We start from the raw sequence: 46,895 nt of genomic DNA, 5'->3' as shown, positions 1-46,895 counted from the left end.
GATTTACAATATGCAAGAAATGAGATACAATAAAGTAATACGGCTCGGTAGCTCAGTCGGTAGAGCAGAGGACTGAAAATCCTCGTGTCGGCGGTTCGATTCCGTCCCGAGCCACCATTCGCCGCTGTAGCTCAATTGGTAGAGCAACTGACTTGTAATCAGTAGGTTGGGGGTTCAAGTCCTCTCGGCGGCACCACTGTAATTTCATATGGAGGCTTAGCGAAGTGGCCAAACGCAGCAGACTGTAAATCTGTTCTCTGACGAGTTCGGTGGTTCGAATCCATCAGCCTCCACCAGTTTATAGGGGCATAGTTTAAAGGTAGAACAGCGGTCTCCAAAACCGTTAGTGTGGGTTCAATTCCTGCTGCCCCTGCCAAAATATCTTCATACTGTGGCGGTCGTGGCGAAGTGGCTAACGCATCGGATTGTGGCTCCGACATTCGAGGGTTCAATTCCCTTCGATCGCCCCATTTACACATTCATTGGGGATTAGCCAAGCGGTAAGGCAACGGACTTTGACTCCGTCATGCCTAGGTTCGAATCCTAGATCCCCAGTTTATATGCGGAAGTGGCTCAGGGGTAGAGCATCGCCTTGCCAAGGCGAGGGTCGCGGGTTCGAATCCCGTCTTCCGCTCCATATGGCGCCATAGCCAAGTGGTAAGGCAGAGCTCTGCAAAAGCTTTACCCCCAGTTCGAATCTGGGTGGCGCCTCCAACTTTATTTTTCGCCGGAGTGGCGGAATCGGCAGACGCACAGGACTTAAAATCCTGCGGTAGGTGACTACCGTACCAGTTCAAGTCTGGTCTTCGGCACCACTCCAACAATTGAAAATGCGTGCCCTTAGCTCAGCCGGATAGAGCGTTTGACTACGAATCAAAAGGTCAGGAGTTCGAATCTCTTAGGGCACGCCACTTGCCGATGTGGCGGAATGGCAGACGCGCTCGACTCAAAATCGAGTCCGAAAGGGTGGAGGTTCGAGTCCTCTCATCGGTATAAATAAGCCTTAAAGATCAAAAAAGATCTTTAGGGCTTATTTTCTATTGTATTGAATTTGTTTATGCTCTGGAGGAATTATTTATCGATCCTCAACTTCTTTTATCGATTCTTCACATAGTGATATACAAAACCGGTAACTTTTAGTATGGTACTAAAAGAAGAACTATATCCTACATGCTGGAGGACAGAGTCATGACAAAGATCGAAGATGGGGCAGTTGTCTTGTTTCAGGGAGACAGTATTACGGATTGCGGAAGAAACAGAGAGACCGCGGCAGATTTAGGTCGGGGCTACGCTCTCATCGCTTCTGCTTTATTCGCCAGCAAATATCCCGAGAAGCAAGTTCATTTCATCAACCGCGGAATCAGCGGCAATCGGGTAAAGGATTTGCAGCAGCGCTGGCAGGAAGATTGCCTGGATCTAAAGCCGACATGGGTTTCGATTTACATCGGCATTAACGATACATGGCGGCGTTACGATCGCAACGACCCGACTTCAGTGGAAGCGTTTGCGGAAGGTTACCGTGATCTGATTGTTCGTACCAGGGAAACGCTTGATGCGAAGCTCATTTTAGTCGAACCGTTTGTGCTTCCGGTGCCGGAAGACCGGAAACGGTGGAGAGAAGATTTGGACCCGAAAATAAACGCCGTTCGCGAGCTCGCTCGGGAATTTGAAACGCTGTACGTGCCGTTAGACGGACTGTTCGCGTCGGCAAGTACCAAAGCACCGTCGGCCTATTGGGCACCTGATGGCGTACATCCGTCACCGGCAGGCCACGCGCTTATTGCCAACGCTTGGCTGGAAGCTGTGCAAGCCTAAAGTAACATTGCTTATACAAATAACAATCCAAGGGATGCCCTTCTGCTGGTGCAAGGGGCGTCCCTTTTTCGGTTGAACCGTTCTAATTGTAGAAGGCATTACTCAATCTAACTGCCTGGATACCTGCAAAAGCTCAGGCAAGGTAACGATCTTCAGGTTGCGGGATTTTAGAGTCTGGATCACGGTCGGGAGCGCTTTGACGGTACCGTTCAAGTCTTGCCCCGGCCCGCCACCGGAATGCTGCAGGATGATGGAACCCGGCTTAACGTTAGTGAGAATGTTCGAAACTACTTTTTCTTGGCCAAGCTGCTTCCAATCAAGCGAGTCGACATTCCAATTCACAATGCGGTAACCGTGTTCCGATGCCCACAAGAGTTGGCTTTCACTGATCTCGCCATATGGAGGCCGCAGCAAGCGGGGGGAATATCCGATCAGCCGCTTTAAAGTTTGTTGCGTTTGAAGCACTTGCGACTGGAACAAATCGTCGGATAGTTTGGTAAACAGCTTATGGCTGTATGAATGATTGCCGATCACATGGCCTTCGCGGACGATTCGCTTAACCATCTCCGGATGCTTCTCGGCTTGGGCGCCGACTAAAAAGAAAGTGGCGCGAACCTCATATTTTTTCAATACATCCAAAACTTGCGGCGTAAATGTCGTGTCTGGAGCGTCGTCAAACGTTAAGGCGACCTGCCCGGAGGCGACTGACCCCCGCAGTAGCAGCAGCTCCGGATATTTGCGCACAAGCTGGGATAAAGAGAGCCGTTGGCTTTGGCCGGATGTTTCTTTGGACGGTTTGGCGACAGGCTGCTTCGATTTGGATTTAAGCTTCTTCTGCATCTTAGCCTCTGCCGGTGGAACGACCGCCGGTGCGGGAGTAGGTGCCGGTGCAGGCAGCGCCGAAGGGGGCGGGACCTGCTGCACGGTTGAAGGGGCCGGAGACAGCGCGCTGCCGGTACCCGTTTCCGCTGCTTTAGCCGTGTTCCGAGGTGCATCCTCGGCAGGCCCGATCCCGGGGGGCATCGCTTGCGGTGAATTTGCGGCAGGCGTACATGCCGTTAGAGCCAAGCATAAGGCTAGACTCAACAAAAATAAACGGGTTCTGATTCGAAGCGAGATGAACCGATGAGCGGATAAAAGCAAAAAGGCCGCAGGCGTTCGCTTTTTCATGGGGGCTTAGTCTCCTTTGGGCAACGGGATTACGTTACCTTAGTTTGGGATAAGGAGAGACGAATTATCCGCTCATGAAAATGATGCCACGAACGCCGCGGCGCATAAAAATATATGGTGTAGCAAATCAGGCAAGGACCAAGCCTTCCCAGATCATTTTGAATGATACGATAACGAAGGTGATACGCAATACCCAAAGCAGCTTTTTGCTGCTCAGCCGACTGGCGATTTTGGCGCCGAGCCAGCCTCCGACAATGGCGCTAGGTGCCAAGCCTAAAACCATCCACAGGTTCACTTCTCCTAAGCTAAAATGCGTAATGCTGCCCATAAGGGATGACAGCAGGATAACGAACATGGAGGTCGCTGTCGCAACATGGGGAGGATACCGGAAAAGAAGCACCATCGCCGGCACGAATAGAGAACCGCCGCCGATCCCGAACAGTCCCGAAATGAATCCGACCAGCAGTCCGATGATCAAAGCGGGCAGTATGCTGTAGCCGTAATGATATGTATTGCCATTGCTGTCTGTATATGTGTGCTGAATGTGCCACTTCACATTCAACGGCTTCAAGTAGTCGCGCAGCACGAGCAGTATGGCCATCAGCAGCATGAAAATACCAAAGCTGAGCTGAAACGATTTGGCGTTGACGAATTGCGTGGTATACGAGCCGAGCATGGCTCCCGGACCGCATGTGATGAACAAGAGCCAACCGCTTTTGAAATCGACTCTTTTCTGCTTGACAAAGGTCAGGGTTGAAGACAATGCCGTGAAGATCAGGACGGCCAGCGAAGTGCCTACCGCCGTCGATACCGAAATCGTCTGTCCGACGAACGCGGGGCCTAAGTAAACGAGAGCGGGAACAATAATAATACCGCCGCCGAGACCGACCAGGCTCCCGAAGGTGGCAGCGATCAGCCCGACAGCGGTATAAAATAGTATACTCATGCGCAAAACCTTCTTCCGTGTCGAATAGTTACTTTATGGTAATAGTAACACAGGAAGAAAATAGTTCAATACCGGGTTATCCGATATCGTTAAGAATGTTTTTATTCGGCAAGTAATGAATCGATTGAATGAACCGGATCGTTTTTGTTTTTGCCCGCATGACGATCGAATGCGTCTCTGCCCGGGAGTCGGGCAAGTAGCGGACGCCGTTTAAAAATTCGCCGGGGGTAATGCCCGTTGCGGCAAAAATAACGTCTTCCCGGCCAATCATATCCTCCATGGTCAAAACTTTGTGCGGGTCGGCGAGTCCCATGGCGATGCAGCGGTCGTATTCCTCCTGATTGGAAGGCAGCAGCTTTCCCTGCAGCTCTCCGCCCAAACATTGCAGAGCCGCGGCTGCTAGCACACCTTCGGGTGCGCCGCCCGAGCCTACATACATGTCAATGCCGGATTCGGATAAAGCGGGAGCCATAGCCCCTGCAACATCGCCGTCGCTAAGAAACTTGATCCGTACGCCGACCTGACGGAGGGTATCGATCTGCTTCCGGTGCCTGTCGCGGTCAAGAATCATGATCGTAAGATTGCTCAGCGGCTTATCTAAAATGTCGGCGGCCCGTTGAAGCGTCGTTTCGAGCGGGTCCGTCAAGCTAAGCTTGCCTGCAAGAGCCGGTCCGACAGCCAGTTTTTCCATATACATATCCGGCGCATGCAGCAGATTGCCTTTGTTGGCAATGGCGATGACGGCCAGCGCGTTGTTCAATCCTTTGGCAACCAGCTCCGTTCCTTCGAGCGGGTCGACGGCTACGTCCACCTCGGGACCTTGTCCGTTGCCTACTTGTTCGCCGATATACAGCATCGGCGCCTCGTCCATTTCTCCTTCTCCGATGACGACGGTCCCGCGGACAGAAACGGAATCGAACATGGCGCGCATGGCGGTCGTCGCCGCACCGTCGGCTTGAATCTTATCGCCCCGGCCCATCCATCTTGCCGCGGACAGCGCCGCCAGCTCCGTTACCCGGACGATCTCAAGTGCCAATTCCCTTTCCACCAGCTCAGCCCCCTATAAAATAAATGGTCACGTTTCAACATATATAGTATAATTAATAAATAAATAATGCGCAATAAATACTTGAACTGAATTGAGTAGTGCGCTAGATTGAAAATGAAACCATCAAATGAAAAACGGTTCTATGAGTTTCGGACTATTTTTGGTACAATTGGATTGGAATGCGGCACAGCGATAAACCGCAAAGGCTGCTTTGAGTGAGGAGGGACCGGTCATCGAACTGACTGCGCGCCAACTGCAGATCGTAGAATTGGTAAAGGCACATGCGCCCATTACGGGCGAACAAATAGCGGAGATGTTAGGTCTAAGCCGCCCGACCCTCCGGTCGGATCTGGCGCTGCTTGTCATGCTCGGGCTTGTGGACGCCAAGCCCAAGGTGGGCTATACTCCGGGCTCGGCCATGACGCCGGGCTCCCAGGTTTCCCGTAAGCTGCTGGGCATGAAAGTAAAGGATGTCCAATCGATTCCTGTCGTGGTCCGGGAGAATGCTTCCGTGAACGACGCGGTCGTGATGCTGTTTATGGAGAACGTCGGCAGCCTGATCGTCGTGGATGACGAGGCTTGCCTGTCCGGCGTCATTTCCCGTAAAGATTTGCTTAAATTCACGCTCGGCAATACGAATGCGGCTTCCATGCCGGTCAGCATGGTTATGACCCGCGAGCCGAATGTCATTCATGTCTCTCCCGACGAGTCGGTGATCGACGCTGCGCGGAAGATGATTCATCATCAAGTCGACAGCCTACCTGTCGTCGTGGAATCCAAAGCTGCCCAGGTGAGCGGAAGATCCCGGTGGGACGTTGTCGGACGGGTGACAAAAACGATTATGACGAACATTCTGGTCGATCTGGCGATGGACCGTTAGGGCATTCATGAATAAAGGAGAAGAAAACCGGATGAAGGAAGAGCAACAGTACGAGATTACCATCTGCTCGGATTCCGTCGGGGAAACGGCGGAGGCGGTCGTTCGAGCGACTATCCGGCAGTTTGACGCCCACCAGGTGAGAACGAAGCGGATCGGCCATATCAAAACTGAGGATGAAATCCGTACCATTATGGAAGAGGCGGCCAAACGCGGCGGCTTTGTGGCGTACACGCTGGTACAGCCGGAGCTGCGGGAAATGATGAAGGAAGAGGCTGTCCGCCTCGGCGTCCGTGCGGTCGATATCATGGGACCGATGATGCAGGCGTTCATCGATACGTGGGGCGATGCGCCGAAGCGGAAGCCGGGCTTGCTTCATCAGCTCGACGAAGATTATTTTCGCCGCGTAGAAGCGATTGAGTTCGCCGTCAAATGCGACGACGGACGCGATACGAGCGCCCTGCTGAAGGCGAATCTGGTCTTGATCGGAGTCTCGCGGACGTCGAAGACGCCGCTCAGTATCTTTTTGGCGCATAAAGGGATAAAAGTATCCAATCTGCCGCTCGTGCCGGAGGTTAAACCTCCCAAGGAGCTGTTTCTGGTGCCGGGCAACCGGATTGTCGGCTTGACGATGGACGCAGACAAGCTGTACAAAATTCGGACAGAGCGGCTGAAAGCAGTCGGTTTGCCGTTCGGGGCGAAGTACGCGGCGATGGAGCGAATCGACGAAGAGCTCCGCTACGCGCAAACGTTGATGAAACAGGTCGGATGCTTGGTGATCAACGTAACGGATAAAGCGATTGAAGAAACGGCCGGCATTATTATGGGGTATTTGAATTGATGGCAAACGAGAGGCTTGAACCGACGGGTTCGGGCCCTTTTTGCCTTTGTGAATAAAAAAGCCGTCCCCGGCAAACCGGAAAGCCCGCAGCATGCGTATTCTCAAGTAGACGGAAAGGTGGCTGCGTAATGAAATCGAAACGGGTATGGACGAATTGGCTTTCCGGCGTGCCGTACGGAAAAAGGCTGGTCAAGCTCCATCGCTGGAACGCATGGCTGCTAGCCCTGCTTGCGTTGACCGGGATATTGCTGTTTGTTGAGCCGGTACGGGCACTGGGAGCGGGCCGTGTGTGGCTGAAGGAAGGGCACCTATGGATCGGTGCAGCTTCAATGGTGGTGGCTGCGCTATATTTGCCGCTGCTCCCCCGGCACTGGAAGCAACTGCGGACGAAACCGGCTCAGCGTTGGAATTTGGGACTCGTTCTGCTCCTGCTTGCGGGCTGGATTGTCACCGGCGTGCTACTCTGGCTGGTGCGAAGCTTGCCTTCCGGTTGGGGCAACGCCGCACTACTGCTCCACGATCTGTTCACCTGGGTCGGGGTTCCCTACGCGATCTATCACTCGGTCTCTCGAAGCCGATGGGTTAAAGCTGATCAAACCCGGCCAGAAAGTCGCAAGGAAGAAGAGGCGACGGAAGCCAGCGATGTAACACCGTCATCCGAGCCTGGAAGAATCGTACAGATGCTCAGGAACGCTCCGATCTCCAGGGCCACGTTCCTCCGTACGGCAGCAGGTCTGCTGCTCGTGTTCGGTTTAGGACCGTCGTTTTACCGGTGGCTGATGACCGCATCCGATACGGGGGGCGCGGAGCTTGAGCGGTTGGCTCGGGAGGATGCGAACCGGATGCTGCCGCCGCCGGTTCCGTCTGCGGAATCCAATCCTCCGCTCGGCGGAGGCGGACAAGGGCAGTTTCGGGTTTATACGGTGACGCCGATCCCGGCTTTTTCGAGCGAGGATTGGAAATTCGCCCTGACCGGACTTGTCGACCGGGAATATGCGTGGAACTGGGGGCAGTTTCTGGAGCTCAAACGAACGGTTCAGGTCAGCGATTTTCACTGTGTGACGGGCTGGTCGGTGTACAAGGTCACTTGGGAGGGAATTCCCCTTAAGGAGCTGCTGGAGCTGGCGAACGTAAGGAACGAGGCGAAGTTCGTCAAATTTTATTCCGGGGATCGCGTCTATACGGATTGCTTGTCGCTTGAGCAGGCACGGATGGACGACGTCATGGTGGCGGTCTTGATGGACGGAAAGCCGATTCCTCAGCAACTGGGTGGTCCTGTAAGGCTGGTCGTTCCTCAAATGTACGCGTATAAATCGGTCAAGTGGCTCCAGGGCATCGAGCTCATCGACAAAGAGCACATCGGGTACTGGGAGCTGCGGGGCTACGATAACGACGCTTGGGTGCCGAAGGGAAAAGCGCAGGCGTAGAACTGGAGGATGAGGCGCATTGTGGGAACGTCTGTAAGGAATAGGCATGAGGCGTATGCAAGGAATGGAAATGAAGTACATTATAAGGCTGCAAAAATAAGATAGGATAGACGGGAGGAAGGAGTGAAGGCGATGGAGCGGTGCGGCGGACAAAAGCAAGCCATGACAGGCGTAATCTTGGCAGGCGGGCAAAATCGGCGGATGGGCGGACAAAGCAAAGCGCTGCTTATGTACGAAGGCGATACGTTTTTGGACAGACAGTTGGCCGAGCTTGGAAGCCTGTGCGCGGAGCTGCTTGTCGTGACGCAGGAGCCGGAACGGTACGAGGCCGTCGTCCATACGTTCTCCGGGGAGGCTCCGGTGCGGATCATTCCCGACCTGCAGCCGGGTCGGGGGCCGCTAGCCGGTTTTCAGGCCGCTATGAGAGCGGCTTCGTACGAGGAGCTGTGGATCGTCGGCTGCGATATGCCATGGGTCGACGCCGAAGTGGCGAAAGCCCTCTCGGAGCTGCGGAGCAGCGTTGGAGCAGATGCTGTAGTTGCGAAGATCGACGGAAGGCTCCATCCGCTGCACGGCGTTTATCTCAAGAGCTGTCTTCCCGAGGCGGAGCGGCTGTTGGCTGCGAACGATCTGCGGTTGATGAGGCTGTTGGATTCGGTTGCTCTGCAGGTGGCAGACGAATCGTTTCTGGAGCGGAAGGGGATTTCCACGGGATTTATCCGAAATATTAACGATCCGGACGAATATGAGAGGCTTACCGGCAAACGACTAAGGTTTTAGCCGCTTTTGTGATTTTGTCCATGGAAGCCGGGGCTGTTTTGTGACATAATGGGGGGGATAACCTAGAACGGGGGGCATGCAGGATGTCACAGATATTGAAGGACCGTTTCGGCCGCATTCATGACTATCTTCGAATTTCCGTGACGGACCGGTGCAATTTGCGCTGCGTATACTGTATGCCGGAAGAAGGTATGGAATTCGAGCCGGAGGAAAAGCTTTTGACGTTCGAGGAAATCGCCGAAGTGGTGAGGGTGCTTGCCGGGTACGGAGTTCGCAAGCTGCGGCTGACCGGAGGCGAACCGCTCGTGCGCAAAAACCTGGAGCAGCTTGTGCGGATGCTGAGCGCGATCGACGGCATTGAAGATATCGCCTTGACGACGAATGCGATCCATTTCGCTTCGCGGGCGGAAAAGCTGCGCGAAGCCGGGCTTACAAGAATTAACGTCAGCCTCGATTCCTTGCGGGCGGACCGGTTTTCTCTCATTACGCGCGGAGGCGATTTGTCGCGCGTACTGAAGAGTCTGGAAGCGGCGTCCCGGGTCGGACTCGACCCGATCAAGCTGAACGTCGTGCTGATGAAAGGTTTGAACGACGACGAAATCGAAGATTTTCTGAAGCTGACGCTGGAGCGCGGCTTGCATGTGCGTTTTATTGAATATATGCCGATCGGACACGATGACGACGGCTGGAAAACGAGATATGTTCCGCTAAGCACGGTGCTGGAGTGCTGTGAAAAAATAGGGTGGCAGGTGGAGATGCTGGAGCGGTCGGTCCAGGGAAACGGGCCTTCGCAAAATTTCCGGATCGTCGGGGCGGCGGGCACGTTCGGGTTAATTCATCCGGTCAGCGACCATTTCTGCGAGACGTGCAATCGGCTGCGCCTCACGGCGGACGGCAACATCAAGCCTTGCCTGTACTGGTCCGACGAGTTCAACGTACGCCGTTATATCGGCGACGATCAGGCGCTGGCCGAGCTGTTCTTCCGGGCGCTGGCCGTGAAGCCGGAAAGCCACGAGATGGCTAAGGCGCTTCTGAGCGAGCAGCAGAGTCATACGCCTACCTCCCGTCGCATGTCGCAGATCGGGGGGTGAAGCATGAACGACTTGAAATTTGGGCGACAGACCATCAGCCTGGAAGAGGCGCAGCGGCGTGTACTCCAGCATGTCCGTCTTCAGGAGACGGAAGAGGTGCCGCTATTCGAGGCGTACGGCAGGAGGCTGGCGGAAAATGTTTGCGCCGGCAGCCCGCTGCCGCATTTTCGGAGATCGGGTGTCGACGGCTATGCTTTGCGTGCATCGGATACGGCTGGAGCTTCCCTTGCGGCGGCGGTCTGCCTAGAAATGGTGGAAACGGTTCCTTGCGGCTCGGTTCCGGCGAAGACGATCGGCCCGGGCCAAGCGGCCAAAATTATGACCGGAGCTGCCGTTCCCAAAGGGGCGGATGCGGTTGTGATGCTGGAGATGACCGATGCGGTGCATCAGGAGATCGGACTTGGAGGTACGGTGGCCGTTCACAAAGCGATGAATCCCGGCGACAATGTGACCCCGGTAGGAGAAGAGGCTGCTGCCGGGGAGCAGCTTCTGCAGAAGGGCTGTATCATCGGACCGGGGGAAGCGGCGGTGCTGGCCACCTTCGGCCATAGCCTTGTGAAGGTGTACAAGCGGCCGAGGGTAGCGATCTTCTCCACCGGCTCCGAGCTGCTCCCTGTGGAGGCGCCACTCGAACCGGGCAAAATTCGGGGCAGCAACGGCTATATGCTGGCCTGCCAGGTACAGCAGGCGGGCGGAGTACCGCTGCTGATGCCTTTTCTTCCCGACGAAGCCGACCGGGTGGAACGGGAACTGCTGGCTGCTGCAGAGCAGGCGGATCTGTGGATAACGACCGGAGGCGTATCGGTAGGGGATAAGGATGTGCTGGCCGAGCTGTTCGGCCGGTGGGACGGCGAGTTGCTTTTTAACAAGATCGCGATGCGTCCGGGCAGTCCGACGTCAGTCGGTCTGTGGCGGGACAAGCCGTTGTTCGCTTTGTCCGGCAATCCCGGAGCTTGCTATGTAGGATTCGAGCTGCTGGTACGCCCCTATCTGCGCGCCTCGCAAGGGGCGCCCGATCCGCTGCCCTCCGCAGCGACGGCGATACTGGATGCCGATTACGGGAAAGGATCGGCGTATCCCCGATATGTCCGGGGGGCTTCGTGCGTGGAACGTAGTACGTTCCGCGTGAGGCCCGCCGGTCGCGACAAATCCAGCATCATGGTTTCCATGAAAGAGACCGATTGCTTAATCTGTCTTCCAGCGGGCGGGCGAGGAGCCCGGCGGGGCGAGTTGGTGCGGGTTTTGAAGATCGGAGATTGAAGTAAAAACCCCCTGCCAGAGTAAAATACCTGACAAGGGGGCGGTGCATTAAATGAACAATGAACGGGAAACGATGACGAGCAGAATAAACAGCACTAGAATAACACCAGTGGAAGTAAAGCCGAATCCGCCAACGTGGCTCATGTGACATCCCCCTTTCAAAGGCATGTTAAATGATATGAACGAATGCCGGATGCTGATTGGACGTACGCCCGATTTTTCAACGAAAATACAGCTGTCTGCGAACAGGAGACAATATCCTGTCTGTACCGGATATGAATCAAGGGTGGCTATTGCCGTGATTTGTGCAGTATCCCCCACGGCTTCCAGCGAAAACAAGTAAAAAGGAATTATAGGTAGAATTTGTTGGAAAATTGGGCTACAGTGGCCGAGACAAGGTGCGAAGGCATAAGAAGCGCCGATAAGCGGAGTACCGGACGAAGTCCCCGGTCCCCGTAAAAAAGCGGAGAGGGTGGATAGCGTGAACCAGCAGTTGGAGATTCGCAATATTCCGAATGCGCATTTTATGGACAGCCTGCAAATGTCAGCATTCGCTTTTCAATACGAGCTTACTCCCGAAAAAGTGGAGAAGTGGATGACGCTTCTCGATTCGAACCAGATGTGGGGGGCTTATGTGGATGATACGCTCGCGGCGAAAATGACCATTTTCGATTTGCAGACTTGGATTCAAGGCAAGGCGTTCGACATGGGCGGAATTGCAGGTGTCGTCACATGGCCGGAATACCGGCGGGGCGGTCTGGTGGCGAAGCTGTTGTCGCACGGACTGCGAGTGATGCGGGAGAAAGGCCAGACGGTGTCGTTCCTTCATCCTTTTCAATTCTCGTTCTACCGCAAGTACGGCTGGGAGACGTATGCAGAGTATAAATCGTATGAGATCTCCGTCCAACAGCTTCCAAAGCTGGGCCCGCAGCCGGGGCGGATCGTTCGAACCGGCCACGATGTCAAGCTGCTGAACGGCATCTACGAGGCTTACGCCTGCAGGTACAACGGTACGCTTATTCGAAACGAGTCTTGGTGGCAGCATCGCATTTTCGGCAGTACGCAAGGCACGGTAGCCGTATATTATGATGCGGAGAATCAGCCTGCCGGTTACGTATATTATCAAGTCAAGGACAATATTCTTAAAGTTCATGAGCTGGTCTATCTGCATCATGGGGCTTGTCTGGCCTTGTGGCGCTTCTTGGCCGACCACGACTCGATGCTGGAGAAGCTGGTGATGAAGGCGCCTGCGGACGACAGGCTGCCGTTTCTGCTGGATAATCCCCGGATCAAGCAAGAGATCGTGCCTTATTTCATGGCGCGGATTGTGGATGTGACCGGCTTTTTGACCAAGTATCCGTTCGCGTCGGGGGCGGAATGGTCGCTGCAGCTGGAGGTTAAAGACGAGCATGCAGAATGGAACAACGGCTGGTTCCTGCTGCAGGTGGACGAGTCGGGGACAGCGCGTGTAACGCCTGTCGCAGGCGCTTCGTCCGAGCTGCCGGCCGCCAGCTGCACGATCCAGACGCTTGCCGCTATGCTGACAGGGTATCAACGCCCATCCTTCTTGATGGACATCGGCAGGCTTGCCGGCACGATTGAAATATGCGAATCGCTGGAGCGGCTTATTCCCGCACGCCAGACGTATTTGCCCGACTTTTTCTAGACTTCTTCTAAAGACAAAGATTCAGGCCCCTTCGAGGATATCGTTCGAAGCGGGCTTTTTTGTTGTAAGTGGGCCCCAAACAAGCAGGATTTTGAAAGGGAAACGCGAATATATATTCGTATGTTTACGGATTATTAGATTGGAACCGGAGGATGGATGCTATGGCGAACCAAAAGAAAATCGGCAGTTCCCTTACCGTTCTATTGGTATCGGATCTTAAGCGTTCTCAACAATTTTACCGGGATCGGCTCGGTTTTAATGTAACGGATTGGTGGGCGGAGCGGGACGGCCTCCAAGGAATCGCACTCAAGCTGCTGCAAGCGCCGGACGCGTCGGCCGTGCGTCCCAATCCCGTGGCGCAAGGGGAAACCCGGGCGTACGATGTATACGCTTATGTCGAGAACTGGGCTGCTCTGGACAGTCTATATGAGGAGTTCTGCAGCAAGGATGTCGTGATCTCCGGCGAGCCGGTCATTTATCCGGACGGCGGTCCGTGGAAAGAGTTCGTTATTCAGGATTGCGACGGGTATGGCCTCGCTTTCGGCGGAATCGACGGTCCCAAGAAGGAAAGCTGAAAAACGGCCGCAATGCCGGGGAAGAACAATCGAATACGTACATCGATCCTCAGCGCTGAAAGCCGGCAGCTGGGGATTTTGTTTTGAAGGGAGACTCGGGGACAAGCCAAGCAATTCCTTGTACATAAGGCGGGGGCCCCTCTTGTCCAAGGCCGGGTGACGTACTGGACTTAGGTCCAGTTCCAAAAACCGCCGCAGGTCCGTTTTGGGAAATGGCGGATTCACCTAGAATAAAGACATAAGCAAAACGACAACAAAAACGAAAGGCGGTGAGTCAATCCATGAAAATGAACCGGCATACCGGACTCGCGTTCCTTCTGATCTTCTTCGGAGCGTTGATCCTGAGCAACAAGCTTGGTTTTCACCTCGGGCACCATATTATGAGCTTCTTGTTCCCGGCAGCTATGGTAGGGCTCGGATTCGTAGGACTGAGAAACGGAAAAACGATCATCGGGTGGGGGCTGATCATCTTTGGCGGCTTGTTCCTCTTCGGTAAATTGACCGGCTTGTTCGCCATCCTGATCGCCATCGGCTTGATCTGCTACGGCATCTCGCTGCTGCGTAACAAATCGGTATATTAAATCAAACAAACGACGGATTCAAATTCGGAGAAAAGGTGGTTGAGCAAAGCATGAGTTTAGGAAAAAGATTCCGGGATATTACGGTTGCGCACTTCAATGAAATGCTGGAAAACGCGGAAGACCCGGTTCGTTTGATCGATAAATATCTTGCGTCCCAGTCGGAGCAAATTCGCGAGTCCGAACGGCTGCTGCAGCAGTGCCTGTCTCACGCCGCTTCGCTTCGCCAGCAGTACGTATCGGCGGAGCAGCTTAAGGAGCGCCGCGAGCAGCAAGCAATGCTGGCGCTGAGAGCCGGCGAGGAAGAAGTGGCACGCATCGCGCTGCAAGAGAAGATGCAGCAGGAGGAAAAAGCGACGCAGTACCGGGCGCTGTACGATCAAAGCAAGATGGGGATCGTCGAGCTGGAGGAGCAGCTTCAACAGCTTAAAGCCGATTTCGACGAAATCGCCTCGAAACGCAGCTACTATATCGCGCGGCTGGAGTCCGTTAGACTGCAACAGCGGATGAACGAAAGGTTGCGTTCGATGGGCGCGGGTCCGAATCCGCGGATCTTCGACCGGCTGGACGAGCGGGTTTCCGATATGGAGCTGACCGCACGCACCCTGCGGGAAGTGAGGGGCCAAGTTCGTGAAGCATGGTCCGCTGTAGGCAGCGCGGCCTCGCAAGCACTGGAACAAGAGATGGCTAAGCTGCGGACGAAACTGAAACAGGAGGGCTGGGATAAATCATGAGCAAACTATACCGTTCCCGTTCCGATCGTAAAGTAACCGGCCTGTGCGGTGGTCTCGCGGAATCGATGAACATTGATGCCACACTGCTTCGTCTTATCGTGGTGGTAACGGCTTTCTTTTCCGGAGGCGTCGTGATTCCGCTGTACTTCCTGGCAGCGTTGGTCATCCCAAGCGAGCCTTGGACCGGCGGGCCTCACGGCTACGGACCGTCCTACGGCGGCGAGGGCTACGGGCAACCTGGCGGCCAATATCCCAACTGGAGAGAGTGGAGACGCGCCGAGAAGCACTACCGCAGAGCGCAAAGACATGGCTGGGTTCCGCCGCAAGAAGGCAACCGCTATGAAGGCGAATATGCGGCTTCCTCGAATCCGGGCGGTACCGCCGGCAGCGATCTGGACGATATGATGAAAGATATCGAGAAAAAAGCGATGTGGAAAGAAATCGAAGAGCTGCGCAGCAAAGTGGCGCAATACGAAAAAAACCAAAATCAAAAACCATCTAAAGGAGATGTTTAACAATGGGAGTATTTTCTAGAATTAAAGACATGACGAAGGCTTCGCTGCATGAGCTGCTTGACAAGGTTGAAGATCCGATCATCATGCTGAATCAATATTTGCGCGACATGGAAGAAGAAATCGCTCAAGCGGAAGTGACGGTTGCCCGTCAAATCGCCAGCGAGCGCAAGCTGAAAGAGCGTCTGGAAGAAGCGGTTCGTCTGACGGCGCAGTACGAAGGACAAGCGAAGGAAGCGCTGAAGAACGATCAGGAAGCGACGGCGCGCCAAGCTTTGGAGCAAAAGCTGTACTACGAGGGCAAAATCGCCGAGTACACGGAAATGCACGAGCAGGCCAAGGCGCAAGCGGCCGAGCTGGTTCAGCAGCTGCATGAAATGAAAGACGCGTTCTACCAAATGCGCAACAAGCGCAGCGAGCTGATCTCCCGCGCTCAATTGGCGAAGGCTAAGAAGCAAATGGCCGAAGTAACGGCAACCAACGTGATCGATGGTGGCAATGCCGTGAAAGGCTTCCGTCGCATGGAAGAGAAAATCATGTCGCTGGAAGTCGAAGCGGAAATCGCACGCAAGCCTTACGTAGGCGGTGGCTATGCCGGTTCGGTGTACAGCAGCGCCGTGTCGGCCGACCCGGCGAAGCAGCAAAAAATCGACGATCAACTGCAGCTTCTAAAAGAAAAAATGTCCAGCGAGCAGGGGAAATAATCTTCACGAAAAAGCTGTTGGAGCAAAAGCGGCACTTGTGATATGCTATGTAAGGCAAAAGCCATGGACGTCCTTCCGTAAGGCGCTGTGGCTTTTGCCGGATCAACCAGAATTTACTGGGAAAGGGGGCGACACGGATGAACCGCAAACGAAACCGCAACATCGCGCTAGTCTTGATCGGCGCAGGGCTTTTCCTTCTGGCGGACAATCATCTCGGATTTTTCACCGTGCTTGCCCTCTTTTTACTTTTGCTGGGTGTGTATAAGGTACGTTCTGGCGCCGAGCGCAAAGGCTACATCATGATGGTAATCGGCCTGCTGTTCCTCGCAGGAGGCAATTTTACGCTGATCTTGGCTATTATCCTCATTTCGCTCGGCTTCTTCTACAATAAATCGCGTAAAATTCACCGCAGCGAACAGCATTACCGCAAGCAAAGCGTCATCGACAGCATCCGGTGGGGGCGGGAGCCTTGGGTTCTGCGCAACATGTCGATCTGGAACGTGCTGGGGGAGCTGCAGATGGATTTGACCTACGCGATCCACGAGCAGAAGGAGACGACGATTATTTTGCAGGGGGTCATCGCCGATATCGATCTGATCGTTCCGGAGGATGTGGGACTTACCGTTACGGCTTCCGTCTTGTTCGGGCAAACGAGCATCGGGTATGACAAAGAGGCCGGGGTGCTGAACAAGATGGTATGGCAGTCGCCCAATTACTGGACGGCGGACCGTCAGGTGAAGCTGGAAATTTCGTATATCGTAGCCGATATTGATATTAAAATCGTTTGATGCACGGAGGACGGCAGGAATGGACGGACATGACAAGCGGTTAACCAACATGATATGGCGAAGCATGGCGGAGTCCATTGGGCTCAGCCTTGTTTTGTTTGCCGTGATCGTCTATTTCCTGCAGTCGAACGGCTACTTGAATGCTTTTGAAACGTGGCAGGAAGGCGTGCGCATGAGTCTGACGCTGATTGCGATCGTTGCAGCGGTCGGAGGCTCGTACGGCCTGTGGTACAGCAGCCGAATGAAGCACCGGCTGGAGACGCTGCGCGAGGTGATGCTATCGCTGGAGAAAGGCAACCTGAGCCGTTCGGTGCCGCCGCTTGGCGAGGATGAGATCGGCCGGCTCGGCGATCAGTTGAATGCGATCACCAAAAAATGGGAGGAGCAAGTATCCTCGCTGCAGCGCCTGTCCAGCAATAATGCCCAACTGGCGCAAAAAGCGAAATATTCGGCCATCGTGGAAGAGCGGCAGCGGCTGGCAAGGGAGCTGCACGATGCCGTGAGCCAGCAGCTCTTCGCGATCTCGATGACGGCGACGGCCGTCGGCCGGACGCTGGACAAAGATTTCGAGAAAGCGCAGCGGCAAATTTTCCTCATTGAGGAAATGGCCTCGGTAGCGCAGTCGGAGATGCGCGCTTTGCTGCTTCATCTGCGTCCCGTGCATCTGGAAGGCAAACGTCTGGCCGAAGGCTTGATCGAGCTGGTGCAGGAGCTGTCTTCGAAGGTGCCGATGCAGATCGACTGCGAGCTGACCGAAGACATCAAGCTGCCGAACGGGATTGAGGATCACCTGTTCCGTATCGTGCAGGAGGCGTTATCCAATGCGCTTCGCCACTCCAAAGCGACAAAGCTGGAGGTGAAGCTGACCCAGCCGTCAAGCGATGCGGTGCGGCTGCTCATTCGGGATAACGGCGTCGGCTTCGAGCTCGATATGAAAAAACAGGCTTCATACGGGCTGGTGACGATGCGGGAGCGGGTGAACGAAATTGGCGGCTCGCTTAACTTAATCACGGCGCCGGGCAAAGGAACGCGCATTGAGATTCGCATTCCGATTATGGCGGAAGGAGGACTTGAGATTGGAAGAGACGACGATTAAAGTGCTGCTGGTCGACGATCATGAAATGGTTCGCATCGGTCTTGCCGCCGTGCTGAGCACGGAGGACGATATCGAGGTAGTCGGCGAGGCGAGCGGAGGACAGGAGGGCATCCGGCTGGCATTGGAATACAAGCCGGACGTCGTGCTGATGGATTTGGTCATGGAGGGGATGGACGGCATCGAGACGACCAGGCGCCTGCTGCAGCAGCATCCGGAATGCAAGGTGATCGTGCTGACCAGCTTTATTGACGACGAGAAGATTTATCCGGTGATCGAAGCGGGAGCGTTCAGCTACTTGCTCAAAACGTCGCGTGCCGCCGAAATCGCCCAAGCGATCCGCTCGGCCGTCAAAGGCCAGTCGGTGCTGGAATCCCAAGTCGCTTCCAAGCTGATGAATCGTTTCCGCGGGCCGAAGCAGGCTGCGCAGCCGCATGAAGAATTGACCGAACGCGAGATGGAGGTGCTCCGGCTCATTGCCGCGGGCAAATCCAATCAGGACGTGGCCGACGAGCTGTTCATCGGGGTCAAAACGGTCAAGTTTCACGTCACCAACATTTTGGCTAAGCTTGGGGTGGAGGACCGCACGCAGGCCGCCATTTATGCGTTCAAGCACGGTTTGGTCGAGTAATATCAGGGTAATAAGCTCTCAAGAGGCTCCGAAGATGTCGGGATGGCCTGCTTGGGAGCTTTTTTTGCTTATCTGTCGTATTTTGGTGCCTTCCGCGATATGCAATTTTAAAGTTTTCTTAATAAATGTGAGTTTTGACACCTTTCGTGCGTCTATATAGATGTAGATGTTCCATGTCGAGGAATCCGTTCCGTTTGTCGGATTATAGGTTTAGTAAAATATATACAACGGATTGTGGACATCAAGGAGAGGAGATGAGAGCCGGATGAACGGATTAGCTGTTAAAAGCCGGAATGAAATTGGCATTCCATTAACGTTCGGGGAAAAAACGGAGCTATTGAAGCGGTACGAAGTGTATTGTTATCAGGTCGCTTTTTATTTATTGCAGCAGGAGGCGGGAGCGCGCCTCGCGGCCGAGGAAGCACTGCTCGCCTTATACAAGCTGGACGGTTTCTTTGCTCTGCCGGAGCACGAGCGCAAGGAAAAGGTGAAGGCTGCCGCCATCCGGCACGCATTGGCGGTGCGAAGCGGACGCCAGCCTTCTTGATGCACGAACGAAGCTTCTTAATAACGAACATTCATAAGAATACCCGTGAGCGGCGGAACAGGCCAATAGCTGTGCGGCCTTTTCCCCGGCAGTGCGGTATAGTGGCCGAAGGCGCGGGCTTCCGTATCGTGTCGCTCCAGCAGGTCCGCCGGAGGGATGGAATGCAGGGTGGCAGCCGCCTGCGTCAGGCGCAATATCCAACCGTCGATGTCCTGAAGCACGCTATTCGCATGCTTGTCCCCGCTGTCGAGCTGCGTCTGCAGCTTATGCTCGTCCAAGCTTAAGGTGCCGTCGGCCTGCGGGACCACGCCCAGCCGGTCAAGCTCTTCCTCGGCGGGGGCGCCGAGCCCTTGTTTTCTCCATGCGGGCCGCAGAAGGACGCCGGCTTCGGACAGGGCGTTCGCCAGCTCGTTGTAGCCTCCGACAAGCCCTTCTACCAGCCGGAGCGATGCGCCGTTGCTTTGCAGGGCGGCCCTGGCGTTATCCGCCGTTTCTTTCAAGGCGCCAGCCGCCGTGACGATGGTTCTGGCATCCCCCGCCGCCCGTTCGGCAAAGCGGTCGAACGCATAGGAGGGTTGTCCCGTTCCTTTCTGCGGTCGTCCGCGGTAACGTTTGCCTGTCAAGTCTTCTTGTCTTCTGTGTCGGTCTTCCAAGGCAAACCACTGCTTATGAATTTGATACGAACGAATCACGCTCTGAATCGGAGCGATCATGCCCGTTCACCTCACTGTCAATGGAACATTTTTCTTTACATTATAGCGGAAGACATTCCGTCCGTAAACGGATACATGCTTGACACGCTGCAAAAGGATGCAGTATGATGATTTATCAATCAAAACCTGTCAAAGGAGCTCGCGTCAGCACATGAATTGGGTTCAATGGATTGTCATCGCCGCCGTTTTGCTTGTCAGCGTGCTGTTTATGAAGTTTGTCGGCAAAAAATACAAAAAGTAACCGTATGTTTTTTTCGCCTCGCCCTCATTTCTTCTTAACGTTCCGCCACCGCCTGTCATACGATAAAGTACTTAAACTTTATGCGCAGAAAGGCGGTCTTAGCCATGCTCCGAAAACGCATTCCCCGGCAGGACGACGGCATTATATACGGATTGGTGGAAAAGCTGCTCCTTCCCTTTGCGCGGCAAACGGTACCCGATCTTCGCGTAAGCCGTACGGATATTCTCAATCGGCTCAAATCCTGTGTCACTTACGTCGATACGGCAGCCGGACGCTTGCCGGTCGGATTTATCGCGCTGCGCGTGGATCGGGATAAGCGCTTGTCTGTCGATATGCTCGCGGTGAATCCGAAGTTTCAGGGCCGCGGCATCGGCACGCGCTTGATGCGTCAGGCGGAGCGTACGGCGGGGGACCGGGGATGCCGCGAAGTGGTTCTATGGGTGGACGATGCGAATACGCTAGCTCAGACTTTCTATGTACAAAAAGGCTACGATACGGTTCACTACGACGCCAGGCTTCGCTGCTATATGATGATGAAGCGGCTGGGCTAGCCGATGTCGCCAGCGCCAAGGCTCTCCCGCACGATGGCGGCGAGAGCCTTGGCGTTGTTGCGCTCCGACGGCGAGCCGTTGTTCAACCGCGTTAGCTGGGAACGATCAAGGCCCCGATACTAGCGATGTCCAATTCAAAGGGGGCGCCAAACGGCTCGGAGTCCGGATAAGGTACGGGGAACGCTTCGCTCGCGGCGGTTGTTCTCGGGTTATTGGATTTTTTCGTTTGGGTGCGGGCTTTTCCCAGACTGCTGCTGCTTGCTCCGCTTCGCCTGCTTTTGGCAGGCGCGCTTACATTCGTTTGAATGCCGGCCGCCGTTTCGTTAAAATAGAGCTTTCCTTTGTCCAACCGGCTGAGCGTGCCGACAAGTTCCGTACCGTCCTTCAATATAATGAAAACCGGTTGGCCGTAATACGGCCTGCATTGTTCTTCGTTAATCGGATGAATCGGTCTCACGCGAGGGTCACCTCCGAAGTTGATTTCTACACTTTAGACTATGCGGCATTTGTGCCGGTTGTACGGGACAAATGTCCCGTATGCGTATGCCTATTTTCCGTGAACGCGCTTGCATTCGACAGAGTATTGAATCTCTCGGCGGTTTTCGATATGCTAAAGGGGTAAAGGGAACGGACAGGAAACAATTGCCGTTCCTTATCTCCTATTCTCTATAGAAAGAATGAGGATCTGAAGCCATGACGAGTGCCGTGTTTTTGATTTTCGGAGCGACCGGGGACTTGGCCCGGCGCAAGTTATTCCCGGCGTTTTACAGCCTGTACCGTGAGCGCAAGCTGGGCGACCGATTTGCGGTAATCGGCCTCGCGCGGCGTTCGCGCACGAACGACCAGTTCCGCGACGACGTCTACGAATCGATTCAGGAATTCGCACGCTATAACGTGACGAAGGACGAGCAATGGGATGCCTTTGCCGAGCATTTTGAATACATGTCGCTGGACATTAATAACGTTGACGGCTTCCGTCAGCTCCGCGAACTGACCGACCGGCTCGACGTCAGATTCGACATCGGCGGCAACCGGTTGTTTTACTTGGCCTTGGCGCCGGAGCTGTTCGGCAATGTGTCGCACAATCTCAAAGCGGGCGGACTATTGGAAGGGGCCGGCTGGCACCGGCTTGTGATCGAGAAGCCGTTCGGCTACGACCTTCCGTCCGCAGAGAAGCTGAACGCCGAAATCCGCCAGGTGTTCGAGGAGCAGGACATTTACCGCATCGACCATTACCTCGGCAAGGAAATGGTACAGAACATCAACGTTGTCCGGTTCGCGAACGCCTTTTTCGAGCCGCTTTGGAACAATAAGTACATCGCCAACATTCAAATCACGCTGAGCGAAACTGTAGGCGTGGAAGAACGCGGCGGCTATTACGAGCATTCGGGCGCACTGCGCGACATGGGACAAAACCACATGCTGCAGATGCTGGCCATCATGGCGATGGAGCCTCCGAGCCGGATGCATCCGGAGGATATCCGCGACGAGAAGGTGAAGGTGTTCCGCAGTCTGCGCGGCTTCCAGACGGCGTCGGAGGTGCGGGCCAACACGGTGCGCGGACAGTACGTCGCCGGCAATATCAAAGGCGAGCAGGTGCGCGGCTACCGTGACGAAGACAAGGTCAATCCGGAGTCGACGACGGAGACGTATTTTGCCGCCCGCGTATTCGTGGACAACTTCCGCTGGGCCGGCGTTCCGTTCTATATCCGTACGGGAAAACGATTGCCGGTGAAAACGACGGAAGTGGTCGTCGAGTTCAAGAACGTGCCGAACAACGTTTACTTGTCGCGCAAGCATAAGCTGGAGCCGAACCTGCTCGTGTTCCGCGTCAATCCGATGGAAGGCATTTATTTCAAAATGAACGCCAAGCAGCCGGGGTCGGAAGGAACGATCGTTCCGGTCGCGATGGATTTCTGCCAGAGCTGCCAGATCGGGCTGAATACGCCCGAAGCGTATGAGCGCCTGCTTTACGACGCCGCCCGCGGGGATTCCACGTATTTCACCCGCTGGGACGAGGTCGCACTGGCATGGAAATATGTCGACAAAATCGCCTCCGCCTGGGGTGAGCGTACGGACGATTTGCACCTGTACTCGGCAGGCACTTGGGGACCGGAGCAGGGGCAGCAGCTCGTTGCCGAAGACGGCTTCCGCTGGTGGCCGGTGAACGGACAGGACGAAGGCGAAGTCACTTGGGGACATACCCAAATGTAATCGCTAGTCGAAAGAAACCGAAAGAGCAGATCCGGTTGCGCCGGGTTCTGCTCTTTTTTGCTGGCGCATGTTGCGTCTTTTTTTCACCTCTTGAAATATGGTATGATGGAGTGTACAGTGCCGGCTAACGCAAGGGGGATCTTTACATGTCCAGACGCGCTTTTATACGCTGGATGCTCGGACTTCTAGTCATGATCGGGGCGGCGCTCGCAGGACTGCTCAAGCTGCTGCAGCAATCGGTCGACGGGCAGACGGTCGGCGGGGCACAAGCGCCGGACGACGTCGTGCTACCAAAGACGGAACGGGTGACGAATTCCGATCCGGCGGCGGGGAATCCGGGAGCGCCATTGTTCTCGTTCATGATTCTCAGCGATTTGCACGTGTCGCCTGACGATCCTAATACGGTCCGGCATTTGAAGCAAGCGCTTGACGATATGAAGCAGTTTGAATCGCCGGTCGAGGCACTCGTGCTGACGGGCGACGTGACCGACTACGGGCGGGAGAGGGACTACAAAGAGCTGAAAAAGACGTTGTCCGCTTACAAGCTGCCTCCGGTTTACGCCAACATGGGCAACCACGATTATTATGACATTTGGATCGACCGGAAAGGGGCTTTCAATAAAGAGACGATGCCCAACGGCAAAACGGACTGGCAATCGCGCGAGCGGTTCCAGAAGTTTTTCGGATTGTCGAAGCCTTATCACGACGCTTGGGAGAAAGGGTATCACTTGATCCTGCTGTCGCAGGAGGCTTATGTGCAGGAGAAACCCGAGGTAGGCGAAGGGGCATGGTATTCTGACGAACAATTGGATTGGTTGAAGGAACGGCTGGCTTCGCATAAAGACGGCAAGCCGGTCTTCATCATGACCCATCAACCGCTGCCGCCCGCCGGACAAGACGGAGGATCGCACCAATTGATTCCGGCGAAAAAATTCCGCGCACTCCTGAAGCCTTACAAAAACGTGTTCGTATTCTGCGGGCATCGGCATCAGGATTTTCAAGGCACGGTGGAGCATTATGCCAAAGAAAGCTTTCACTATTTTCATAACTCCTCGGTCGGACGCGTGCTGAACCGCAATTATCAAAATGCGGCCAAGGAGAAGGCACAAGGATTGTATGTGCAGGTATATCGAGACAAAGTGACGCTGCGCGGCCGGGCGTTCGAATCGGGAACGTGGCTGAAGGAAGCCGACTGGACCGTCAAGCTGACTTGAACCTGCGGTGACATGAAGCTGCTGCAGCTTCCGGACCGCATCACTGAATATGATTGAGGAAGGAATTAACCGATATGAGCACCGGATTATCCGAGAAATTAAAAGAAGAAGTACAGAAGCGGCGCACCTTCGCCATCATCTCCCACCCCGACGCGGGGAAGACGACCCTGACCGAGAAGCTGCTGCTGTTCGGAGGCGCGATTCGGCTGGCCGGTACGGTCAAAGGGCGCAAAGCGAACCGCCATGCGACGAGCGACTGGATGGAGATCGAGAAGCAAAGAGGGATTTCGGTCACCTCCAGTGTGATGCAGTTCGATTATGAAGGGCACCGGGTCAATATTCTCGACACCCCGGGCCACCAAGACTTCAGCGAAGACACGTACCGGACGCTAACGGCGGCGGACAGCGCCGTCATGCTGATCGACTCGGCCAAAGGGGTCGAGGCCCAGACGAAGAAGCTGTTCCAGGTATGCCGCAAGCGGGGCATTCCGATCTTCACGTTCATCAACAAGCTGGACCGCGAGGGCCAAAATCCGTTTGATCTGCTCGAAGAGCTGGAGCAGGTGCTTGGTATCCGCTCGTATCCGATGAACTGGCCGATCGGGATGGGCAAACAGTTTCGCGGCGTATACGACCGGAAGCTGACGCAGGTCGAGCTGTTCCAAGGCGACGATCATAAGGAAATTCAAGTGCGCAAAGTGAGCGGCTATGACGACCCGGTCGTGAAAGAGATCGCGGGCGAATTTTTTTACGACCAATTGGTGCAGGACCTGGAGCTGCTCGATGTGGCGGGCGACGAGTTCGACTACGAGAAGGTACAGAAGGGCGAGCTGACGCCCGTATTCTTCGGCAGTGCGATCAACAATTTCGGCGTGCAGACGTTCCTTGAGAATTTCCTGCAGCTCGCTCCGACACCGACGCCGCGCAAAAGCAACGAAGGCTTGGTCGATCCGTTGCACGAGAAGTTTTCCGGCTACATTTTCAAAATTCAAGCGAACATGAACCCGGCTCACCGCGACCGGATCGCTTTCCTGCGGATTTGCTCCGGCAAATTCGAACGGGGCATGTCGGTGAAGCACGTACGGGTCGGCAAAGACATCAAGCTGGCACAGCCGCAGCAATTTCTCGCGCAGGACCGCGATATCGTCGAGGACGCCTATCCTGGTGACATTATCGGGCTGTTCGACCCGGGTATTTTCCGCATCGGGGATTCGCTGTGCCAAGGCGGAAGCGTAGAATTCGACGAGCTGCCGACGTTCTCCCCGGAGCTGTTCTCCAAGGTGACGGTCAAAAACGCTCTGAAACACAAGCAGTTCCAGAAGGGCGTGGACCAGTTGACCGAGGAGGGCACTATTCAGGTGTTCAAAACGATCGGCTTCGAGGATTTGATTCTCGGCGTCGTCGGACAGCTCCAGTTCGAGGTGTTCGAATACCGGATGAAAGCGGAGTACAGCAGCGAGGTGCAGCTGTCCCGGATGACTTACCAATTCGCGCGTTGGCTCGTCGGCGACGACATCGATCCGGCCAAGTTCCGGATTAACTCGCAGCTGGTGAAGGATAAGAAGGACAATTACGTTGCGCTGTTCGAGAACGAATACGCGCTGCGCACGGCGATGGAGAAAAATCCGAACCTGAAATTTCTGGAGACCGCGCCTTAATGACGCGGATCCGACAAGCAGGCAGCCCTTCGCGGTCTTCATGGACCGAACGAAGGGCTGTTCTTTTTTTTGCCGGGAGTGGTTAAGTTTGATAAAATACGGGTGAAGTGGAAGGAACATGGGAACGGGAGGGATGCTTAGTTATGGAAAGCAAACCATACAATCCGTATGAAGATACCGCCCTGCACGCCACGCAACCGAGCCGAACGTTAATTGTGGAGGACCGGAAGCCTTTTAACGACGCGATTCATCATTTTGACGTCGTCCAAGGGGTATCAACTCCCAAACGTCTGGACCATTATCCCGGACTCATTAAAAACCCGTTTCGTTTATACGTTATCGTCTCGGTAGGGTCGATGGCGGTCGCGCTTGCTTATTCCTTTATCCAAAACGTATGGGCTTCCTTGAACGGGGGCTAGACACGCCTTGAATGGCCGGTCGGTTGGCTCGCGAAGCCCGACCGGCTTTTTGCACTTTTAGGGATTTAGTGGAAGCGAAATTTTTCTCTTTTCTCATCGAATTTTCAGCTTCGTTGTGTATAGTTAAAGCAGCGGCAGAGGGGCAATAATAGAACCGAGACCATTGCCGCTTTTTACTATTTCAAGCGCAGCCAGAGGGAACAGGATGAAAAGGATTCTTATCGTGGAAGACGAGCGAAATTTCGCCCGTTTTATGGAATTGGAATTGATGCACCAAGGCTATGCCGTTACCGTCGTCGGGAGCGGTCAGGAAGGCCTGGAAACCGCGACCCGCGATGCTTGGGACGCTATTCTGCTTGATGTCATGCTGCCGGGACTACACGGCTTCGAGGTATGCCGTGGCATTCGCCGTGCCGGCTTCGCGACGCCCGTCATTATGCTGACGGCCCGCGATAGCGTCATGGATCGCGTATCAGGGCTGGACAGCGGAGCGGACGATTACCTGCCGAAACCGTTTGCGATCGAGGAATTGCTGGCTCGGATTCGGGCGGTGATCCGGCGGAGCAAGCGGGGGACGGCCGAACCGCAAGAAGCGGTGACATACCGCGATCTTCGGATCGATCCGGTGACCAGAACCGTAAGCAAGGCTGGCGTTCCATTGGACCTGACCAAGCGTGAATATGAGCTGCTGCTTGTACTTATGACCCATAGGGACAGGGTATTAAGCCGGGCGATGCTGCTTGATCTGGTCTGGGGATACGACTGCGAAGTTGAAACGAACGTGGTCGATGTGTACGTCCGCTATTTGCGCAACAAAATCGACGATCCGGCGCAGCGGAGCTATATTCAAACCGTCCGCGGCATCGGCTACGTCATCCGGTCATGAAAAAGCTGCGAATGCGCTTCACCCGACTGCCGATTAAATGGCAGATGACCTTATGGTCGGCTTTCATGTTGTTTGTCTTGTTTACGGTCTACAACGCCGTTCAATATATAGGCATCAACCAATGGATGAGCAGCCGCGAAGTGGAATCGGTGCGCAAAACGATGGGCGAGCTACAAAGTTATTTTACGGAAAAAAGCGATATACTGGATGCCGGTCAAATCGTCAGAAGCAGACATTTTATTCAGAGTATCAATCAAAAAAATCAATTGATCCGGATTTTGGACGGCGAGGGAAAGCCGGTGCTGACGGTACTTACGGCGCTGCCGGAGGATTGGGTGGTGCCGCGGCCGGTTACGAAGACCGAACTTGAAAGCGTGTGGCACCAAGAGGAGCATTTGCTCGTTCTGCGCGCCCCGATTGTGTCGAAGAAATTCCACGGCACGATTGAAATCGTCAGCAATCTGGAGACGTTCGACGAGCTGAAAGGAGTCATCACGCTAGTCATGATTCTGGGCGGTATCGGCGGAATACTGCTGAGCGGCTTGGGCGGCTTGCTTCTGGCCGGCCGTCTGCTGAGACCGGTGCAAAGCATAACGGAAACGATGAGAAGAATTCAGCGGAACGGACTGCAGGAGCGGGTGCCTTTTTACGATAATAAGGATGAGATTTCGGCGCTGGCCCATGTGTTCAACGAGATGATGGATCAATTGGAAACGTCGTTCCGCAAGCAAAAGCAATTCGTCGAAGACGCTTCGCACGAGCTGCGGACCCCGATTGCGATCATTTCCGGACATTTGTCGATGCTGAACCGTTGGGGCAAGCACGACCCGGTCCTGGTGGACGAATCGCTTCGCGCTTCGCTAGAGGAGCTTGATCGTCTGAAGGGACTTGTGCAGGAGCTGCTGGAGCTTACCCGTGCGGAAAATGCCAGTCCCGGCGACACCGCCGAGGTGTTCGATCTGGGGGAGACCATCGGCCGCATCGTAAAGAACGTCTCCGTCGTCCATCCCGAGTTCGAGATTACGACGGATGTGGATGCGCTGAAAGGCGTCAAAATCCGGCTGGTTCCCAATCATATCAAACAAATTTTGTTGATTTTGTTGGATAATGCAGTGAAATATTCGACCGAACGAAACAAAATCCACGTTTCAGCCGTCTTGGTAGAAGATAGGATGCTGCGCATCGTCATCCGCGATTACGGCATGGGCATTCCGAAAGAGGAAGTGGAGCATGTGTTCGACCGGTTTTACCGGGTGGACAAAGCCCGCAGCCGCAAACGCGGCGGCAGCGGTCTGGGTCTTTCGATCGCCAAGCGGCTTGTCGAGAAGTATCATGGGGACATACGTTTGCAAAGCGAAGAGAACCAGGGAACGACGGTGACGGTACAATTGCCGTTCAGCCGTTAACGGAACGGATAACGGGAAGAGGAGAGATCGCGTATGTTATTGAAATGGGACTATGATTTATTTGAAATGATCAACGGCTTGGCTGTCGATCATACGACGATTAACGTCTGGATGCGCTTTTTCGCGGAATATGCGGAATATTTCTTTTATTTGGGCATCTTCGTGTATTGGTTTACCCGAAAGCAAGAGAACCGCCGGATGGTGGCCAAAGCACTCTGTTCCGCTGCTTTGGCGATGGGGATCGGTTCGCTGATCGGCATGTTGTTTTACCGGAACCGGCCGTTCGTCAGCCACGAGGTTCATCAGTTGATCGAGCATGCGGCCAATGCATCGTTTCCCAGCAGCCATGCCATCGGTGCTTTTGTCATCGCCACCTCGATCTGGCTGTACCGTCGCAAGGACGGGTACGTCTGGCTTGCGCTGGCCGTATTGATCGCTTTATCCCGGATCTGGACCGGCGTACATTATCCGATCGACGTGACCGTCGGAGCACTGCTTGGCATCGGCTCCGCCGTAGCCGTTAACAAGCTGTTCACCCAATGGACGATCGCCCGTCGCGGGTTGGCCGCAGGCTTGTCGTTTTTTGAAAAAATCGAGCGCAAGCTCGGCTATAAATCGTAGAAGAAGTTTTGAAGCAGTTGCCTGCATCGCGGCAGCTGCCTTTTTTTTGCGGAAAATCGGCCACACCGCGGATTTCTGAGTGTCCCGCCCGTCTGCCGTAGGCCTCTATACCTCACCGTGCTTCGGCGGGGGGCATACACTATGATGGACGAACGAGGCCAGATTCAGGCTCAGAGGAACCGGATAGCGGGAACAGAAGGTTCGTCAAAGGTACTGCAGAGGAAGAGGGGGGCAGCTTGGTGCCAGCCGTTCTCCGGCCGAAGGAAGAAAGGTGGATGAAATGAGGAAGAGCAAACCGAATTACAGCAGCTACGTCGTGAGCAAATGGGCCAAAACCAAGGCGGTGATTCCGAACCGGAAGCTGGCCAAATACATCCCCGAGACGCGCAAGCTGAACCGCGATAGCTTGAAGGGGATGCTGGACCGGCACGGCATGGTCTATGTGAAGCCGAACAGCGGCACTTACGGCATCGGCGTGATGCGGGTGGAGCGGCTGGTCGGCGAAGGGGGCGCATCTTACCGCTGCCATATCGGAACGAAGATTCACACTTGTAGTCAATACGATGACTTGTACAGACATATCGCGGGATTGACCCGAAAACGGTTGTATTTGGTGCAAAAAGGTATCCATATGCTCAAATATAAGAAGCGGCGCTTTGATCTTCGCGTCATGGTGCAGAAGACTCCGACCGGGAAATGGCAGACGACAGGACTGATCGGGCGCGTCGCTGCGCCGGGCAAGATCGTGACCAATGTGCATAATGGAGGAAAGCTCAAGCCTGTGGAGGTTTTGCTGCAGGGGCATGCCGGGAGCGCTGAAAAGTCAAGACTAACCTCAGGGCTGCGCAGGCTCGGCACTTCCGTTGCAAGGCAGCTTCGTTCGAAGTATAGAGGGCTCAAGGAAATCGGGCTGGACGTCGCACTGGACCAGAAGCTGCATCCATGGATTTTGGAGATTAACACGGCTCCCGACCCTTATATATTCCGAAAGCTGAAGGATAAGCGCATCTTCGCGAGAATTTACCGTTACGCAAAAGCTTACGGACGGCTCTGAGCAGCCGTCCGTTTGTTATGAGGGGGGGAGCCTTGCGCAGCTCCCCGGTATCCGCGTTATCCCGCTTCGCTGTCCTTGGATGCGGATTTGTCTGTTTTGGGAAGGGTGATCGTGAACGTGGTGCCGATGCCGGGCGTGCTGTCCGCTTTGATCGTGCCTGCATGGGCTTCGACCAACTGCTTGACGATGGACAGACCGAGTCCGGTCTCGCTGTTGCTCTTGGACCGGGACGGATCGGCCTTGTAGAACCGCTCCCAGATGAGGGACAGCTCCTCCTCGGACATGCCGCGGCCGGTGTCCGCAATCACGATGACGGTATGCGTTTCCGTTTCGGAGCCGGTCAAGCGGATCGTGCCGTATGCCGTAAATTGAATGCTGTTTTTGACCAGATTGATGAGAATTTGCATAAGCCGGTCGTAGTCGGCATACACCTGCAGGTCCGGCCCGCATTCGATAAGAATGTGCAGGCGTTTCTCTTCAATCAAGACTTCGAGCGACTCGTGAACGATTTCGAACAGCTCTTTGAGCGGCGTCCGTTTTTTGTTCAGCGTGATGAGGCCGCTTTCGATTTTTTCCATGTCAAGCAGCCCGTTAATGAGCCGGATCAGGCGGAACGTTTCCTTCTCGATGATGCCATAATAATTGGCCCGCTCCTCCGACGAGGGAACGAGATCGTTCTTCAGCCCTTCGATGATGCCGCGGATCGAGGTAAGCGGCGTGCGCAGCTCGTGCGTCACGTCCATAATAAAATGGCGGCGCCGCGTCTCGAACTGCTGCAGCTTATGCAGGGCGAGCTCGAGCTGCTGGGCCATGGAGTTGAAGTCGCCTGCGAGCTCACCCAACTCGTCCGACCGGCGCACCGTGGATCGGGCGGCATAATCTCCCGCAGCGATTTGGCGGGTCGTTCGGCGCAGCGACAGAATGCTGGTGCTCATGCTTCGGGAGAATATCCAACTGACCGCGACGGCCAATACGAAAATAACGACGATCATATAGATCAGCGCTTGGTTAAGCGCCTCCATCGTCTCTTGAATGCCATGAAGCGGGGAGAAGACGAAGAGGTGCAGCTCGGTTTTTTGCGGCTTCAGCTTGGTTTGCTTGTAAACGACGACCCACGGCTCCTCGGCTCCACGTTCGACGATGAAGCTTTCGTTGTCCTTGGTGTTGGACATGTGCGACCGCAGCTCGTCCAAGAACGCCTTGCCGCGCAGGGCACCGGGCATTTTCGGATCGCGATAAGCGATTTCGCCGGCTTGGTCCAGCAGGATGAACGACGTCCGGCGCTCGGCCAGCAGGGTGCGATACGCTTGAAGCGCGCTGGTCGGGTCATCACCGTCTTTTGCGAGCAGGCGTACGATTCCTTTGGAGACGCTGGCCAGTTCTTCCGTCTCGTTGTCGAATGTCCGCTCCTTCATATAGTAAGTAAATCCGGCCGCCAGCAGGACGAGAATGAGCATCGACAGAAGAAGATGGGATAGAAACTGCCGCTGGAAAAACGTAAAGCGGAAGCGCGGCCGAAGATGGCTCAGCTTCATTGTCATTCCTCCAGCTTGTAGCCCACGCCCCAGACGGTCACGATCAGCGGGTGCTCCGGCGAAGATACCTTATTGCGCAGCCGCTTGATATGGACATCGACCGTACGCTCTTCGCCCAAATAATCGTAGCCCCACACGCTTTCCAGCAGCTGTTCGCGGGTAAAGACGCGTCTGGGATACCGGACGAACAGCGAGAGCAGGTCGAATTCTTTCGGCGTTAAGTTGCTGATCGTATTCCCGCCGACGGTGGCGGTGCGGGAGGACAGGTTGACGACAATCGTCTTGTGCTTGAGCAGCTCATGCGGCTCGGCCGCTCCTTCGGCCTCAGCCCCGCCGCCTCGATGGTACCGGCGAAGCACGGCTTTCATGCGGGCGATCAGCTCCATCGGGCTGAACGGCTTGCTGACGTAATCGTCGGCACCGAGCTCTAGCCCCATAATCCGGTCCTGCTCCTGATCCCGAGCCGTTAGCAGGATGACCGGCGTTTCCCCCTTACGGCGTATATCTCTGCATAGGGCCAATCCATCCTTGCCGGGAAGCATCCAGTCCAGGATGACAAAATCCCATGTGTACCGGTCAAGCTGTTCCTGAGCGCTAAGCCCGTCATGAACGAAGGTCGTATCGTACTGTTCTTTTTGAAAAAACAAATGCAGCATTTCGCAAACGGACGTATCGTCCTCCGCGATCAACAGTTTCATGGCGGCACCTCCATCGAAGTCGGAATGGTTCGGTTAAGTCTGTTACCTCCAGCATAGAGGCTTCCAAGCGGGATAGCAAGTCAAGCGGGAGGCCGAACGGATTATTGCGCTCGGGGGATGCACAAAGACAAGCCCTCTGCTTGCCGGGCTTGTCTTGGATTGACGATCATATAGGCGCTTGATTTCCGCTAACTTCCGCTTAGAACCGGGTTGTCCATACCCCGCCTTAATATCCGCAAACCGTAATCGCGTCCAAATTGAGGAGAGAGTATGCTCCAAAGCGTCCCTATAGCTGCTTCTATCTTCTCCATGCTGGCCGAATCGCCCACGTCCACCGGATCGAGGCCGATGTCGCGGGACAGTCGGGCAACGATTTCTTTGGCCTCGGCATCATCGCCGCTCAGAAACGCAGTTGCGTTGCCCGTTCCGTATTGAGGGTTCGCCAATACTTCCCAGGGCAGGGTGTGATAAGCCCGAACGATTCGGGCGTTTTGTGCCAGTCGTTGGACTTCCATATCCGCGGATTTTCCGTCAAAGCGGTTTGTGCAATTGATGAGGATTTTATTGCGAAGGTCCCCTGCTTCTTCCAAGACGCGTTCTACATCGGAAGGGAGAACTGCCAGAAGGATCACCTCGCCAAAGGCAGCGGCTTCCTGCACCGTTCTTGCTTGAGCGTTGGTTCCGGCCTCCTGGAGCAGTGTTCGCATCTTGTCGCTTTGCGGATCGCGCGAGCCGAACATCACTTGATGCCCGTGCGCAGCCCACCTTTTTCCCAAGGTTCCGCCCATATTTCCCGAGCCGATAGAAGCTATCTTCATTTTGAAACCTCCTTATCTTCTTCTAAGTTTACATGTTCGTTCAACATCTTATCGTAATAGTCCAGTTTCTCTCTTGTAAGTTGAATGATGTTATCCAGCTCCCGGCGTTGTTGTACCATTCTGTTCAAATGCCCCGAAAGAATCTTTCTTCGGCTCGACAACGTCTGGATCTCGTCAAGCTCCCACACGGAGGAATGATTCGCGAAACATTGGCCTTCCTGAAAAAACTCCTTAATCTCTTCCAGCGATAATCCCGTTTTCTTCAGACAATTCAAAGATGCCAATAGACGAACGTTATCTTCGCTATACTTACGTACACCGCCCGGACCTCTTGGGGGCGACTTTAATATACCTATCTTTTCGTAATATCTCAGGGTATCGGGACTAAACCCTGTAAGCTCGGCCGCTTGCCGGATTGTGTACATGTTCATCACCGCCTCTCTTTTCCGTATTCTATCCGCTGGAGTCGGCTCCAAGTCAACACCCAGGATGCCATCTCGATAAAAAGGGATCGGCTGACCCCGTTGGGTTAGCGATCCCTTTCGTGTAGCCTCCGGTCACCGAGCATCGGCGGCATACAATGTACCAAAAAGCCGCTGAATCTCCGGGATGTTCACTTTGAATTCGGTTCTTTTCGGATGGGTGATCGAGCACATATGGCGGCCGATGCGGAACGAAACGGTACCATATTGGGCGAAGTTCGTGTAGCTGGTGACGATGCAGTCTTGCCTGATGTCCATATGATTGATTTCATACACGGGGAGCGGGGTCATGAGTCCGGTCTTCAAGATCTTTGACAAGGATTCCTTGGAGGTCCACAGCATCGTTAGCGCGGCCTCGTATTCGAGTGAGGTGTCCGCGATCATTTGCTTCTCGGAAGCTGTAATCTGCGATTCAATGGCACTGACGTTGGCGCTGTCGATTTTCTCCAAGTCGATCCCTAACGGGTGGGCCTCCGGGAACGCAATGGCAGCCGCGATATGATCGCAATGCGTAATGGTGATCTGAAGAGGCTCGGTTCGCGGAAGCATGATGACCGGTTGCTGGAACACCCCCGGCTGCACCCATATTTGCCGAAGCTGAGGTTCCGCCATACGAGTGTAAGCGGAGATCGCCTGCTTCGCGCAGTAGCGGCCGAGCACAAAGCTGTGCTTTCTTTTATATTGAAGTTTCCGGTAATAAGCCAGCTCCTGTTCATGCAGGAGGCTCAATGCTTCCGTATCTTCATATGGGTATGTACGGCCGCCAAGACACAGCTGCGCCTTAAAACGGTTGTCAGGCCTTATTAATGCCAGCTCCTCTAAATACAATAAGGTGTCCAACGATATCTCTCCCCTCAGTTTTCGTTCGTTAATGAACGTTGTTATGTAGTTAATCGTTTCCCATAATTCACTAGGTGTCAATAGGTGAAAATGTTTACTATTTATTGAAATGAACGCCGGTATTCAGGGTTGACATACAAAGAGAGAGCATGAGATAATGAACGCGCGTACATTATTGAAAAAGAGGTGGCTGAAATCGTAACCCGAAAGGAAGTTGCAGAGCTGGCGGGCGTATCCGAAGCGACGGTTTCCCGCGTATTCAACGACGTCGGTCCGATGAAAGAGCAGACCCGGCTGCGGGTACTTCAGGCCGCCAAAACATTAAATTATCATCCGAACGCGATTGCTCAAAGCTTCGCCCGCCGCAGAAGCGGCAACTTGGGCGTCGTGCTGCCTTACGTGCCGAAGGTGCACATTTTCTCGACATACTATTTCTCCGAAGTGCTTAGCGGAATCGGGGAGCAGGTGAAGGCTTCAGGCTACGATATGCTGCTGAAATTCCGCGTTCCCGGAGAGGAAAGCGATTACAGCAGTATTTTTCGTTCACAGAAGGTGGATGCCTGCGTGATCCTCGGAGCGACGGATACGCCCTCGGAGCGGGCGGAGCTGAAAAAATTGGAAGACGGCGGGTTCCCGTTTTGCCTGATCAACCAGCATATTAGCGGAGAGCGGTTCAATGAAGTAGATGCGGATCATGAGGGAGGAAGCTACCGCGCGGTACGGCATCTGCTCGACTTGGGATATCGGGACATTGCGTTTTTGAGCGGCTCGCCCGAATTTTCCAACAGTGGCGACCGGCTGCGGGGATACATGCAGGCCATGCGCGAAGCGGGACTGCTGCCGGCGGATGCCAAGGCTCCGGGCGACCTGCCCGCGCATCTGTACTACGAAGGCAACTACAGCCGCACGAGCGGGATGAAAGCGGCATCGGCGATGCATCCGCACTTGAGCCGGATTGAGGCGGTGTTCGCCTCGAACGACCGGATGGCGATCGGCTTGATGCAGGGGCTTCGCGAGTACGGGCACGTTCCCGGCCGGGATTATGCGATTGTCGGGTATGACGATTCGGAGGCCGCCCGCGTGACCGACCCGCCGCTCACGAGCGTCGCCGTGCCATTTTACGAGATGGGCCGGCTGGCGGCAGAGCGGGTGCTGAGACGCATCGGTGTAGGAAACGATGGGGACGGCGCATCGGAGAGCTTCAGACTTAAGCTGGAGACGAAGCTTGTTGTACGGCAATCGTGCCGCATCCTGCGGTAACATCGTCGCTGCGCTCGATTCGATAAGGGACGATGAAGGGTAATAAGTCACAGGTCAACGGAGGGAGGAACCGAAGATGAAACAAGTCCGCGTAGGGATGATCGGGTACAAATTTATGGGCAAGGCGCACAGCCATGCTTACCGCGATGTACCGATGTTTTTTCCGAAGGTGCCGGAACCTGTGATGAAGACGATCTGTGGGCGCGATACCGAAGCCGTGGCGCAAGCGGCGGAGCAATTCGGATGGGAAAGCTGCACGACCGACTGGCGGGAGCTTCTGCAGCGCGAAGATATCGATCTGGTCGATATTAATGCGCCGAGCCATGTGCACAAGGAGATCGTACTGGCCGCCGCCGCTGTGGGCAAGCATGTGTTCTGCGAGAAGCCGCTTGCTTTGACATTGGCCGAGTCCCGTCAAATGCTCAGGGCTGTGGAAGCGGCCGGCGTCAAGCATATGGTCGGCTTTAATTACCGCTTCGTTCCCGCGATTCGGCTGGCGAAGAAGCTGATCGACGAAGGCCGCCTGGGGCAAATTTATCACTTCCGCGCCTGGTTTATGCAGGACTGGCTTATCGATCCGGAGTTCCCGCTCGTATGGCGGCTGCGGAGGGAAGTGGCCGGCTCCGGCGCTCACGGCGACTTGGGCGCGCATCTGATCGACCTGGCTCATTACTTGATCGGAGATATGACGGAAGTCGTCGGAATGAACGAAACGTTCGTCAAGGAAAGGCCGCTGCCGGAATCGGCGGCAGGTGCGACAGCGAACGGACAACAAGCTCGCGGTCCCGTCTCGGTCGACGACGCTACCTTGTTCCTTGCCCGGTTCGCGGGAGGGGCGCTGGGCAGCTTCGAGGCGACGAGGATCGCAGGGGGCTGCCGCTGCAGAAATGCGTTTGAAATCAACGGCAGCCAAGGCAGCGTTAAATTCGACTTTGAGCGGATGAACGAGCTGCAGGTCTTTTTTGCCGATGACCCGGACGATTTGCAGGGCTTCCGGCGCGTGCTGGCGACCGATCCGTCTCATGCGTATGCGGAAGCGTGGTGGCCTCCCGGCCATACGCTCGGCTACGAGCACACCTTAATTCACGAGACGGTCGAGCTGCTGCAGGCGATTGGGGAAGACCGGCAGCCGGTGCCGAACTTCAGGGACGGCGTCAAGAGCCAGCAGGTGCTGGAAGCGGTCGATCTGTCGATCGCGGAGCGCCGCTGGGTTTCCGTCCAGGAAGTATAGAAAGGGGATATCGAGGGATGAAAAAAGCATTAATCGTCTGGGGCGGCTGGCCTGGGCATCAACCCGAGGAAATCGCCGGCCTGTTCCGGGACCTGTTGATGGACGCAGAGTTCGTAGTGGAAGTGTCGAATACCCTTGAGGCGTTTGCCGATGGGGAAAAGCTGAAGACGCTGGACCTGATCGTGCCGGTATGGTCGATGGGGGAAGCCGATCCCGCGCTCATTCGGAACGTCTCGGCGGCCGTTCAGAATGGCACCGGTCTTGCCGGCTGCCACGGGGGAATGTGCGACGCGTTCCGCACGGACGTCGAATGGCATTTTATGACCGGCGGACAATGGGTCGCTCATCCTGGAAACAACGAAGTGGATTACGAAGTCAAGCTTATCCCGAACTCCAACCCGCTGCTGGAAGGCATCGGCAATTTCCGCGTGCGGAGCGAGCAGTATTATATGCATGTCGACCCTGCGGTCAACGTTCTGGCGACAACGCGGTTCCCGGTTGCGCTTGGACCTCATTCGCCGAATGGCGCCGTCGATATGCCCGTCGTCTGGACGAAATGGTGGGGAGCAGGGAGAGTATTCTATTGCTCGCTTTGGTCATCAGACGGACATTCTGAAAATAACGCAGGTGAACGAAATGATGCGGCGCGGCTTGCTGTGGGCTTCTGATGGACGGGCGGAAGCGGCCCGGAGACTTGACTTATAAGTGGGCACCGTCGGCTGCGGCAAAATCACCGGAGTCTATTTGCAAAATTTGACCGGGAATCCGGAGCTTGAAGCGCGGTTTGCGCCGATTTGAACGTGGCCCGGGCTGGCCGGCGGTATTTTCAAATCATTATAATATGACGGAAAAGCGTGCAGGGACCGTTCCCCGCACGCTTTTTACCGCGCTTTAAGCCAAATGCTCTTTGAGCGTCGCGACCATCTGGTTCTGCTCTTCCGCTTCGCTATGCTTCCAAATAATTTCGAACAGTACTCCAAGGCCCGGCAGCACACGTTCTTCCGCATCCATCGAATCCGCAATAACTTCAAAGAGCTCTTCGTTGCTTTTGTCATGCATGCGCTGAATGATCGCTTGCCGCAAATTCAGGTTCATGGCAGTTCCTCGCTTTGTTGTCTTTTCCACTTGGTTGATGCGATTTCGCTTTTATTAATATGCTCCGCTTGAATTAGTTTCATGCTTCGGCACGAACTTTGGTGAACTGCCGCGCTTCTTGATATAATAAAGAAATGAGAAGGGGGATGAGCACGGATGAAAAAACAATTCGCCGTCATCGGCATGGGACGCTTCGGCTCCAGCGTTGCCAAAACGTTATCGAATCTCGGCTTTGAAGTGCTGGCGATCGACAGCAGCGAGCAACGGACGCAGGAAGTGTCGAATATTGTGACGCACGTCGTTCAGGCCGATTCCACCGATGAAGAAGCGCTGCGTGCGCTCGGATTGCGAAATTTCGACGTCGTCATCGTCGCAATCGGACAAGATATTCAGGCTAGTATTCTGACAACGATCATCGTCAAGGAAATCGGCGTGCCGAAGGTTGTGGTCAAGGCGCAGAACGAGCTGCACGGCAAGGTGCTCGCAAAAGTAGGGGCGGATAAGGTTATTTATCCGGAGCGCGATATGGGCGTTCGGGTGGCCCATCATTTAATTTCATCCAACATTATCGATTACATCGAGCTTTCGGAAGACTACAGCATCGTCGAGGTTCAAGCGGCTGGGCAAATGGTCGGCCGTAATCTGAGAGAGCTCGATATTCGCGCCAAATACGGCTGCAACGTGATGGCGATCCGAACCGGAGACAAGATGAACATCGCTCCGCACGCCGAAGATATCATAAAATATAACGACATTCTGGTTGTCGTAGGGACGAACGAGGATTTGAAAAATTTTGAAAAGACGTTTGCGGAATAGAGGGCAAAAGAAATCGTATGAACGATAAAAAAAAGACAGTTTCCAGTGAATCGGCCATCCTTAGCTCGGTTCAAAACCCGCGGGTAAAGCAGTGGACCGAGCTGCTCAGCCGTAAAGGGAGGGACAAGCAGGGGCGCTTCCTGATCGAAGGCGTCCATCTCGTGCAGGAGGCGCTCCGCACCGGCGACCTGGTGCCCGAGGTATTGGTTTACGCCGCTGATAAGAAGCAAGCGATTGCCGGGCTGCTGGAGGATGCGGCGGCCAAAGGAGCGGAATGCGTCCCGGTAACGGAAGCCGTGCTGGCCAAATGCACGGACACTGAGACGCCGCAGCCCGTATTCGCGGTCGTCCCGAAGCTGCCGTGGCGCGGAAGCGATCTGCTCGCGGCCAGTGAGCCGAACGGGCTGGTCGTCGTCATCGACGGCATCCAAGACCCCGGCAATCTGGGCACGATCATCCGCAGCGCGGATGCGGTCGGCGCCTCCGGCGTACTGCTCGGCAAAGGGACCGTCGATCTGTATAACCCGAAAACGGTGCGCTCGACAATGGGGTCGCTTTTTCATCTGCCGATCGTCCAAGGCGACTTGACCGAATGGCTGCCGCGGGCGGCCGAGTCCGGTGTACAGGTTGTCGCTACAAGCTTGCAAGGAGCGGTTAGCTGCTACGAGCACGATTTTCGCAAATCTACGTGGTTTGTCATCGGCAACGAAGGGCAAGGCGTCTCCGAAGAAGTTCGGCAGCTCGCCCGGCATCAGGTGCTTATCCCGATGAAGGGAAGCGCCGAATCGCTGAACGCGGCGATGGCCGCTACCGTCGTTCTGTTCGAGGCGATGCGGCAGCGGGGGCTGTGAGACAACTAATGTATCAAGTTGTGAGTTATAACGTAAATTGAGACTGTTTATAAGATAGTTTGAGACTGTTTATCTCGGACATTCCGTCGCGGGCAGAGGAAACGGTCGGGGCCGAAATGGCAGCAAGCTGGCACCGGAATAGGAAATTTCCGGTGCCAGCTTGCTGGTGTTCTTAATGTGATGAAGAGCAAATGAGTTGCTCGGCAATGCTTTTGGAAAGAGGCAACGTATTATCAGAAGGCATCGCATTGATATTAAGGGTTTGTACATAATCCCCGCCGCGAGTTCCACCTGTGAACGTTGCGAATCCTGGAACGTTGCCGCCATGCCCCCAAATCGTAATACCATTCGTCAGCTTTATTCCAGCGATCCCCAAGCCGTATTCACCTGCTGGAGATTCAACCCCAGTTAACATCTGATCTAAAGTAGCTGGTTTTAATAGCTTGCCACTAAGTATAGCATGGAAGAATGTATTCATATCATCCGCTGTGGAGATCATAGATCCCGCAGCATCTGCCCAAGAGGGATTCATTTCGGTTCTGTCTATGAATTGACCGTCGAGTACGAAGTATCCTCGTGCATGTTCACCTGGAATAAACGAGTAGTCGTCGGGTACATAAGTGCTCGTTAGCTTAAGGGGAGCTATGAAACGTTTCCTAATATGTTCCCCGTATGTTTCTCCAGTAGCCTTCTTAATAATCATCCCTGCCAGTACCGTATTCGTATTGGAATAAACCCATTTCTCTCCAGGCTTAGAGATTGCCTTCATGTTCAGTCCAGTACGAACTAATTCGTCAGCAGTAAAGGAATGTAACGGGTTTGGGAGAAATTTATCGAGAAAATCCTGGTGATCTGAATAGTCAGGAATACCGCTTGTTTGGTTTAATAGTTGCCGAATCGTGATATGATCCCCTTCATATTCAGTACCCTTAACAACATCAGGCAGCCATTTTTCTATCGTGTCATCCAGGTTCAGTTTTTGTTCATCAACAAGCTGAAGAACGACCATTGCAGTAAACGTCTTTGTTAGACTACCGATCCGGAAAGTAAAGTTCGTCTTAACCGGGTCAGTACCGTAAATGCTTGCTTCACCGGAAGCATATGCCCATTTTGATCCTTTGTTTAAGGAAGCTACAATTATGCCCGGTATATTTTGTTGGTTAGCAGCTTCATCGATAAGTTGCTTGGCTTTGGTCTGCGAATCTTGACTGTAAGTAGTAACGAGGGGATCCGCCTGCTTTGCAATACCAGTTCCTTGTAATGGCAGTAATAGAGTCGCGGTAATCATTGTCGATACAGTGAGCATAGAAATTTTGTTCATTTCGTTTCTCCTTTTGATTATGGAATCGTCGTATTATTCATTCATTTGTGATGGAGTGACCTTATTGATATAGAAAAAGATGTCAAATGTCTTGCCGAATGCAGCGTCTACAAACAAAGGTACTTGAGGTCCCAATTTTGTTATTCCGGCAAATAGAGGACGGGTTTCATCTAACCAAGTTTTCACCGAACCGCTTGCTTTGCGCAAGTCTACAAAAAATTGATCTTGTTTGACTTGTCCGAAGGTATAGTTAATACTATTGGGGTCATCGCTTTTAACCGTTCCGTAAGGACCGAATTTGCCGCTTTCATTAATACCGTTATATGAACCTGAATTGATTGAAGTCCCGATGGATACGTATTTGTCGCCGTAATGTTTAGCCAAATGTTGTCCTGACATCTCCGGATATACGAATGGAAGAATATTGGTTTTGGATATATGTCCGTTATGACCCCATACAATGGTTTTCCCCCATTGCTCTTGTGTCCACTTCGCATTTTCATACATTGCAATATCATGTCTTAAGAAGAACTCCGGCTGTTCTTCAGCTGCAAACATATAAATAAATTGCTCGATAATACGGGCGCTATGCAATGCCCATGCGTAATCTTCTTTTTGCTTGCCGGTATTAGCTTCATTTTTTTCTAGCAGCTCAATAATAGACCGGGCATTGGAAAGATGCTTTTCTTTCTCATCTTTGGGCAGTTCCGCAAAACTTTGCTCATCTTTTGTTGCGGGAATAAGCTCTTTCATTTTGCCATTTAATTGAGAAATCAAATTCGGATGATATTGTTGGATATAGTCCGAAATTTTGTTAAACACATGTTCATCTAATTTTTGTTGATCCATCCCGATTACACGTACTTTGTTGACATGTTTGGGATTGGCATTGTAGTCACGAATCCATTCCAACATCTGTGTCTCTTCTTTATTGTTAAACGTGGGGCTGAGATTTTTGCTTGGATGCCCTTCACCTGTAAGAACATAGCGATCAAGCATCAATCCGTTCCCCCAGTTCTCTTCTAAGACAAGGTTTGTAAACCCCAATTCCGTAACCATATACTGTACGATACGTTGTTTCATTGTGAAGATTTCATGCATGCCATGAGAAGCTTCGCCTAAACCAACAATAGAAGCGGATCCTATCATCTCTTTAAGTGGTTGTAAATCTTCCAAAGAAGCACGAGGCTCAGTTGTTGTTAATTTGATTGCATTCTTCTCCAGCCACTGTAATGGAGTCTGGTTGTCCTTCATGTCAGTTTCAAGTTTAGATGCAGGCGTATTGCCCGAACTGGATGGTGTTGATGGGATTTCTTCTGTGGAACAACCGGCCAAACTTATACTACATATTGTAGTAAGCGCCAGCCTCGTTAATAATTTCTTGTTCATTTTTTTCCTCCCTAGGGTTATTGTTTGACATTCGTTGCGAAGCGATTTGTCTCCCCGAGTATTGCAAAGTAATTGTCATACTGCCAAGATGCATTATGTCACCATGACGCGTATTTACTGTCATATGACGGCTCATCGCCCAATGCTTTCTGGGACCGAAGTGAGCAATTCGGCTTCACGACAGAAGCTTATTCCTTGGATGATGCGTTACAAGCGGCGGCAGAGGAGGCGCCGAGATCGGTCATTTTGTCGGATACCGGCGATAACCCGCGGCAGGCGCTAGCATGGATTTGACCCTCGTTCTGAAGCGGCTGCTAGAGTTGGGTTGGCGGGAGACGCTTGTTGCCGTCATCGTTGATGCGGCAGCGTGGGAGATGTGTTCGAAGCAGGTGAAGGCGGGCGTGTCGGACTCGGTCTCGGATGGCTCGATCCGACATCTTTGAATGGATTCGGGTCTATAATAACAATCCAGACAATGATCAAAAAGTGCGTATCATAGGCATGTGAAAACGATTAGCGAAAATGTCTATGAATCAATCATAGAGTATGTGCAACTGCATAAACCGGAACTTGTGCCACTTTTGAACGATAAGTTTAAAGACCTTATCTCCGAACGAAGGATGCGTTACATTTACATGAATCTTTCGGAAGAAATGAAAAACAAATATCATGAAGACACCGAAGAAATTCGTAGGTTGCTCGAACAGAATACAATTGAACGGGGAATCCCCAGAATTCACCTGGATCGAACAGTATGCTGCCGTCATCGAACAGTTTACCAAAATGATGGGATACTTACCGGAGAAACCTAAAGACTTTTACAATCAGTATGATATTGCGATGTACGAAAATGCCAGATGGACGGAGGAGAAATTTGGGAAGTCGATCGTCTGGGCGCACAACGGCCACACCGCGAAAACAAATCATTTCGTTGACTGAATCCAAATAACTTATCATTTGACAATCCAGGACTACGTTTGTAATATGTTATTTTGGATTACGCAAGTAGTCAATTTATCCAGAGAGGAGTCAACGCTCCATTGAAGCACATACCTCAAATTACCGAAGCGAAGTGGGAGATCATGAAGGTTCTTTGGGTTCGAAATTGCGAAACGTCTTTGTCCGATGACAATAATACAATCTCTTGAATGCCGATTAAACAGCTGTTTTTTTGTTTTCGGGATAATCCTCTCTTTGGAAAGTATCACATGACATTTTTACACTGGCGCAAATGACACAGGAAGCTGTACGATACGGGTATTACTGGAGAGGAGCGATGAACCTATGAAGAACATTGTGACAGGTTTCATCCAAAATGGTTATTTTTTATTATTGACTTTTGCTACAGGTTTGTTTTACTTTTGCTTCTATCTGGTTGCTCTATCGTTTAGTTTAAGCCTTTCTTTTACAGTCATTGGCATTCCTTTAGTCACTCATGTTTTACGAACAACTGCAACGTTTATTCAATTTGAGCGAACGCAAACAAAAATTTATACCGATGTTACGATTGCCCCATACGACAAGAAAGCGACAACGGAAGGATCGGTGTGGACTCAAGCCAAATCCGAGCTGACGGATCGTCGCAATTGGGTCGCCGTCTATTGGTTGATGCAGAAATTAGTGATTGGGCTTATCAGCCTCGTCAGTGCCGCAGCGCTCTATGTAGCTCCTTTTATGTTACTCCTGACTCCACTGCTGTATCGTTACATTGATATGAATGTTATTATTATGCGTGTAGATACTTTGGCAAAATCGCTCATTGTAATGGCGGTCGGAGCCGCATTTGCTTTGATCAGCTTCAAGCTAGCCGATCGCTTGGTGAAATCAATCGGAGGTTATACTCGCATCATGATTCGACAGTTAAGATGATAGCTATGAAAAATATCAGACGTTGGATAACAGGGGTTGAAACGAATTGATGGACATCGTTAAACGGTGGATATGGTATGACTGGATTATGTTGGCGACCCGCTTTATAAACAGCACTACGCTCATCATCACGATGATCAGTGTTCAGGAAGGTTTGACACTACCGCTTTGGATCGTTGTTTTCTGGGGAATCGCTGCCTTCTCCATTCCTTGGCTTTGCTTGCAGCTCAGTTATAAATACTACCTGTTCACGGAAATGCTGATCTATGGCGGACTGTGCATCTATTTAACTTCATTGTTCCCTGTTGCTTTCGTCTCATTTCTTGTCTCTGCGTTTCTCATCGCGGCGAATAGCGCCCACCGATCTTATCGTTGGACAGCTCCGGCCACGATCCTTATTTTCCCCGCCTTGTTCTATACGGTAGCGCAAAGCAACGATTACTGGATTACGATCAGTTATTATGGGCTTGCTTATGTGATGGGCTTCGCCTTTCATTTATTGATCGTCAATCATCGGCAAAATGAAACGATTCGTAAGCAAAACGCGGTGCTCGAGCAATATATGTCCCAGATCGAGCGCATTACGCTGACGGAAGAACGAAATAGGCTGTCGCGGGAGCTCCACGATACGGTTGGGCATGCGTATACTTCCATCATCATGGGAATGGAGACATTGCGTGCCGAGCTTGTTACCGAAACAGGCATACAAAGACTAGATTCCTTGCTTGAACTGGGCCGCAAAAGCATCGAGGAAGTGAGGGGCTATTTGCATCAAATGGGATCAGCAGAGGATTCGCTGATTCAGTCTCTGCAGCTGCTTGGAGATGAATTTCAGGAGCATGCCCAGGTCAATGTCATTTTCCGAGTGTTGGGAGAGGAGTATATGTTGTCACGGCAAGCGAAAATGGCCTTGACTCGCTGTATGCAAGAGTCGCTTACAAATGCCGTTCGTCACGGCGAGGCGACGGAAATGACCGTTTCACTACAATTCGAACAGCAATTTACGAGGCTTGAGGTGCAGGACAACGGGCGAGGGATGGAAGAGTGGCGCGAGGGGTTCGGCATTAACGCGATGAAGGAACGAGCGATGAATTTGCAGGGCCAAGTATCCGTTTTTACGAAACCGGGGGACGGGACACGGGTCACTTGTACTTTGCCCCGACAAGCGGAGACGTTGGAAGAGGAGATACGCTTGCTGATTGTCGATGACCAACCGTTTATTCGAGAAAGTTTGCGGACGCTGCTGGACAAATTCCCGGATTTGGTCATAGCCGGCTTGGCTGAGGACGGCGAGCAAGCTGTCGACTTGTGCGGACGTCTTCAGCCTCACGTGGTGCTCATGGATTTGGACATGCCGCGCAAGGGTGGAGCGGAAGCGACCACGATCATCAAGGAGCAGTGGCCTCATATCCGGGTATTGATTTTCACCACGTTTCAGGATAGCGAGCAAGCGCGGGATTTACTGCGCAACGGCGCGGACGGTTTCCTGCTGAAAACGACGGAGCCACTTGAGTTAGCTAATAAGATACGGATTATTCACCGTGGAGACACGTTGATCGAACAGGGAATGTCCCGCAAAATATTTGAAAAGCTCGATGAGAGCAGCGTATTACCGCGATCGAATACGGCTGATACCTATGATTTGACACCCAGAGAAATCGAAATATTGCAGCTTGTCGCCAAAGGTCACCGGTACAAGACGATAGCGTCCAAATTGTATTTGTCGGTCGGCACGGTCAGAAACTACGCCAGCTCAGTTAATACTAAGCTTGGCGTCAGCAACAAGGAAGAAGCTGTTATGAAAGCTTTGGAACTTGGAATCATCGAATAAACCCGGATGATAACTGCCACTGCCGAACCTGATTCCTATATCGATCTGTACGCGGCGAACGTTATTAATATTTGCAATTTCTTGTTCTTTAATTCCGGACAAGGAATTGCATTTACTGTTTTTTAAGGCATAAGACGGCGCCGAGCATATGAACACCGCTCCACTTCCCTTGGTTTATGCTGCTGTTCTCCCCTATCAAGATGACTAAGAAAATGATGTTTGTCTAAGGTTATCTTATAAAAATATAAGGTTTGTCCAATCGGATATTATAAACAGTCTCACATTGATGTTAAAAAACAGCCTAAAATGGGCTGTTTATGTCTCAAATGATCATATAACTCACATCAAGACATGACTTTAAATTGAAATATAAACTAGCCATGTAAACCTGGTGAGGGGAACCCCTTTAAACAGTTTTCTGTAAAGGGATTTCCTTTTATCAGATTTGCTCAAACAGAACGGCACCTAACATTTATGCAAAAGAGAAGTGACTATCTAAAAGGAAGAAATTGTTATTTGCTTATTATCAATTAACATGATATATTGTTATTCCGGCCGTTGAGAGGCGGTCGTGAGTCAAGCAAATAAACAGATGATCTGCTTCGATTGATTCGTACTTTCGAGACGGGTTGGAAGAAAAAAATGCTATTGACTTTCAAGTGGTTAACATGATATATTATTTCTCGCTGCTTCGGCAGCAACGTTGAGTAAGACAAACTTGCTCTTTGAAAACTGAACAACGAGTAACGTGCGAATCTCATTTGAGATTCAAATAAGCTAGTAAACGAATTGAGCTTTA

Annotated in this window: 48 protein-coding genes, 11 tRNA genes and 1 pseudogene; 46 read left to right on the top strand and 14 right to left on the bottom strand. The window is 53.3% G+C overall.

All coding sequences use genetic code 11. From position 1 onward, the window contains the following. Positions 1 to 41 precede the first annotated feature (41 nt). The 12 genes from QMG93_RS33180 to QMG93_RS33125 all read left to right on the top strand — a co-directional run bounded on the left by QMG93_RS33180 (position 42) and on the right by QMG93_RS33125 (position 1,815). Positions 42 to 117: transfer RNA gene (locus QMG93_RS33180), tRNA-Phe, on the top strand. 3 nt (positions 118 to 120) lie between these two features. Continuing rightward, a tRNA-Thr gene (locus QMG93_RS33175) sits at positions 121 to 196 on the top strand. Between the two features lie 14 nt (positions 197 to 210). Further along, positions 211 to 296: transfer RNA gene (locus tag QMG93_RS33170), tRNA-Tyr, on the top strand. A 6-nt stretch (positions 297 to 302) separates the two neighbouring features. Next, positions 303 to 376, top strand: a tRNA-Trp gene (locus QMG93_RS33165). Between the two features lie 18 nt (positions 377 to 394). Then, a tRNA-His gene (locus QMG93_RS33160) sits at positions 395 to 470 on the top strand. Positions 471 to 483: 13 nt separating this feature from the next. Continuing rightward, a tRNA-Gln gene (locus tag QMG93_RS33155) sits at positions 484 to 555 on the top strand. A 7-nt stretch (positions 556 to 562) separates the two neighbouring features. Beyond that, positions 563 to 637, top strand: a tRNA-Gly gene (locus QMG93_RS33150). Between the two features lie 3 nt (positions 638 to 640). After that, positions 641 to 714: transfer RNA gene (locus QMG93_RS33145), tRNA-Cys, on the top strand. A gap of 12 nt (positions 715 to 726) precedes the next feature. Beyond that, positions 727 to 815 (top strand) — tRNA-Leu (locus QMG93_RS33140). A 19-nt stretch (positions 816 to 834) separates the two neighbouring features. Continuing rightward, positions 835 to 911, top strand: a tRNA-Arg gene (locus QMG93_RS33135). A gap of 3 nt (positions 912 to 914) precedes the next feature. Continuing rightward, positions 915 to 993: transfer RNA gene (locus tag QMG93_RS33130), tRNA-Leu, on the top strand. A 195-nt stretch (positions 994 to 1,188) separates the two neighbouring features. After that, complete coding sequence (locus QMG93_RS33125; protein ID WP_281944183.1) at positions 1,189 to 1,815, top strand: SGNH/GDSL hydrolase family protein; 627 nt, start codon at positions 1,189 to 1,191, stop codon at positions 1,813 to 1,815. Between the two features lie 102 nt (positions 1,816 to 1,917). Here QMG93_RS33125 and QMG93_RS33120 read toward each other — a convergent pair whose 3' ends face one another. The 3 genes from QMG93_RS33120 to glpX all read right to left on the bottom strand — a co-directional run bounded on the left by QMG93_RS33120 (position 1,918) and on the right by glpX (position 4,979). After that, positions 1,918 to 2,985: a polysaccharide deacetylase family protein gene (locus QMG93_RS33120; RefSeq protein WP_281944181.1), complete on the bottom strand. Its 1,068-nt coding sequence runs from the start codon at positions 2,983 to 2,985 to the stop codon at positions 1,918 to 1,920. 127 nt (positions 2,986 to 3,112) lie between these two features. Further along, positions 3,113 to 3,931: a sulfite exporter TauE/SafE family protein gene (locus QMG93_RS33115; protein ID WP_281944179.1), complete on the bottom strand. Its 819-nt coding sequence runs from the start codon at positions 3,929 to 3,931 to the stop codon at positions 3,113 to 3,115. A gap of 76 nt (positions 3,932 to 4,007) precedes the next feature. Further along, positions 4,008 to 4,979 carry a class II fructose-bisphosphatase gene (gene glpX / locus QMG93_RS33110; RefSeq protein WP_281944177.1) on the bottom strand — a complete coding sequence of 324 codons (972 nt, stop codon included), beginning with the start codon at positions 4,977 to 4,979 and terminating at the stop codon, positions 4,008 to 4,010. 211 nt (positions 4,980 to 5,190) lie between these two features. On the opposite strand from glpX, the gene QMG93_RS33105 reads away from it, so the two are divergent. From QMG93_RS33105 to glp, 6 genes are all read left to right on the top strand, one after another. Continuing rightward, positions 5,191 to 5,859, top strand: coding sequence for a helix-turn-helix transcriptional regulator (locus QMG93_RS33105; RefSeq protein WP_010500069.1), 669 nt, complete (start codon positions 5,191 to 5,193; stop codon positions 5,857 to 5,859). 31 nt (positions 5,860 to 5,890) lie between these two features. Further along, on the top strand, positions 5,891 to 6,697 hold the full coding sequence (locus tag QMG93_RS33100) for a pyruvate, water dikinase regulatory protein (RefSeq protein ID WP_281944175.1): 807 nt from the start codon (positions 5,891 to 5,893) through the stop codon (positions 6,695 to 6,697). 128 nt (positions 6,698 to 6,825) lie between these two features. After that, entirely contained in the window at positions 6,826 to 8,124 is a 1,299-nt protein-coding gene (locus tag QMG93_RS33095; RefSeq protein WP_281944173.1) for a molybdopterin-dependent oxidoreductase, read from the top strand. A gap of 132 nt (positions 8,125 to 8,256) precedes the next feature. Next, positions 8,257 to 8,904: a molybdenum cofactor guanylyltransferase gene (locus QMG93_RS33090; RefSeq protein ID WP_281944186.1), complete on the top strand. Its 648-nt coding sequence runs from the start codon at positions 8,257 to 8,259 to the stop codon at positions 8,902 to 8,904. 83 nt (positions 8,905 to 8,987) lie between these two features. Next, positions 8,988 to 9,995, top strand: a complete 1,008-nt coding sequence (gene moaA, locus QMG93_RS33085) for a GTP 3',8-cyclase MoaA (RefSeq protein ID WP_281944171.1) — start codon at positions 8,988 to 8,990, stop codon at positions 9,993 to 9,995. Between the two features lie 3 nt (positions 9,996 to 9,998). Next, positions 9,999 to 11,255 (top strand): gephyrin-like molybdotransferase Glp, encoded by a 1,257-nt coding sequence (gene glp / locus QMG93_RS33080; RefSeq protein WP_281944168.1) that lies wholly within the window; start codon positions 9,999 to 10,001, stop codon positions 11,253 to 11,255. A gap of 48 nt (positions 11,256 to 11,303) precedes the next feature. On the opposite strand, the gene QMG93_RS33075 is transcribed toward glp, so the two are convergent. After that, positions 11,304 to 11,399 carry a YjcZ family sporulation protein gene (locus QMG93_RS33075; protein ID WP_216798076.1) on the bottom strand — a complete coding sequence of 32 codons (96 nt, stop codon included), beginning with the start codon at positions 11,397 to 11,399 and terminating at the stop codon, positions 11,304 to 11,306. Between the two features lie 337 nt (positions 11,400 to 11,736). Between QMG93_RS33075 and eis the strand changes: the two genes are divergently transcribed. From eis to QMG93_RS33025, 10 genes are all read left to right on the top strand, one after another. Beyond that, positions 11,737 to 12,921, top strand: a complete 1,185-nt coding sequence (eis, locus tag QMG93_RS33070; RefSeq protein WP_281944165.1) for an enhanced intracellular survival protein Eis — start codon at positions 11,737 to 11,739, stop codon at positions 12,919 to 12,921. Between the two features lie 161 nt (positions 12,922 to 13,082). Next, on the top strand, positions 13,083 to 13,496 hold the full coding sequence (locus tag QMG93_RS33065; protein WP_281944163.1) for a VOC family protein: 414 nt from the start codon (positions 13,083 to 13,085) through the stop codon (positions 13,494 to 13,496). Between the two features lie 281 nt (positions 13,497 to 13,777). Beyond that, the gene (locus QMG93_RS33060; protein ID WP_281944161.1) at positions 13,778 to 14,077 is read left to right on the top strand and encodes a LiaF transmembrane domain-containing protein; all 300 of its coding nucleotides are present in this window, start codon (positions 13,778 to 13,780) and stop codon (positions 14,075 to 14,077) included. 50 nt (positions 14,078 to 14,127) lie between these two features. After that, on the top strand, positions 14,128 to 14,808 hold the full coding sequence (locus QMG93_RS33055) for a PspA/IM30 family protein (protein WP_281944159.1): 681 nt from the start codon (positions 14,128 to 14,130) through the stop codon (positions 14,806 to 14,808). Further along, positions 14,805 to 15,323, top strand: coding sequence for a PspC domain-containing protein (locus tag QMG93_RS33050; protein ID WP_281944157.1), 519 nt, complete (start codon positions 14,805 to 14,807; stop codon positions 15,321 to 15,323). The genes QMG93_RS33055 and QMG93_RS33050 overlap by 4 nt, the downstream gene beginning before the upstream one ends. 2 nt (positions 15,324 to 15,325) lie before the next feature. After that, positions 15,326 to 16,024 (top strand): PspA/IM30 family protein, encoded by a 699-nt coding sequence (locus QMG93_RS33045; RefSeq protein WP_281944156.1) that lies wholly within the window; start codon positions 15,326 to 15,328, stop codon positions 16,022 to 16,024. A gap of 137 nt (positions 16,025 to 16,161) precedes the next feature. Next, entirely contained in the window at positions 16,162 to 16,812 is a 651-nt protein-coding gene (gene liaF, locus QMG93_RS33040) for a cell wall-active antibiotics response protein LiaF (protein WP_281944154.1), read from the top strand. 19 nt (positions 16,813 to 16,831) lie between these two features. Then, positions 16,832 to 17,908, top strand: coding sequence for a sensor histidine kinase (locus QMG93_RS33035; protein ID WP_281944152.1), 1,077 nt, complete (start codon positions 16,832 to 16,834; stop codon positions 17,906 to 17,908). Then, positions 17,889 to 18,536 carry a response regulator gene (locus QMG93_RS33030; protein WP_281944151.1) on the top strand — a complete coding sequence of 216 codons (648 nt, stop codon included), beginning with the start codon at positions 17,889 to 17,891 and terminating at the stop codon, positions 18,534 to 18,536. Before QMG93_RS33035 ends, QMG93_RS33030 begins: the two co-directional genes overlap by 20 nt. Positions 18,537 to 18,801: 265 nt before the next feature. Then, positions 18,802 to 19,083 carry a hypothetical protein gene (locus tag QMG93_RS33025; protein WP_281944149.1) on the top strand — a complete coding sequence of 94 codons (282 nt, stop codon included), beginning with the start codon at positions 18,802 to 18,804 and terminating at the stop codon, positions 19,081 to 19,083. Positions 19,084 to 19,100: 17 nt separating this feature from the next. On the opposite strand, the gene QMG93_RS33020 is transcribed toward QMG93_RS33025, so the two are convergent. Continuing rightward, positions 19,101 to 19,796, bottom strand: coding sequence for a hypothetical protein (locus QMG93_RS33020; RefSeq protein WP_281944148.1), 696 nt, complete (start codon positions 19,794 to 19,796; stop codon positions 19,101 to 19,103). A gap of 345 nt (positions 19,797 to 20,141) precedes the next feature. On the opposite strand from QMG93_RS33020, the gene QMG93_RS33015 reads away from it, so the two are divergent. Then, entirely contained in the window at positions 20,142 to 20,588 is a 447-nt protein-coding gene (locus QMG93_RS33015; RefSeq protein WP_281944146.1) for a GNAT family N-acetyltransferase, read from the top strand. A gap of 91 nt (positions 20,589 to 20,679) precedes the next feature. Here QMG93_RS33015 and QMG93_RS33010 read toward each other — a convergent pair whose 3' ends face one another. Then, the gene (locus QMG93_RS33010; protein ID WP_281944144.1) at positions 20,680 to 21,045 is read right to left on the bottom strand and encodes a hypothetical protein; all 366 of its coding nucleotides are present in this window, start codon (positions 21,043 to 21,045) and stop codon (positions 20,680 to 20,682) included. 236 nt (positions 21,046 to 21,281) lie between these two features. Here QMG93_RS33010 and zwf point away from each other — a divergent pair, with 236 nt between their 5' ends. The 8 genes from zwf (at position 21,282) to QMG93_RS32970 (ending at position 30,060) form a co-directional block, all read left to right on the top strand. Then, positions 21,282 to 22,802 (top strand): glucose-6-phosphate dehydrogenase, encoded by a 1,521-nt coding sequence (zwf, locus tag QMG93_RS33005; RefSeq protein ID WP_281944142.1) that lies wholly within the window; start codon positions 21,282 to 21,284, stop codon positions 22,800 to 22,802. Between the two features lie 146 nt (positions 22,803 to 22,948). Beyond that, positions 22,949 to 24,016, top strand: a complete 1,068-nt coding sequence (locus QMG93_RS33000) for a metallophosphoesterase family protein (RefSeq protein ID WP_281944140.1) — start codon at positions 22,949 to 22,951, stop codon at positions 24,014 to 24,016. A gap of 74 nt (positions 24,017 to 24,090) precedes the next feature. Beyond that, positions 24,091 to 25,674: a peptide chain release factor 3 gene (locus QMG93_RS32995; protein WP_281944138.1), complete on the top strand. Its 1,584-nt coding sequence runs from the start codon at positions 24,091 to 24,093 to the stop codon at positions 25,672 to 25,674. A gap of 143 nt (positions 25,675 to 25,817) precedes the next feature. Further along, positions 25,818 to 26,093, top strand: coding sequence for a hypothetical protein (locus QMG93_RS32990; protein WP_281944136.1), 276 nt, complete (start codon positions 25,818 to 25,820; stop codon positions 26,091 to 26,093). Between the two features lie 205 nt (positions 26,094 to 26,298). After that, complete coding sequence (locus tag QMG93_RS32985; RefSeq protein WP_281944134.1) at positions 26,299 to 26,979, top strand: response regulator transcription factor; 681 nt, start codon at positions 26,299 to 26,301, stop codon at positions 26,977 to 26,979. After that, positions 26,976 to 28,385: a HAMP domain-containing histidine kinase gene (locus QMG93_RS32980; protein WP_281944132.1), complete on the top strand. Its 1,410-nt coding sequence runs from the start codon at positions 26,976 to 26,978 to the stop codon at positions 28,383 to 28,385. Before QMG93_RS32985 ends, QMG93_RS32980 begins: the two co-directional genes overlap by 4 nt. Before the next feature lie 33 nt (positions 28,386 to 28,418). Then, positions 28,419 to 29,006, top strand: a complete 588-nt coding sequence (locus QMG93_RS32975) for an undecaprenyl-diphosphatase (protein ID WP_281944130.1) — start codon at positions 28,419 to 28,421, stop codon at positions 29,004 to 29,006. 280 nt (positions 29,007 to 29,286) lie between these two features. Beyond that, positions 29,287 to 30,060, top strand: a complete 774-nt coding sequence (locus QMG93_RS32970) for a YheC/YheD family protein (protein ID WP_281944128.1) — start codon at positions 29,287 to 29,289, stop codon at positions 30,058 to 30,060. Between the two features lie 56 nt (positions 30,061 to 30,116). Here QMG93_RS32970 and QMG93_RS32965 read toward each other — a convergent pair whose 3' ends face one another. From QMG93_RS32965 to QMG93_RS32945, 5 genes are all read right to left on the bottom strand, one after another. Then, positions 30,117 to 31,595, bottom strand: a complete 1,479-nt coding sequence (locus QMG93_RS32965) for a sensor histidine kinase (protein WP_281944126.1) — start codon at positions 31,593 to 31,595, stop codon at positions 30,117 to 30,119. 2 nt (positions 31,596 to 31,597) lie between these two features. Then, a complete protein-coding gene (locus tag QMG93_RS32960; protein ID WP_281944124.1) occupies positions 31,598 to 32,293 on the bottom strand; it encodes a response regulator transcription factor in 696 nt (231 codons plus the stop codon). A 188-nt stretch (positions 32,294 to 32,481) separates the two neighbouring features. Beyond that, positions 32,482 to 33,111 carry an NADPH-dependent F420 reductase gene (locus QMG93_RS32955; RefSeq protein ID WP_281944122.1) on the bottom strand — a complete coding sequence of 210 codons (630 nt, stop codon included), beginning with the start codon at positions 33,109 to 33,111 and terminating at the stop codon, positions 32,482 to 32,484. Next, complete coding sequence (locus QMG93_RS32950) at positions 33,108 to 33,536, bottom strand: MerR family transcriptional regulator (RefSeq protein WP_281944120.1); 429 nt, start codon at positions 33,534 to 33,536, stop codon at positions 33,108 to 33,110. The genes QMG93_RS32955 and QMG93_RS32950 overlap by 4 nt, the downstream gene beginning before the upstream one ends. A gap of 132 nt (positions 33,537 to 33,668) precedes the next feature. Further along, positions 33,669 to 34,433, bottom strand: coding sequence for a 4'-phosphopantetheinyl transferase superfamily protein (locus QMG93_RS32945; protein WP_281944118.1), 765 nt, complete (start codon positions 34,431 to 34,433; stop codon positions 33,669 to 33,671). 186 nt (positions 34,434 to 34,619) lie between these two features. Between QMG93_RS32945 and QMG93_RS32940 the strand changes: the two genes are divergently transcribed. The 3 genes and pseudogenes from QMG93_RS32940 (at position 34,620) to QMG93_RS32930 (ending at position 37,629) form a co-directional block, all read left to right on the top strand. After that, on the top strand, positions 34,620 to 35,693 hold the full coding sequence (locus QMG93_RS32940; RefSeq protein ID WP_281944117.1) for a LacI family DNA-binding transcriptional regulator: 1,074 nt from the start codon (positions 34,620 to 34,622) through the stop codon (positions 35,691 to 35,693). Positions 35,694 to 35,769: 76 nt separating this feature from the next. Then, positions 35,770 to 36,924, top strand: a complete 1,155-nt coding sequence (locus QMG93_RS32935) for a Gfo/Idh/MocA family protein (protein ID WP_281944116.1) — start codon at positions 35,770 to 35,772, stop codon at positions 36,922 to 36,924. Between the two features lie 17 nt (positions 36,925 to 36,941). Further along, positions 36,942 to 37,629 (top strand): annotated as a pseudogene (locus tag QMG93_RS32930) (ThuA domain-containing protein). A 186-nt stretch (positions 37,630 to 37,815) separates the two neighbouring features. Here the strand turns inward: QMG93_RS32930 and sspI are convergent. Then, positions 37,816 to 38,019 carry a small acid-soluble spore protein SspI gene (gene sspI / locus QMG93_RS32925; protein ID WP_281944114.1) on the bottom strand — a complete coding sequence of 68 codons (204 nt, stop codon included), beginning with the start codon at positions 38,017 to 38,019 and terminating at the stop codon, positions 37,816 to 37,818. Positions 38,020 to 38,175: 156 nt separating this feature from the next. Here sspI and QMG93_RS32920 point away from each other — a divergent pair, with 156 nt between their 5' ends. Then, complete coding sequence (locus QMG93_RS32920) at positions 38,176 to 38,835, top strand: potassium channel family protein (RefSeq protein WP_281944112.1); 660 nt, start codon at positions 38,176 to 38,178, stop codon at positions 38,833 to 38,835. A 17-nt stretch (positions 38,836 to 38,852) separates the two neighbouring features. Beyond that, the gene (locus QMG93_RS32915) at positions 38,853 to 39,686 is read left to right on the top strand and encodes a TrmH family RNA methyltransferase (RefSeq protein WP_281944110.1); all 834 of its coding nucleotides are present in this window, start codon (positions 38,853 to 38,855) and stop codon (positions 39,684 to 39,686) included. 172 nt (positions 39,687 to 39,858) lie between these two features. On the opposite strand, the gene QMG93_RS32910 is transcribed toward QMG93_RS32915, so the two are convergent. Next, entirely contained in the window at positions 39,859 to 41,007 is a 1,149-nt protein-coding gene (locus QMG93_RS32910) for a serine hydrolase domain-containing protein (RefSeq protein ID WP_281944108.1), read from the bottom strand. A gap of 33 nt (positions 41,008 to 41,040) precedes the next feature. Next, on the bottom strand, positions 41,041 to 42,396 hold the full coding sequence (locus QMG93_RS32905) for an erythromycin esterase family protein (protein ID WP_281944106.1): 1,356 nt from the start codon (positions 42,394 to 42,396) through the stop codon (positions 41,041 to 41,043). Positions 42,397 to 42,680: 284 nt separating this feature from the next. Here QMG93_RS32905 and QMG93_RS32900 point away from each other — a divergent pair, with 284 nt between their 5' ends. From QMG93_RS32900 to QMG93_RS32885, 4 genes are all read left to right on the top strand, one after another. After that, entirely contained in the window at positions 42,681 to 42,839 is a 159-nt protein-coding gene (locus QMG93_RS32900) for a hypothetical protein (RefSeq protein ID WP_253415258.1), read from the top strand. Between the two features lie 226 nt (positions 42,840 to 43,065). After that, positions 43,066 to 43,335 (top strand): erythromycin esterase family protein, encoded by a 270-nt coding sequence (locus QMG93_RS32895; protein ID WP_281944102.1) that lies wholly within the window; start codon positions 43,066 to 43,068, stop codon positions 43,333 to 43,335. Positions 43,336 to 43,689: 354 nt separating this feature from the next. Beyond that, a complete protein-coding gene (locus tag QMG93_RS32890; protein ID WP_029191869.1) occupies positions 43,690 to 44,265 on the top strand; it encodes a sensor domain-containing protein in 576 nt (191 codons plus the stop codon). Between the two features lie 46 nt (positions 44,266 to 44,311). After that, positions 44,312 to 46,096 (top strand): hybrid sensor histidine kinase/response regulator transcription factor, encoded by a 1,785-nt coding sequence (locus tag QMG93_RS32885; protein ID WP_281944100.1) that lies wholly within the window; start codon positions 44,312 to 44,314, stop codon positions 46,094 to 46,096. The last annotated feature ends 799 nt before the right edge of the window (positions 46,097 to 46,895 follow it).

Origin of the sequence: Paenibacillus tyrphae, from assembly GCF_027925525.1 — a bacterium.
GTDB classification, from domain to species: Bacteria; Bacillota; Bacilli; order Paenibacillales; family NBRC-103111; genus Paenibacillus_G; species Paenibacillus_G tyrfis_B.
The sequence above is the reverse complement of the archived record's forward strand: the minus strand, read 5'-3'. Positions and strand labels throughout refer to the sequence as shown.

What these genes read in the sequence shown, in the direction of transcription:
- QMG93_RS33125 (WP_281944183.1), top strand. Translation starts at nt 1,189, where the DNA reads ATGACAAAGATCGAAGATGGGGCAGTTGTCTTGTTTCAGGGAGACAGT.
- QMG93_RS33120 (WP_281944181.1), bottom strand. Translation starts at nt 2,985, where the DNA reads ATGAAAAAGCGAACGCCTGCGGCCTTTTTGCTTTTATCCGCTCATCGG.
- QMG93_RS33115 (WP_281944179.1), bottom strand. Translation starts at nt 3,931, where the DNA reads ATGAGTATACTATTTTATACCGCTGTCGGGCTGATCGCTGCCACCTTC.
- QMG93_RS33100 (WP_281944175.1), top strand. Translation starts at nt 5,891, where the DNA reads ATGAAGGAAGAGCAACAGTACGAGATTACCATCTGCTCGGATTCCGTC.
- QMG93_RS33095 (WP_281944173.1), top strand. Translation starts at nt 6,826, where the DNA reads ATGAAATCGAAACGGGTATGGACGAATTGGCTTTCCGGCGTGCCGTAC.
- QMG93_RS33090 (WP_281944186.1), top strand. Translation starts at nt 8,257, where the DNA reads ATGGAGCGGTGCGGCGGACAAAAGCAAGCCATGACAGGCGTAATCTTG.
- moaA (WP_281944171.1), top strand. Translation starts at nt 8,988, where the DNA reads ATGTCACAGATATTGAAGGACCGTTTCGGCCGCATTCATGACTATCTT.
- glp (WP_281944168.1), top strand. Translation starts at nt 9,999, where the DNA reads ATGAACGACTTGAAATTTGGGCGACAGACCATCAGCCTGGAAGAGGCG.
- QMG93_RS33075 (WP_216798076.1), bottom strand. Translation starts at nt 11,399, where the DNA reads ATGAGCCACGTTGGCGGATTCGGCTTTACTTCCACTGGTGTTATTCTA.
- QMG93_RS33065 (WP_281944163.1), top strand. Translation starts at nt 13,083, where the DNA reads ATGGCGAACCAAAAGAAAATCGGCAGTTCCCTTACCGTTCTATTGGTA.
- QMG93_RS33060 (WP_281944161.1), top strand. Translation starts at nt 13,778, where the DNA reads ATGAAAATGAACCGGCATACCGGACTCGCGTTCCTTCTGATCTTCTTC.
- QMG93_RS33055 (WP_281944159.1), top strand. Translation starts at nt 14,128, where the DNA reads ATGAGTTTAGGAAAAAGATTCCGGGATATTACGGTTGCGCACTTCAAT.
- QMG93_RS33050 (WP_281944157.1), top strand. Translation starts at nt 14,805, where the DNA reads ATGAGCAAACTATACCGTTCCCGTTCCGATCGTAAAGTAACCGGCCTG.
- QMG93_RS33045 (WP_281944156.1), top strand. Translation starts at nt 15,326, where the DNA reads ATGGGAGTATTTTCTAGAATTAAAGACATGACGAAGGCTTCGCTGCAT.
- liaF (WP_281944154.1), top strand. Translation starts at nt 16,162, where the DNA reads ATGAACCGCAAACGAAACCGCAACATCGCGCTAGTCTTGATCGGCGCA.
- QMG93_RS33035 (WP_281944152.1), top strand. Translation starts at nt 16,832, where the DNA reads ATGGACGGACATGACAAGCGGTTAACCAACATGATATGGCGAAGCATG.
- QMG93_RS33025 (WP_281944149.1), top strand. Translation starts at nt 18,802, where the DNA reads ATGAACGGATTAGCTGTTAAAAGCCGGAATGAAATTGGCATTCCATTA.
- QMG93_RS33020 (WP_281944148.1), bottom strand. Translation starts at nt 19,796, where the DNA reads ATGATCGCTCCGATTCAGAGCGTGATTCGTTCGTATCAAATTCATAAG.
- QMG93_RS33015 (WP_281944146.1), top strand. Translation starts at nt 20,142, where the DNA reads ATGCTCCGAAAACGCATTCCCCGGCAGGACGACGGCATTATATACGGA.
- zwf (WP_281944142.1), top strand. Translation starts at nt 21,282, where the DNA reads ATGACGAGTGCCGTGTTTTTGATTTTCGGAGCGACCGGGGACTTGGCC.
- QMG93_RS33000 (WP_281944140.1), top strand. Translation starts at nt 22,949, where the DNA reads ATGTCCAGACGCGCTTTTATACGCTGGATGCTCGGACTTCTAGTCATG.
- QMG93_RS32995 (WP_281944138.1), top strand. Translation starts at nt 24,091, where the DNA reads ATGAGCACCGGATTATCCGAGAAATTAAAAGAAGAAGTACAGAAGCGG.
- QMG93_RS32990 (WP_281944136.1), top strand. Translation starts at nt 25,818, where the DNA reads ATGGAAAGCAAACCATACAATCCGTATGAAGATACCGCCCTGCACGCC.
- QMG93_RS32985 (WP_281944134.1), top strand. Translation starts at nt 26,299, where the DNA reads ATGAAAAGGATTCTTATCGTGGAAGACGAGCGAAATTTCGCCCGTTTT.
- QMG93_RS32980 (WP_281944132.1), top strand. Translation starts at nt 26,976, where the DNA reads ATGAAAAAGCTGCGAATGCGCTTCACCCGACTGCCGATTAAATGGCAG.
- QMG93_RS32975 (WP_281944130.1), top strand. Translation starts at nt 28,419, where the DNA reads ATGTTATTGAAATGGGACTATGATTTATTTGAAATGATCAACGGCTTG.
- QMG93_RS32970 (WP_281944128.1), top strand. Translation starts at nt 29,287, where the DNA reads ATGAGGAAGAGCAAACCGAATTACAGCAGCTACGTCGTGAGCAAATGG.
- QMG93_RS32965 (WP_281944126.1), bottom strand. Translation starts at nt 31,595, where the DNA reads ATGAAGCTGAGCCATCTTCGGCCGCGCTTCCGCTTTACGTTTTTCCAG.
- QMG93_RS32960 (WP_281944124.1), bottom strand. Translation starts at nt 32,293, where the DNA reads ATGAAACTGTTGATCGCGGAGGACGATACGTCCGTTTGCGAAATGCTG.
- QMG93_RS32955 (WP_281944122.1), bottom strand. Translation starts at nt 33,111, where the DNA reads ATGAAGATAGCTTCTATCGGCTCGGGAAATATGGGCGGAACCTTGGGA.
- QMG93_RS32950 (WP_281944120.1), bottom strand. Translation starts at nt 33,536, where the DNA reads ATGTACACAATCCGGCAAGCGGCCGAGCTTACAGGGTTTAGTCCCGAT.
- QMG93_RS32935 (WP_281944116.1), top strand. Translation starts at nt 35,770, where the DNA reads ATGAAACAAGTCCGCGTAGGGATGATCGGGTACAAATTTATGGGCAAG.
- sspI (WP_281944114.1), bottom strand. Translation starts at nt 38,019, where the DNA reads ATGAACCTGAATTTGCGGCAAGCGATCATTCAGCGCATGCATGACAAA.
- QMG93_RS32920 (WP_281944112.1), top strand. Translation starts at nt 38,176, where the DNA reads ATGAAAAAACAATTCGCCGTCATCGGCATGGGACGCTTCGGCTCCAGC.
- QMG93_RS32915 (WP_281944110.1), top strand. Translation starts at nt 38,853, where the DNA reads ATGAACGATAAAAAAAAGACAGTTTCCAGTGAATCGGCCATCCTTAGC.
- QMG93_RS32910 (WP_281944108.1), bottom strand. Translation starts at nt 41,007, where the DNA reads ATGAACAAAATTTCTATGCTCACTGTATCGACAATGATTACCGCGACT.
- QMG93_RS32905 (WP_281944106.1), bottom strand. Translation starts at nt 42,396, where the DNA reads ATGAACAAGAAATTATTAACGAGGCTGGCGCTTACTACAATATGTAGT.
- QMG93_RS32900 (WP_253415258.1), top strand. Translation starts at nt 42,681, where the DNA reads ATGGATTTGACCCTCGTTCTGAAGCGGCTGCTAGAGTTGGGTTGGCGG.
- QMG93_RS32895 (WP_281944102.1), top strand. Translation starts at nt 43,066, where the DNA reads ATGAAGACACCGAAGAAATTCGTAGGTTGCTCGAACAGAATACAATTG.